This window comes from Mesohalobacter halotolerans, assembly GCF_006120725.1.
GTDB classification, from domain to species: domain Bacteria; phylum Bacteroidota; class Bacteroidia; order Flavobacteriales; family Flavobacteriaceae; genus Psychroflexus; species Psychroflexus halotolerans.
Genome location: NZ_SWMU01000003.1, coordinates 230,686 through 288,356, shown reverse-complemented (window position 1 = coordinate 288,356; position 57,671 = coordinate 230,686). Strand labels below are relative to the sequence as shown.

General features: G+C 34.3%; 50 protein-coding genes and 1 other RNA gene (2 of these 51 only partly in view). 33 read left to right on the top strand and 18 right to left on the bottom strand.

Features of this window, described 5'->3' with window-relative positions; translation table 11 throughout:
* The 6 genes from ruvB to FCN74_RS08440 all read left to right on the top strand — a co-directional run.
* Positions 1–333, top strand: the final stretch of a protein-coding gene (gene ruvB / locus FCN74_RS08465) for a Holliday junction branch migration DNA helicase RuvB (protein WP_138932165.1). It extends 687 nt beyond the left edge of the window; 333 of the gene's 1,020 nt are visible here — the last part of the coding sequence; its start codon lies off the left edge, out of view; the stop codon is at positions 331–333.
* 13 nt (positions 334–346) lie between these two features.
* Entirely contained in the window at positions 347–979 is a 633-nt protein-coding gene (locus FCN74_RS08460; RefSeq protein ID WP_138932164.1) for a Crp/Fnr family transcriptional regulator, read from the top strand.
* Complete coding sequence (locus FCN74_RS08455; protein ID WP_138932163.1) at positions 976–1,431, top strand: methyltransferase family protein; 456 nt, start codon at positions 976–978, stop codon at positions 1,429–1,431. The genes FCN74_RS08460 and FCN74_RS08455 overlap by 4 nt, the downstream gene beginning before the upstream one ends.
* Positions 1,432–1,549: 118 nt before the next feature.
* The gene (gene yidC / locus FCN74_RS08450; protein ID WP_138932162.1) at positions 1,550–3,433 is read left to right on the top strand and encodes a membrane protein insertase YidC; all 1,884 of its coding nucleotides are present in this window, start codon (positions 1,550–1,552) and stop codon (positions 3,431–3,433) included.
* Between the two features lie 9 nt (positions 3,434–3,442).
* Positions 3,443–4,498 (top strand): nucleoid-associated protein, encoded by a 1,056-nt coding sequence (locus FCN74_RS08445; protein ID WP_138932159.1) that lies wholly within the window; start codon positions 3,443–3,445, stop codon positions 4,496–4,498.
* 50 nt (positions 4,499–4,548) lie between these two features.
* Entirely contained in the window at positions 4,549–5,208 is a 660-nt protein-coding gene (locus FCN74_RS08440) for a hypothetical protein (protein WP_138932157.1), read from the top strand.
* On the opposite strand, the gene trhA is transcribed toward FCN74_RS08440, so the two are convergent.
* Together trhA and FCN74_RS08430 are read right to left on the bottom strand one after the other, a co-directional pair.
* Positions 5,201–5,827, bottom strand: a complete 627-nt coding sequence (trhA, locus tag FCN74_RS08435; protein ID WP_138932156.1) for a PAQR family membrane homeostasis protein TrhA — start codon at positions 5,825–5,827, stop codon at positions 5,201–5,203. The genes FCN74_RS08440 and trhA overlap by 8 nt on opposite strands.
* Before the next feature lie 95 nt (positions 5,828–5,922).
* On the bottom strand, positions 5,923–6,414 hold the full coding sequence (locus tag FCN74_RS08430; protein WP_138932155.1) for a hypothetical protein: 492 nt from the start codon (positions 6,412–6,414) through the stop codon (positions 5,923–5,925).
* Positions 6,415–6,493: 79 nt separating this feature from the next.
* On the opposite strand from FCN74_RS08430, the gene FCN74_RS08425 reads away from it, so the two are divergent.
* The 3 genes from FCN74_RS08425 to FCN74_RS08415 all read left to right on the top strand — a co-directional run bounded on the left by FCN74_RS08425 (position 6,494) and on the right by FCN74_RS08415 (position 9,572).
* Entirely contained in the window at positions 6,494–7,426 is a 933-nt protein-coding gene (locus FCN74_RS08425; protein WP_138932154.1) for a LysR family transcriptional regulator, read from the top strand.
* A gap of 91 nt (positions 7,427–7,517) precedes the next feature.
* On the top strand, positions 7,518–8,951 hold the full coding sequence (locus tag FCN74_RS08420; RefSeq protein ID WP_138932153.1) for an NADP-dependent isocitrate dehydrogenase: 1,434 nt from the start codon (positions 7,518–7,520) through the stop codon (positions 8,949–8,951).
* Positions 8,952–9,146: 195 nt separating this feature from the next.
* A complete protein-coding gene (locus tag FCN74_RS08415; RefSeq protein ID WP_138932152.1) occupies positions 9,147–9,572 on the top strand; it encodes a DUF4829 domain-containing protein in 426 nt (141 codons plus the stop codon).
* 14 nt (positions 9,573–9,586) lie between these two features.
* Here FCN74_RS08415 and FCN74_RS08410 read toward each other — a convergent pair whose 3' ends face one another.
* On the bottom strand, positions 9,587–11,026 hold the full coding sequence (locus tag FCN74_RS08410) for an L-serine ammonia-lyase (protein ID WP_138932151.1): 1,440 nt from the start codon (positions 11,024–11,026) through the stop codon (positions 9,587–9,589).
* Between the two features lie 275 nt (positions 11,027–11,301).
* On the opposite strand from FCN74_RS08410, the gene topA reads away from it, so the two are divergent.
* The 7 genes from topA to FCN74_RS08375 all read left to right on the top strand — a co-directional run bounded on the left by topA (position 11,302) and on the right by FCN74_RS08375 (position 20,894).
* Positions 11,302–13,803 (top strand): type I DNA topoisomerase, encoded by a 2,502-nt coding sequence (gene topA / locus FCN74_RS08405; protein ID WP_138932150.1) that lies wholly within the window; start codon positions 11,302–11,304, stop codon positions 13,801–13,803.
* A gap of 5 nt (positions 13,804–13,808) precedes the next feature.
* Positions 13,809–14,957 (top strand): formimidoylglutamase, encoded by a 1,149-nt coding sequence (locus FCN74_RS08400; RefSeq protein ID WP_171047145.1) that lies wholly within the window; start codon positions 13,809–13,811, stop codon positions 14,955–14,957.
* Between the two features lie 83 nt (positions 14,958–15,040).
* Positions 15,041–16,471, top strand: a complete 1,431-nt coding sequence (gene porK / locus FCN74_RS08395) for a T9SS ring complex lipoprotein PorK/GldK (RefSeq protein WP_138932148.1) — start codon at positions 15,041–15,043, stop codon at positions 16,469–16,471.
* Positions 16,472–16,523: 52 nt separating this feature from the next.
* Positions 16,524–17,153, top strand: coding sequence for a type IX secretion system motor protein PorL/GldL (gene porL / locus FCN74_RS08390; RefSeq protein ID WP_138932147.1), 630 nt, complete (start codon positions 16,524–16,526; stop codon positions 17,151–17,153).
* Positions 17,154–17,187: 34 nt separating this feature from the next.
* Positions 17,188–18,762, top strand: coding sequence for a type IX secretion system motor protein PorM/GldM (gene porM, locus FCN74_RS08385; protein ID WP_138932146.1), 1,575 nt, complete (start codon positions 17,188–17,190; stop codon positions 18,760–18,762).
* A gap of 18 nt (positions 18,763–18,780) precedes the next feature.
* A complete protein-coding gene (gene porN / locus FCN74_RS08380; RefSeq protein WP_138932145.1) occupies positions 18,781–19,794 on the top strand; it encodes a type IX secretion system ring subunit PorN/GldN in 1,014 nt (337 codons plus the stop codon).
* Positions 19,795–19,859: 65 nt separating this feature from the next.
* The gene (locus FCN74_RS08375; protein ID WP_138932144.1) at positions 19,860–20,894 is read left to right on the top strand and encodes an NAD(P)/FAD-dependent oxidoreductase; all 1,035 of its coding nucleotides are present in this window, start codon (positions 19,860–19,862) and stop codon (positions 20,892–20,894) included.
* Here FCN74_RS08375 and FCN74_RS08370 read toward each other — a convergent pair.
* Positions 20,866–21,255, bottom strand: a complete 390-nt coding sequence (locus FCN74_RS08370) for a DUF983 domain-containing protein (protein WP_138932143.1) — start codon at positions 21,253–21,255, stop codon at positions 20,866–20,868. The two genes, FCN74_RS08375 and FCN74_RS08370, sit on opposite strands and share 29 nt — an antisense overlap.
* A 62-nt stretch (positions 21,256–21,317) precedes the next feature.
* On the opposite strand from FCN74_RS08370, the gene FCN74_RS08365 reads away from it, so the two are divergent.
* The 9 genes from FCN74_RS08365 (at position 21,318) to rny (ending at position 31,645) form a co-directional block, all read left to right on the top strand.
* Positions 21,318–23,225 carry an ABC-F family ATP-binding cassette domain-containing protein gene (locus FCN74_RS08365; protein WP_138932142.1) on the top strand — a complete coding sequence of 636 codons (1,908 nt, stop codon included), beginning with the start codon at positions 21,318–21,320 and terminating at the stop codon, positions 23,223–23,225.
* A gap of 57 nt (positions 23,226–23,282) precedes the next feature.
* Positions 23,283–24,386: an efflux RND transporter periplasmic adaptor subunit gene (locus FCN74_RS08360; RefSeq protein WP_171047144.1), complete on the top strand. Its 1,104-nt coding sequence runs from the start codon at positions 23,283–23,285 to the stop codon at positions 24,384–24,386.
* A gap of 11 nt (positions 24,387–24,397) precedes the next feature.
* Complete coding sequence (locus FCN74_RS08355; RefSeq protein ID WP_138932140.1) at positions 24,398–27,601, top strand: efflux RND transporter permease subunit; 3,204 nt, start codon at positions 24,398–24,400, stop codon at positions 27,599–27,601.
* Entirely contained in the window at positions 27,588–28,913 is a 1,326-nt protein-coding gene (locus FCN74_RS08350) for a TolC family protein (RefSeq protein ID WP_317128785.1), read from the top strand. The genes FCN74_RS08355 and FCN74_RS08350 overlap by 14 nt, the downstream gene beginning before the upstream one ends.
* A 4-nt stretch (positions 28,914–28,917) precedes the next feature.
* Positions 28,918–29,097, top strand: a complete 180-nt coding sequence (locus FCN74_RS08345) for a CPXCG motif-containing cysteine-rich protein (protein WP_138932139.1) — start codon at positions 28,918–28,920, stop codon at positions 29,095–29,097.
* 168 nt (positions 29,098–29,265) lie between these two features.
* Positions 29,266–29,556, top strand: a complete 291-nt coding sequence (locus FCN74_RS08340) for a hypothetical protein (protein ID WP_138932138.1) — start codon at positions 29,266–29,268, stop codon at positions 29,554–29,556.
* 4 nt (positions 29,557–29,560) lie between these two features.
* Complete coding sequence (locus FCN74_RS08335) at positions 29,561–29,851, top strand: cell division protein ZapA (protein WP_138932137.1); 291 nt, start codon at positions 29,561–29,563, stop codon at positions 29,849–29,851.
* Between the two features lie 59 nt (positions 29,852–29,910).
* Positions 29,911–30,030: non-coding RNA, 6S RNA (ssrS, locus tag FCN74_RS08330), on the top strand.
* A 52-nt stretch (positions 30,031–30,082) separates the two neighbouring features.
* The gene (gene rny / locus FCN74_RS08325; protein WP_138932136.1) at positions 30,083–31,645 is read left to right on the top strand and encodes a ribonuclease Y; all 1,563 of its coding nucleotides are present in this window, start codon (positions 30,083–30,085) and stop codon (positions 31,643–31,645) included.
* Between the two features lie 76 nt (positions 31,646–31,721).
* Here rny and FCN74_RS08320 read toward each other — a convergent pair whose 3' ends face one another.
* Positions 31,722–34,541: a M16 family metallopeptidase gene (locus tag FCN74_RS08320; RefSeq protein ID WP_138932135.1), complete on the bottom strand. Its 2,820-nt coding sequence runs from the start codon at positions 34,539–34,541 to the stop codon at positions 31,722–31,724.
* A 225-nt stretch (positions 34,542–34,766) separates the two neighbouring features.
* Between FCN74_RS08320 and FCN74_RS08315 the strand changes: the two genes are divergently transcribed.
* From FCN74_RS08315 to FCN74_RS08295, 5 genes are all read left to right on the top strand, one after another.
* Entirely contained in the window at positions 34,767–36,167 is a 1,401-nt protein-coding gene (locus FCN74_RS08315) for a S41 family peptidase (RefSeq protein ID WP_138932134.1), read from the top strand.
* A gap of 23 nt (positions 36,168–36,190) precedes the next feature.
* Complete coding sequence (locus FCN74_RS08310; RefSeq protein WP_138932133.1) at positions 36,191–37,501, top strand: O-antigen translocase; 1,311 nt, start codon at positions 36,191–36,193, stop codon at positions 37,499–37,501.
* Positions 37,502–37,512: 11 nt separating this feature from the next.
* Complete coding sequence (locus tag FCN74_RS08305; protein WP_138932132.1) at positions 37,513–37,965, top strand: DUF1569 domain-containing protein; 453 nt, start codon at positions 37,513–37,515, stop codon at positions 37,963–37,965.
* A gap of 66 nt (positions 37,966–38,031) precedes the next feature.
* A complete protein-coding gene (locus FCN74_RS08300; protein WP_138932131.1) occupies positions 38,032–38,814 on the top strand; it encodes a glycosyltransferase family A protein in 783 nt (260 codons plus the stop codon).
* The gene (locus tag FCN74_RS08295; RefSeq protein WP_138932130.1) at positions 38,765–40,378 is read left to right on the top strand and encodes a sulfatase-like hydrolase/transferase; all 1,614 of its coding nucleotides are present in this window, start codon (positions 38,765–38,767) and stop codon (positions 40,376–40,378) included. Before FCN74_RS08300 ends, FCN74_RS08295 begins: the two co-directional genes overlap by 50 nt.
* A 23-nt stretch (positions 40,379–40,401) precedes the next feature.
* On the opposite strand, the gene FCN74_RS08290 is transcribed toward FCN74_RS08295, so the two are convergent.
* The 11 genes from FCN74_RS08290 to FCN74_RS08240 all read right to left on the bottom strand — a co-directional run bounded on the left by FCN74_RS08290 (position 40,402) and on the right by FCN74_RS08240 (position 50,430).
* Positions 40,402–41,340 (bottom strand): glycosyltransferase family 2 protein, encoded by a 939-nt coding sequence (locus FCN74_RS08290; RefSeq protein ID WP_138932129.1) that lies wholly within the window; start codon positions 41,338–41,340, stop codon positions 40,402–40,404.
* Positions 41,341–42,210, bottom strand: coding sequence for a glycosyltransferase (locus FCN74_RS08285; RefSeq protein ID WP_138932128.1), 870 nt, complete (start codon positions 42,208–42,210; stop codon positions 41,341–41,343).
* A gap of 47 nt (positions 42,211–42,257) precedes the next feature.
* A complete protein-coding gene (locus FCN74_RS08280) occupies positions 42,258–42,953 on the bottom strand; it encodes a cell division ATP-binding protein FtsE (RefSeq protein WP_138932127.1) in 696 nt (231 codons plus the stop codon).
* A 127-nt stretch (positions 42,954–43,080) separates the two neighbouring features.
* Positions 43,081–43,956 carry a succinate--CoA ligase subunit alpha gene (gene sucD / locus FCN74_RS08275; RefSeq protein WP_138932126.1) on the bottom strand — a complete coding sequence of 292 codons (876 nt, stop codon included), beginning with the start codon at positions 43,954–43,956 and terminating at the stop codon, positions 43,081–43,083.
* Positions 43,957–44,035: 79 nt separating this feature from the next.
* Positions 44,036–44,434, bottom strand: a complete 399-nt coding sequence (locus FCN74_RS08270) for a nuclear transport factor 2 family protein (RefSeq protein ID WP_138932125.1) — start codon at positions 44,432–44,434, stop codon at positions 44,036–44,038.
* 2 nt (positions 44,435–44,436) lie between these two features.
* Positions 44,437–45,375 carry a UDP-3-O-(3-hydroxymyristoyl)glucosamine N-acyltransferase gene (locus FCN74_RS08265; protein ID WP_138932124.1) on the bottom strand — a complete coding sequence of 313 codons (939 nt, stop codon included), beginning with the start codon at positions 45,373–45,375 and terminating at the stop codon, positions 44,437–44,439.
* 3 nt (positions 45,376–45,378) lie between these two features.
* Positions 45,379–45,945: an elongation factor P gene (gene efp, locus FCN74_RS08260; protein ID WP_138932123.1), complete on the bottom strand. Its 567-nt coding sequence runs from the start codon at positions 45,943–45,945 to the stop codon at positions 45,379–45,381.
* A gap of 24 nt (positions 45,946–45,969) precedes the next feature.
* Positions 45,970–46,752, bottom strand: a complete 783-nt coding sequence (gene lpxA / locus FCN74_RS08255; RefSeq protein ID WP_138932122.1) for an acyl-ACP--UDP-N-acetylglucosamine O-acyltransferase — start codon at positions 46,750–46,752, stop codon at positions 45,970–45,972.
* Between the two features lie 3 nt (positions 46,753–46,755).
* The gene (locus tag FCN74_RS08250; RefSeq protein WP_138932121.1) at positions 46,756–48,156 is read right to left on the bottom strand and encodes a bifunctional UDP-3-O-[3-hydroxymyristoyl] N-acetylglucosamine deacetylase/3-hydroxyacyl-ACP dehydratase; all 1,401 of its coding nucleotides are present in this window, start codon (positions 48,154–48,156) and stop codon (positions 46,756–46,758) included.
* Entirely contained in the window at positions 48,137–49,177 is a 1,041-nt protein-coding gene (gene lpxD / locus FCN74_RS08245) for a UDP-3-O-(3-hydroxymyristoyl)glucosamine N-acyltransferase (RefSeq protein ID WP_138932120.1), read from the bottom strand. The genes FCN74_RS08250 and lpxD overlap by 20 nt, the downstream gene beginning before the upstream one ends.
* Before the next feature lie 23 nt (positions 49,178–49,200).
* Positions 49,201–50,430, bottom strand: a complete 1,230-nt coding sequence (locus tag FCN74_RS08240) for an HD domain-containing protein (protein WP_138932119.1) — start codon at positions 50,428–50,430, stop codon at positions 49,201–49,203.
* Between the two features lie 34 nt (positions 50,431–50,464).
* Between FCN74_RS08240 and porX the strand changes: the two genes are divergently transcribed.
* Both porX and tsaE read left to right on the top strand, forming a co-directional pair.
* Complete coding sequence (porX, locus tag FCN74_RS08235; protein ID WP_138932118.1) at positions 50,465–52,021, top strand: T9SS response regulator signal transducer PorX; 1,557 nt, start codon at positions 50,465–50,467, stop codon at positions 52,019–52,021.
* A gap of 3 nt (positions 52,022–52,024) precedes the next feature.
* A complete protein-coding gene (gene tsaE / locus FCN74_RS08230) occupies positions 52,025–52,438 on the top strand; it encodes a tRNA (adenosine(37)-N6)-threonylcarbamoyltransferase complex ATPase subunit type 1 TsaE (protein ID WP_138932117.1) in 414 nt (137 codons plus the stop codon).
* A gap of 91 nt (positions 52,439–52,529) precedes the next feature.
* On the opposite strand, the gene rmuC is transcribed toward tsaE, so the two are convergent.
* Both rmuC and purL read right to left on the bottom strand, forming a co-directional pair.
* A complete protein-coding gene (gene rmuC, locus FCN74_RS08225) occupies positions 52,530–53,897 on the bottom strand; it encodes a DNA recombination protein RmuC (RefSeq protein WP_138932116.1) in 1,368 nt (455 codons plus the stop codon).
* A gap of 6 nt (positions 53,898–53,903) precedes the next feature.
* A complete protein-coding gene (gene purL / locus FCN74_RS08220) occupies positions 53,904–57,587 on the bottom strand; it encodes a phosphoribosylformylglycinamidine synthase (protein WP_138932115.1) in 3,684 nt (1,227 codons plus the stop codon).
* 69 nt (positions 57,588–57,656) lie between these two features.
* Between purL and FCN74_RS08215 the strand changes: the two genes are divergently transcribed.
* Positions 57,657–57,671 carry the start of a DUF3810 domain-containing protein gene (locus FCN74_RS08215; RefSeq protein ID WP_138932114.1) on the top strand. Its footprint extends 1,104 nt past the window's final position, so the window shows 15 of its 1,119 coding nt (coding positions 1–15); the start codon lies at positions 57,657–57,659; the stop codon falls past the right edge of the window.

Here is a 57,671-nt window from a genome sequence, read left to right as displayed (position 1 = left end):
ATTAGAGACTTTGCACAAATTAAAGGCTCCGGTAAAATTGATATTGAGATTGTCAAATACGGTTTAAAAGCTCTAAATGTCGATGCTTACGGTTTAGATGACATGGACAATAAAATTTTAACGACCATTATTGATAAATTTAAAGGTGGTCCAGTTGGTCTGTCTACACTCGCAACAGCAGTTTCAGAAAATGCTGAAACTATAGAAGAAGTTTACGAACCATTTTTGATTCAAAAAGGATTTATTCATCGTACACCTCGCGGAAGACAGGTGACAGAATTAGCATTTTCACATTTGGGAAAAATGCCTTCTAAGGGCAATTCCTTATTTTAATTATTGATTTATAATGAAAGCACTTTTACAAGACGCTTATGGATTTATTTTTGAAGACGAATTGATAGATGAAATCCATAAGGTTGGTATTTACAAACAATTTAAACAAAACGATACTATTATAGAAATTGGCGATTACCTCAAATCTATGCCTTTGCTCATTTCTGGAGCTATAAAAGTATTGCGAGAAGATCAAGATGGTGACGAACTTTTACTCTATTTTTTGGAACGTGGCGATACCTGTGCCATGACTTTAACTTGTTGTATCGGCAATGCGCAAAGTGAAATTCGTGCCATAGCTGAAAGCGATACCGAATTATTGATGATTCCAGTCCAAAAAATGGAAGAATGGACCGCAAAATATACCTCTTGGCGACAGTTTGTATTTGAAAGCTATCAAAATCGATTGAGCGAAATGTTAGATACACTGGATACGATTGCCTTTTTAAAAATGGATGAACGGTTGATGAAATATTTAAGAGACAAGGCAAAAATAAACCAAAATGAAACCCTAAAAATTACCCATCAACAAATTGCTTATGAATTGCACACGTCTCGTGTTGTCATATCCAGGTTATTAAAAAAACTTGAAATAGACAATAAGATTAAGTTACATCGTAATTCTATAGAAGTCATTGACTTATGAGGCCTAAAACCAAAAAAGACCTCCTTTTTGTTGGACTGCAGTTTCTTTTGTTTTTTGCTTTTATAATTGATCTTAAATTTTATACGCTTCCGCCAGTATTACCAGATTTTGTTTTAGGTATTTGTTTAGCACTTGCAATTGTGATATTTGTCTTGAGTATTTTAGTACTAAACACAAATTTGTCTCCATTTCCCACTCCAAAAACCGATTCTAAATTGATAACCCATGGCATTTTTAAATACATTAGACATCCCATTTATACTTCTATAATGTTGGGATTATTATCCTGGAGCCTTTACAAAAACTCTATTTTTCAATTGTGTATTGCTTTGATTTTAGTTGTTTTATTTTATTTCAAATCAAAATATGAAGAAGCGCAGCTTCAACATAAATTTCCTAACTACAAACGCTATAAACAAAACACCGGGCGGTTTTTACCTAAACTATTTTGATACTATATCATGATTTTAAAATTTATCTCAACATTCTTTATCTGAAGATTTAAACCTTAAATCCTGCTTATTTCAAACAAATTGTTGATTTTTGCAGGTTGTTAATTAATTATTGAAAATGAAAAATAAAAAAGTAGATATAAATACTATTATAGGGTATGTATTGATAGTTGGCTTGCTCTTTTGGATGATTTATACGCAACAAGATAATCTCACTGAAGATACGCCTAAAGCAGAACCTAAGCAAACCGAAGAAGTTCAACCGCAGTCTCAAGACAAATCCAGTATAGCACAACCTTCTGAAAGTCAGGAGCAAAAAATACCTCAGATCGATTCAATAAAAAATAATCAACTTCAAAATTTAAAAGGCAGTTTTGATTATGCCAATATCAATGCCAATGATGAGATAACAACTATTGAAAATGAAGTTTTACAACTTAAAATTGCCAACAAAGGCGGTCAAGTTGTGGAGGCTAAAATGAAACAATTTGATACCTACAAAGGAGATCCCGTCTTTTTAGTCAAAGACAACAATACAAAATTCAATATCCAATTTCAAGACAAGTCTGGTCGTATTATAAATACAACAGATTACTATTTTACACCAGAATTGACCCAAACCGATAACGGTCAACGCTTATCAATGAAACTTAAAGTTTCAGAAGATCAATATCTTGAATATGTTTATCAGATGAATTCTAACGATTATATGTTGGATTTTGATATTTACTCACAGGGCTTAAAGGAAGTGGTTAACTCCCCTCAAGAACCTCAACTGAATTGGTTTTTAAAAGGATTTCGTCATGCTAAAAGTATTTCCTATGAAAATCGTTATACAGAGATTGTTTATCAATACGAAGGTGATAAAGACGACTATACTGGTCAGGGCGATGTGGCTGAAGAAGAAGATTCGGATGTAGATTGGATTGCTTATAAACAACACTTTTTCACCAGTATCTTGCTCAATGACCAGCCTTTTGAAAAAGCTAAAATGATATCAAAAAATTTAGTTCAAGACGAACAAGTAGATACGCTTTATACCAAATCTTTTGAATCTCAAATGCCTATCAAATTCAAAAATGGTGAAATTGCTGAGTCTATGAACTTTTACTACGGACCGGCAGATTATAAAGTTCTTAAACAATACGATAGAAATTTAAACGAAATTGTGCCTACAGGCTGGGGAATTTTTGGTTGGATAAACGAAAATATTTTTATTCCATTTTTTGGGATCCTAAGTGGATTTTTAGGGAATTATGGTTTAGCCATTATTTTGATGACCATCGTGGTGAGAATAGTGCTTTCGCCGATATTGTACAAGTCCTATCTCTCTCAGGCTAAAATGAAAGTCTTGCGACCTGAAATCAATGAGATTAATGAAAAGCATAAGGACAATGCCATGAAACGTCAACAAGAAACGATGGCACTTTACAGTAAAACCGGCGTGAGTCCGATGAGTGGGTGTTTGCCGGCTTTATTACAAATCCCAGTGTTTTATGCTTTGTTTCAATTTTTCCCAAGTGCTTTTGAATTAAGGCAAAAAAGTTTTCTTTGGGCAAAAGATTTATCTAGTTATGATACCATTTATGAATGGGATACATACATACCATTGATATCTTGGGTATATGGAAATCATATAAGTTTATTTCCAATTTTAGCCTCGATTGCGATTTTCTTTTATATGACGATGACTACAGGTCAAAACATGCAAACTTCTCAGCCCGGTATGCCCAACATGAAAGTGATCATGTACATTTCTCCGGTAGTTATGCTGGTTTTCTTTAATAATTATGCCAGTGGTCTTTCTTTATATTACTTCATCTCAAATCTAATTACCATCGGCATTATGCTGGTCATAAAAAATTACATTATTGACGATAAGAAAATTTTGGCCAAGATTGAAGCCAATAAAAAGAAGCCTAAGAAAAAAGGAAAATTTGCGAAGAAGATGCAGGAAATGATGAAGCAAGCTGAAGAACGCAAAAAGTTGAACAACAAATAAAATGCTTTCATGTTAAATCTGTATTCTGCTCAAATCGAGCACTTATCAATTCATCGCGTTGGCAACAAAAGCCGTAATGAAAACTATTTTTTGTCTAAAGATCCTTTTACAGTCGATGATGAATTAATGCCTCTATTAAAAGAATATTTTTTTAAACCTTTTAGAGATAAAGAAGAAAATTACTATCAATTTAAGCACGAAGCCGATTTAGAATTTCACGATTTATACCAAATGATTCGTAAGGGATTTAATAATCCTTTAGAACTTCACGACATTTCAAAACAGATCACCAAATATTTATTTGAACAATCTAAACATCAGCACATCAAGAGCGGAGAAGTTTACGTAACTTATCTTGAAAATGTGTTGGTTGATAACCAAAAAGTTGAAGCTATTGGGATTTTTAAAAGCGAATTAAAACACGATTTTTTGCAGTTTGATAAAAATCAAGACAACTTAAAACCTCGACTTGAGCAAGGCGTTCACCTTAATAAATTAGACAAAGGCGCATTGATTTTAAACGTAGAAAAAGAAACAGGCTATAAAGTATTATCGATAGATTCTAATAAATACGACACCAAATATTGGTTAGAAGAATTTCTTGGGATTGACTTTTTCGCTGACGAAAATTTCTATACCAAAAAGTATCTTAAGTTCTGTGAGAATTTTGCCAAAGATGTCGTAAGACCTGCAGAAGATAAGCAACAAGAAATGATGTTTATGAATAAAGCCGTCAACCATTTTGCGAGCAATGAAGATTTTGAAGAGTCTAAATTTCTCAACGAAGTTTTAGACAATCCACAATTACATCCGGAATTTAAAAACTACAAAACCGATAAAGCCCCAAAATATAATATTGAAGATTTATCTAATTTTCCTATTTCAAATACCGCGGTGACTTCAGCCCGTAAAAAGATGAAAAACGTTATCAATCTCGATACCAATGTGCAAATCAAAATGGATTTTGTCAATTCAGAAACGGCAGAAAAATACATTGAAAAAGGCTGGGATGAAGACCGTCAGATGTATTACTATTTAGTCTATTTTAACAAAGAAGAGCAATAATAAGACTTTTACTGTTTCTTTTTATTACATTTGAAATAAACCAACCTAAGATGAAAAGAATTTTCTTCATATGTATTCTTGTATGGAGTTTTTGTCAAAGCTATTCTCAAAATCAATTTTCATCTAAAGTTTACTTTTCAGAACAGATAGCTACAAACATTAACCATTATAAGTACAAGATCAAGAAAGCTAAAGCTGCAAATGATTATCCTGAAGTTGCAAGACTGTATAAAGATTTTATAAATCAAAAACTGATTGGCTCGTATCTCGATGACTTTAATGTTGATTGCTTTAATCGCAAAAAAAACAACTTAGGAGATTTTGAGAAACCCTTAGTTCTTTTGACTTATGCGGATTGGTCAGGCCCAATTCAAGAAGAAATTGAGCTTTACAATAGTTATGTTGAGGTACTTCACGACAAAATTGACTTTTTGTGTCTCATTTGGGGCAGTAGAAAAAAAGCGCGTCGCATGAGAAAGTTGTTTCATAAAAAAACTGAAATACTCTATGTCAATGAATTGCGAAATCGGGATGAACATACGGTCAGAATGCTTAAGCATGCACTTGGTCTGCCAACTATAATTTTGACCAATGCAGAAAAAAAGATCATAGATATTATAAAACCTACTCCAACTTTCCCAAATTTGTTTCAATACAAGTTTGAAGAAAATTTTACGCAAGCTATAAATATGATTAAAGATTCTAAGTAATGACTTGCAGCACCATTAAGTAATGAAAGAAACTGCCCAATAAAACAAACACATGCCAAATGACGTGATGATATTTTAGATTATGCATCACATAAAATAAAATTCCAGAGGTATAAAAAAATCCTCCTAAGCCCAAAAACCATAAAGTTATGCCCTCTACATTTTGATAAAACACATCAATATCTATAATTATGAGCCAACCCATAATTAGATAGAGTAGAAGCGATATTTTTTCAAATCTTCCGGTAAAAAATAGTTTTAATATGAGCCCAAGTAATGTTAAAGACCAGACTATGCTTAATATTAATAATCCATAGCTATCTTTTAAAACTGAAGTACAAATGGGTGTATAAGTTCCTGATATTAGAATATAAATGCTGATATGGTCAAGTTTTCTCAATAATGCTTTATAGGCTTTATGATTTACGCTATGGTATATTGTTGAAGCACTGTAGAGCAATATCAAACTTAATCCATAAATTAATACATATAAAAAATCTATTTTTTCCTCATCATAATTTGAGACTAAAACGAGGAGACCCAAAAAAGATAATACAATGCCTAAACCATGCGTAAATGTGTTTAGAAACTCTTCGTGTTTAGACTGAATTGCGCTCAAAAATTTTTTCAGCGAAAATACTTTAAATTATAGTCATACCAAACCTTCTATAAAAAGCGGTTGATTTTAAATGAATGATAAAGTCCTCAAAAAAATTATCCTTTGGTTCGAGTAACTTCAGGTGTATGGTTGATGACGATTGATATCTCCAAATTGTAATCTTCAAATAAAGATGAAATGTCGGGCTTACTCCTCAAAACAGCTATTTGGAATTCAGCATGTAAAATAGACAACCTTAGACACTTATCCTTAAAAGATTTTTCATTTTGAATATCGTCATATTTTTTATGGTATATTTTAGCCAATAGTTCTTCTGTTGTTGTACTATACAATGACTCTGGTTTTATGATATTTTGTATAAACTTGCATTGAGGATTGGCGACAATACAAATTTTTCGGACTCCTTTGTCACATACCAGAGATTTAATTTGTTGAATTTGTATTCTATCGAAAGAGAATGAACCACCAAGAGAGGTGAGAAAAAAGGGATTATCTTTATATTCCTTTCTTAACTTAGGCTCTAAGAACCATGTTGGACATAACAGAAAAAGTCGTTTTGTAGATCTAAATTTGAATAACCAAGCCATAAATTTTTAATCACAAATTTGTAACATTTAAAGCATTTAATTATATTTATACTTTTAATTTAGAGCATAAATAAACACAATGAATTATACTTTACATCAATTACAAGTATTTGTAAAAGTCGCCGAACTCAAAAGTGTTACAAAAGCCTCCGAAGCTTTGCATTTGTCTCAACCTGCGGTCTCTATTCAGCTTAAAAATCTCCAAGATCAATTTGAAATACCTCTAATAGAAGTCATTGGTCGCCAAATACATATTACTGAGTTTGGTCATGAAATTGTAGAATCTTCAAAAAAAATTCTCAAGGAAGTCAATGATATTAATTACAAAACTCTTGCCTTTAAAGGACAGTTGGTAGGTCAGTTAAAAATATCTGTAGTGTCCACCGGAAAATACGTCATGCCTTATTTCTTAAATGAATTTGTAAATGAGCACCCTGGCATAGAATTGAATATGGACGTGACCAATAAACTTAAAGTTGTCAAATCTTTAGAGGATAATGCTGTAGATTTTGCTTTGGTTTCTACACTGCCATCTCACATAGACGTAAAAAGTGAACCTCTAATGCCAAATACACTTTTATGGGTAGCAAATCAAGACTATGATTTCCAATACAAAAACAACCTCAACGCCTTAAAGAAGGTACCACTTATCTTTAGAGAATATGGCTCTGCCACACGACATGCCATGGAGACTTATATGAAATCTTATGATTTTCCAGTCGGTAAAAGGCTTGAATTAACCTCTAATGAAGCTGTAAAACAAGCCGTTATCGCAGGACTTGGAGTGTCATTGATGCCAATAATTGGCTTGAAGAATGCACTGCTAAACAACATTGTTAAAGTTGTGCCCTCAAAAAAATGTCCCATTACAACAGAGTGGAATTTAATTTGGTTAAAAAGTAAAAAGCTTTCACCTGTGGCTCAGGCTTACCTTGATTTTATCAAAAAAGAAAAACATGATATCATCGACAATAAATTCAATTGGTATGAAGATTATATAAGCTCACTTTAAGCAATTATATAAAATATATTAATATATATGTTTGTATATATAAATAAAAACTTATTGTTATTTATTTTTAGTTTTGCTGAAAAACTAAACCATGACACCAATTACAATTGCAAAGGGCGATGGCATTGGCCCAGAAATAATGGATGCCACATTAAAAATTTTAAATTATGTCAAAGCACCCCTTAAGTACGAGGAAATCAGTATTGGAAAACAACAATACTTAGCGGGCAATACTTCAGGCATAGCACCAGAGAGTTGGCAAACCATTTTAAACAATAAAATATTACTTAAAGCACCAATAACTACACCTCAAGGGAGTGGTTATAAAAGTCTGAATGTAACTTTAAGAAAAACACTTAATTTGTTTGCCAACGTTAGACCTTGTAAGAGTTTTCATCCTTATGTTAGAACCAAGCATCCAGAAATGGATGTTGTCATCATAAGAGAAAACGAGGAGGATCTCTATGCGGGTATCGAGCATCGGCAAACTGATGAAGTCGAGCAATGCCTGAAATTAATCACTAGACCGGGATGTGAAAAAATAAGTCGTTATGCTTTTGAATATGCTAAGTCTAATAACAGAAAACGCGTAACCTGTTTTACAAAAGATAATATCATGAAACAAACCGATGGATTGTTTCACAAGGTTTTTAACGAAGTAGCAGAAGACTATCCAGAAATTGAAAGTGACAACATGATTGTCGATATTGGAACAGCCAAACTTGCTGAACGACCAGAGGATTTTGATGTTATAGTTGCACCAAATCTATATGGCGATATCATATCAGACGTCACAGCTCAAATTTCAGGCTCTGTCGGCTTATGTGGGACTAGTAATATTAGTGAAAAATGCGCAATGTTTGAAGCCATTCACGGATCGGCTCCTGATATCGCTGGACAAGGTATTGCCAATCCTTCAGGTTTAATCATGGCTTCTGTTCATATGCTTAACCATATCGGTTATGGAGATATCGCTCAAAAAATAGAAAATACCTTATTGAAAACATTGGAAGACGGCTACCATACCAAAGATATTTATCAAGATAAGCTCAGCAAAAAACTTGTGAATACTGGTGAATTTGCAGAAGAAATTTGTAAAAATCTAGGTAAAACGCCAAAACAATTAAAGAAAGCAGATTACAGCCAAAATTCAGAAATTAAATTCCATCCTTACAAACGAAAAACCTATGATAAGAAAAGTGTAGGTGTTGATATTTTCATACATTGGAAAGACACAGATGCTGAACAGTTTGGTAATGCGCTCGCTAAAGCAGAAACCGATGTTTTAAAATTAATTATGATCACCAATAGAGGTGTAAAAGTTTGGCCAAAAGGTTTCAAACAAACATTTTGCACAGACCATTGGCGTTGTCGATTTGTATGTGATGAAGGAGATGACATAAACCCTCACGACTTGGTTGCGCTGTATTCATCATGCATCTCAAAAGGCTTTGATGTGATTAAAACAGAAAACCTGTATTATTTTGATGACAAACCCGGTTTTTCTTTAGGCCAAGGCCAATAATTAAGTTACATATAAAATGAATGCTATCCGAATATTGTATATTTGGATAGCATTTTTAATGATTTAAACTTTTAAATAATTCTCTTTAATCCAAAATCTATTGTTTTGAATTACACCTTGATTAAGGTTAGTCATCGACCTACTCAAGATTAGATTGTATTAATAATAATCGATTATTCCTTTAATACATGTTATATGAAATTTCTTATCCTTTTAGCTTTATTAAGCATACCCGCAACATTTTATGAACAATCCTCTGAAGAAGTAGTCCATGATTTTTTTAAAGCCCTCAATCAAAAAGACATACAAGCTATTGATAGTGTTACAATAGATGATTTAAAATTGCATAGTTTTCAACCAGAGACAGTGCCTTCATTTAATACTTCTACAAAAAAAGATTTCATTGATGGGCTAAAAGCTATACCGGCAAATATGAGTTTTGAAGAAAAAATATTTGATATAAAATCTATAGAAACGGAGTATCTTGCTCAATATACTGTTCCATACAAATTTTTCATTAATGGTGAATTGTCTCATTTTGGCACTAATGTTTTGACTTTAATAAAGAAAGACAATCAATGGATGATAAGTTATATTGCAGATACAAGGATTAAACCTTAGTCAAAACAGCTATCTTAACAATCGCTCATATTAACTTGAACTGCAAGACCGCCTTCAGAAGTTTCTTTGTATTTATGATTCATGTCTTGAGCTGTTTCCCACAAAGTTTTAATGACTTTGTCTAGTGGGACTTTTGCTTTAGTAGCATCAGATTCAATTGCAATTTCAGCAGCATTTATGGCTTTAATAGCACCCATGGCATTGCGTTCTATACAGGGGATTTGAACCAAACCTGCAATAGGGTCACAGGTTAAACCCAAGTGATGTTCCATGGCTATTTCACTAGCCATCAAAACTTGCTCTGGAGAACCACCCATAACGTGTGTTAAACCAGCAGCAGCTATAGCAGAAGATACACCTATCTCTGCTTGGCATCCACCCATAGCTGCAGATATTGTTGCTCCTTTTTTAAACAAACTGCCTACCTCACCGGCAACAAGCATAAATTCTTTAAGATCCTCAAAAGAGGCTTGATGGTTTTCTATAGTCATATAGTACATCATCACTGCAGGAACTGTACCGGCACTTCCATTTGTTGGAGCCGTGACCACTCGGCCTAACGAAGCATTTACCTCATTGACAGCAATCGCAAAACAGCTGACCCATTTTAAAATTTGTCTAAACTTGACCTCAGTTTGTCTTATGGTTTGTAACCATTCTTGGGCGTCATTGTAAGTGTCAAAATGCTCACCCAATAGATTTTGGTTCATTTTTAAAGCTCTTCGCGAAACATTTAAACCACCTGGCAGCTCACCACCTGTGTGGCATCCGACGTACATAGAACCTAACATTACATCCCAAATATCCTTCAGGCCTTGATTAATTTCATCTGGAGATCTGAGCGACTTTTCATTTTCAAGCACTATTTCAGCAATGTTCTTCTTTTCTTTTGAACAAAAAGCCAGTAATTCTTCACCAGATTGAATAGAAAATGGAAAATGTTTAAAATTTTCTATTTTTTGTTTGGCTTTTTTTCTTTCCTCTTTGACAACAAAACCACCACCAATTGAATAAAATGCGTCTTGATGTATAGGTCTTTGGTTTTTAAATGCCCTAAAAATTATCCCATTAGGGTGAAAATCTAAAAATTCACTTTTGAACTCTATATCTTTTTGAAAAACAAAATCTATAGACTGTTGTTGACCCAAAATTAGTTTAGATTGGGATTTTAAGGTATTAATTTCAGAATCGATGGTTTTTATAGGCATTTTTACGGGATCAAAGCCCATTAAACCTAACGCAATTGCCACATCTGTAGCATGACCTTTGCCTGTAAGAGAAAGAGATCCGTAAAGTTCTACTTTGACTGCGTCAATATTTTGTAGAGCCTTCAATGCTTTTAATTCTTCAACAAAAAATTGTGCTGCTCTCCATGGTCCAAGCGTGTGTGAGCTTGATGGCCCAACACCAATTTTTAGCATATCAAAGACACTGATACATTCAATTTTTTTCACCCGTATTTAGTTTTTACAAAGATGAGTATTTTTAAGTATAGATGTTTAAATTTAAGTTTAAATTCAAAGATTATTTAAACAGGTGTTAAATTCAATTTTTTATCATTTAACAAATAAAAAAATTTCTTATTTGAGAATCAGTGTAAAATACTAAAATACAAATATTTATATATCTTTTGATTTATTTTAGTAGCATGTTTTATTGAGATAAAAACGCTGTTCAATTTTTTTGTTCAAAATTTCGCCTACTTTTGCAAAGACAAAATAACACCAGTATGCCCAAAAATTTAGTTATTGTAGAGTCACCGGCAAAAGCTAAAACCATAGAAAAATTTCTTGGTAAAGATTATAAAGTAGAATCGAGCTATGGTCATATAGCAGATTTACCGCAAAAAGAACTTGGGGTAGACGTAGAAAATGATTTTCAACCTAAATACGTTGTCAATTCTGATAAAAAATCTGTTGTATCAAAGCTCAACAAAGCCGCAAAATCATCAGATACTGTATGGCTAGCCAGTGATGAAGATAGAGAAGGTGAAGCTATTGCATGGCATTTGTACGACGAACTCAAACTTGATGATACAAAAACCAAGCGCATTGTATTCTCAGAAATTACAAAACCTGCGATTCAAAAAGCTATAGAAAACCCAAGAGGTATTAATTATAATTTAGTCAATGCCCAAAAAGCCAGGCGAGTTCTAGACCGCCTTGTGGGTTACGAATTATCACCGGTTTTATGGCGAAAGGTTAAGGGAGGTCTGTCTGCTGGGCGTGTCCAATCTGTCTCTGTTAGACTTATCGTTGAACGTGAGCGAGAAATTAGAGATTTTAAAACCAAAACATTTTATAAAGTAGAGGCTCAATTTAAGACACAAGCAGGGTCATCTTTTAAAGCAAGACTGCCAAAGCGATTTGATGCCTTTGAAAAAGCTAAAGCATTTTTAGAGCAATGTGTAGATGCTCATTTTAAAGTTGCTGACCTTGATAAAAAACCTGCTCAAAAGAAACCTGCGCCACCTTTTACGACCTCTACACTTCAGCAAGAAGCTGCTAGAAAATTGTACTTTCCTGTAGGCAAAACCATGTCAATGGCACAAAGGCTCTATGAAGCTGGTCACATTACTTACATGAGGACAGACAGTGTTAACCTGTCAAATCAGGCTAGAGCTGGTGCAGAAGCAGAGATTACATCTGCATATGGCAAAAAATATCACCAAAGTCGAAACTACAAAGGAAAGTCTAAAGGTGCACAAGAAGCTCATGAGGCAATAAGACCAACAGATTTTTCAAAACATGAGGTTCCAGCCGAGCGCGACCAACAACGGTTGTACGAATTAATATGGAAAAGAGCTATTGCTTCTCAAATGAGTAATGCGCAACTGGAAAGAACCAACGTAAAAATTAAAGCCGATAAACATCAAGAAACATTTGTAGCTAAAGGTGAGATGATTAAGTTTGATGGTTTTTTAAAAGTATACCTGGAAAGCAAAGATGAAGAAGACGAAGAGCAAGCTGGTATGCTGCCAAAAATTATGACAGGCGATCAACTTGACCCAATTGCTATAGAGTCGACTCAAGGCTTTACACGTCCGCCTTCCCGCTACACAGAAGCATCGCTAGTCAAAAAACTTGAAGAACTAGGTATTGGTCGACCTTCAACATATGCTCCAACTATTTCTACTATTCAAAATAGAAAATACATTGAAAAATCAAATATTGAAGGTCAAAAGCGACCTTATAAAAAATTGATTCTCAAAAACAATCAGATCAAAGAAAAGACCCTACCTGAAACCACAGGTGCAGACAAGGGTAAATTAATCCCCACTGATGTAGGGATGGTTGTCAATGACTTTTTGGTCAATCATTTTGAGGGGATTTTAGATTATAATTTTACAGCTAAATTAGAACAGAACTTTGACGAAATTGCACAAGGTGAGGAAAAATGGACTGAAGTTATTCAAGATTTTTACAACAAATTTCACCCTAACGTTGAAGACGTCGCTAAAAATGCTGAAAGAGAAGTCGGAGAACGCATATTAGGAGAAGATCCTAAAACTGGGAAACCTGTAAGTGCAAGGTTAGGAAAATATGGTCCTATGGTTCAGATTGGGTCTGTAGAGGATGACGAAAAACCTAAATTTGCGGGTCTCAGACCTAACCAGACATTAAACTCGATCACCTTCGAAGAAGCTATGGATCTCTTTAAGCTTCCTAAACATTTAGGAGAATATAAGGGAGAAAAAGTAGAAGCCAATGTTGGTCGCTATGGACCGTATATAAGATTTGGTAAAAAATTTGCTTCTATACCCAAAGGTGAAGATCCTTTAGAAATCAATTATGACAGAGCGGTTGAAATTATAAAAGCCAAAGAAAAAGCCGATGAACCAATATATTTTTATAAAGGTGAAGGCGTCCAAAAAGGAAAAGGTCGTTTTGGACCGTTCCTAAAATGGGATGGGATGTTCATCAATGTCAATAAAAAATATGATTTTGAAAATCTATCTGAAGCTGATATTATAGAACTTATCGATGATAAAATTCAAAAAGAAAAAGATAAACTTATCCACCATTGGGAAGATGAAGGCATTAAAGTCGAAAAAGCCCGTTGGGGAAGATTTAAAGTCAGTCAAGGTAAAACTAAAATAGAATTACCTAAATCTACAGATGCAAAGGCTTTGACCCTTGAAGAAGTCAAAGCTATGTTGGAGAAAAAGAAACCCAAAAAAACCAAAAGAAAGACAAAATCTAAATCTAGATCAAAGTCTGCTAAAAAATAATAAAGGTGTTTGACTTTTTAATTGATAACCCAACTGATTTTTCCGAAGCTGTCCAACAATTAGAAACAACTCAAGTTGGATCTAAAGTGACGTTTTATAATCAAGTTGACGATATTAAAGATTTTGATTTTGTCGTGATTTGTGTCGATGAAAGCCGAGGAAACCCTGACAATAATACAAGCATAGATTTTGAACATATTAAATATGCGTTTTATGAGCTTCAATTGGGTAATTGGGAGATATCTATTTTAGACCTAGGTGTCATCAAACCTGGAAATGAGATATCTGATACTTTTTATGCGCTTAGACAAGTGGTTAATTTTGCTTTAGAGCATCACACCTTACCAATAATACTTGGTGGCTCACAAGACATACTTTACTCGCAATATCGCGCTTATGACGGTGTTAAGTATATGATTAACATTGCAAATATTGACTTTAAATTTGATTTAGGGGATTCTAACGCCACTTTAAATCACGAATCTTACCTCAGTCATATGGTCGTTAATAAGCCTTACAATTTATTTAATTATGCCAATATTGGATATCAAACCTTTTACAACACACAGGAAGAAATTCATCTTTTAGATAAAATGTTTTTTGAAGCTTATCGTCTAGGAGATATAGTCAACGACATTAAAATCGTAGAACCTGTTTTAAGAGATGCAGATATTGCAGCTCTAGATGTAAGATGCATAGAAAGCCAATCGGTTTTACAAGATGAAATGCAGCCTAACGGTTTTAACAATAGAGAAATATGTGGTTTGTCAAGATATGCCGGTCTTAGTGATAAAGTGAGTTCTTTTGGAATCTATGAATTGCAGTATTTACATTCTCAAACCTCAAAAAAACTTCTTGGTCAAATTTTATGGTATTTTGTAGAAGGGACGCAATACAGACTAAAGGAAATTGCAGATGTCAATAACCCTAACTTTATAAAATATCAAGTTCCTGTAGATAATGAAACCTTAATCTTTTACGAGAGTCAAGTTTCAAGACGGTGGTGGATAGAAATTCCTTCAAATTTGAATAACGTTAATAATAAACTAAAACAACATACGTTATTACCATGTGATAAAGAAAACTACCTTTCTGCATGTAATCAAGAGTTACCTGAAAGGTGGCTCAAAGCCAAGCAAAAGAACGAATTTTGATTTTTTTTCAAATTTTAAGGCTTTATTAATAAAAATATTGTTTTTTTGTGAAACTGAAATAAACGTGAACTAAACAATTTTATATGAAATTTAGGATTTTAGTAAATTTATTTTTTGTTGTTGCTGTTCTGGCAAGTTGCGGAAACAACAACAAGGGACAACTTGTAGGAGTTGAAGGGAAACAGTGGTTTTCTGAAAGACCCTACGGAATGGTTAAAGTTGAAGGAGGTTCCTTCACGATGGGTAAATCTGATTATGATATTGCTGGTTTAAAAAATGCACCCATCAAAACAGTTACAGTCACATCTTTTTATATGGATGAAACTGAAATCACAAATGCTGAATACAGAGAGTTTGTTTACAATGTCAGAGATTCAGTGGTAAGACAAAAATTAGCCGAAGAAGCAGATCTAGCCGGAGGTGGCAATAACGCAAATACCAACCAAGGTGGTGGAAACAATGGTAGAAGCATACAAGATTTCGCGTTTAAACCTGAGGCTGGAGCCCAAAAGGGCGGTTTGTTTGGTGGTGGAAATAATAATAACCAAAACCAGAATCAACAAACACCTTTTCAGGAATTTTCAAGACATTACGATCCTATGGATAGAACCTTAAATTGGGATGTAGATATTATATGGAAACCTTCGCAGTATCCTGACGAGAACTACGTATATGTGATGGATGAATTTTACCTAGACAACGAAGATTCTTATAACGGAGAGAGAATGCTAGATGTCAAAAAGTTTGTTTACAGTTACAAAACTGTAGATTTAGAAAAAGCTGCGCGTTCCAACAAAAAATTATCTACTCAAATCGTAGAGAAAAATGTACCTGTGTACCCAGATACTACGGTATGGATTAAAGATTTCAACTATTCATACAATGAACCGATGCATAATAATTATTTTTATCATACAGCTTTTGATAATTATCCTGTAGTTGGAGTGTCGTGGGTTCAGTCCAAAGCTTTTGCAAACTGGAGAACTCAGCATCTAAACAAATACAACAAAGAAGCAGATAAAAGTAGATCTCCGGCGTTCAGATTACCATCTGAAGCAGAATGGGAATATGCCGCTAGAGGTGGTTTAGAATCAGCTACTTTTCCATGGGGTGGACCTTACACAAAAGATGATAGAGCTTGTTATCTTGCAAACTTTAAACCATTAAGAGGAGATTATGCAGCAGATGAAGCGCTTTATACTGTAGAAGCTGATGCATATAGACCTAATGGTTACGGTCTCTACAACATGTCTGGTAACGTTGCTGAATGGGTCAACACGTCTTATGATCCTGCAGCTTACGAATATATGTCTTCAATGAATCCTAATGTAAATAACAAGGAGAATAACAGAAAAGTTATACGTGGTGGGTCTTGGAAAGACGTGAGTTATTATATGAGAGTCAGCACTAGAGATTACGAATATGCAGATTCTGCAAGAAGTTACATAGGCCTGAGAATGGTACAAGATTACTTAGGGAATGGAATTACTAGAAATCAAAACACAAGAAATTAAACAATCAACAATAAAATCAATCAAAACAACAAAAATTTTTAAACTTTAAATTATGGCAAAGTCAAATACTTTTAAGAAAGGAATGAACATGGTATATGGTCTCGGAGCTGCAGTAGTTATTGTAGGAGCATTATTTAAAATCATGCACTGGCCCTATGGAGATTTAATGCTTATCGTTGGTCTTGTAACCGAAGCAGGTGTTTTTGTAGTATCTGCATTTGAACCTGTAGATACAGAGCTGGATTGGTCAAAAGTTTATCCAGAATTAGCCGGAGAAGATAGCTACGGTTCTGATGGAACATCTGAAGAAAAAGGTATGCTTTCTGAAAAATTAGATGAAATGCTAAAAGAAGCAAGAATTGATTCAAGTCTTATGGAAAGTTTAGGTGAAAGCATAAGAAGCTTTGAAGGAGCTGCCAAAAACTTATCTCCTACTACAGACGGTTTGAATTCTCAAAAAAAGTACAGCGAAGAGTTAACTTTAGCTGCTGCGCAAATGGAATCTTTAAACAACTTATATAAAGCACAGGTTGAATCTGCATCTAAACAAGCAGAAATCAATGAAGCAGTTGCTGATAATGCCGGTAAGTTAAGAGAACAAATGGAATCGTTAACGCAAAATTTAAATTCCCTAAATGGAGTTTACGGCGGTATGTTAAGTGCTATGCAACCTAAAGCCTAATTCGTTTTAACTATAAAAAACTAAAAAATAAATTATGGCAGGAGGAAAATTATCACCAAGGCAGAAAATGATAAACCTGATGTATTTGGTTTTCATTGCTATGTTAGCCTTAAATATGTCTAAGGAGGTTTTAACGGGTTTCGGTATTGTTAATGAAACAGTTACAGCAACCAATGAAACTTTTGAAGAGAAAAATAAAATTGCTCTAGAAGGCTTAAAAAAGAAAGCTATCGAATCCCCTGAACAATTTGATAGTATTGCCAAAGTAGCTGCGCAAGTATCTAGTATTTCAAACGATTATTACGCATACTTAGATGGCTTAAATGGCGAGTTTAAAGGTTCTGTAGAGGACCCTAAAGATTACGAATCAATGGATAAAGATTCTTACGTCAATGAGAAATTTATGATCAGTGGTAAATTGACAAAAGCAGGACAAAAATTTATGCAAAAAATGGAAGATTATCGCAATCAAATGAATCAACTCATAGGCAGTTCTTACCCCAAAGTTATCAGTAATGTTAAAGAAACTTTCAAGGAAAGTGATGTCGTTATAACTGATAATGACGGGAAGAAAATGGATTATATAAGCTATCACTACATAGGATATCCACTTATATCTACTATTACCAAATTGTCTACACTTCAAAATAACATTAAAATCAATGAAAATGAGGTGCTTTCTCAAATGTTTTCTGGACAGCTAGTTGAGATTGCTTCAATGGACAATTACTCTACACTTTTAGAAACGGAAAGAAGCGCCGTTTATCCAGGGAATAAATTTGACGGTAAGATTGTACTTGGACGTACTGACTCTACAACAGTACCATCTGAGGTTGACTTAAAAATTGATGGACGTCAACTGGAAAAAGGCAAAGATTTTGATATCGTTGGTGGAAAGGTAAAATTAAATATTACCGCCGGAAATCCAGGGGAGCACACAGTAGAAGGTAAACTTGTTTTTGCACAAGAAGATGCCGAAGATATTGAAGTTCCAGTGGAACAGACATTTCAAGTGATACCAAAACCAAACCAAGCTATAGTCTCTGCTGATAAAATGAATGTTGTATATCGTGGTATTGATAATCCAATTACCGTTTCTATGCCAGGTGTGCCAGAAAATAATATTTCTGCATCAGCACCAGGACACACATTCAGAAAAAAATCTGGGACTACTTATATATTAAAGCCTGGAGCTGGTAAAGAATTAGGAGTAAAAGTTAATGGTACTATCGAAGGTGAAACCTTTAGCAATACAACCAAATTTAGAATTAAATCTCTTCCGAGACCTACGCCCACTATTCGCGGTCAGGTGGCTCAAGGTGGTGCAATTAAATTGCCTCGTAAAGCTGTAGAAATCTCTCCAGTTGGAGCCATATTTGAAGATTTTGATTTTGATATTTCACCAGTGGTCAAGAGATTTACAATGAGTGTACCAGGCCAAGCCTCTGTTGTGGTAAATGGAGACAGATTGAATGCTCAAGCTAAAAAGACATTGGCTTTAGCTAAAACTGGCGATATCATTCAATTTTTTGATATTCGTGCAGATGTTCCAGGTGCCCAGGTTAACGTCAAAAGTATGCCTGCTTTACTTGTACAAATTACAAACTAAAATTTAAATACTTTATATATGCCAAGTCGTTTTATTTATTGTTTTGTTCTTTTATTCAGTATGAGTTTGAGTTTTGCTCAATCTAATATATTAAACGCAAGTTCTCCAGATGATATTGATAGAATAAATAAAGAACAAGAAGAACTTGATGACAGTAAGCCCTTGCCTTATGGTTATGTGGATAAACGTGACATCATGTGGTCTAAAATTGTTTGGGAAAAAATAGATCTCAACCAGAAACTCAATTACCCATTACTCTATCCTTTAGATTCAAACAGACTTGGAGAAGATAGACAATCTTTATTTCAGGTTTTGATAAACTGTATCAAAAAAGGTGCTACAGAACCAGATGCAGAAGATGCTATCACTGAAGTTTATTCAACAAGTTATTTTCAGCAGAAAAAGGATTATGATGAGATACAAAACTCTTTGAAAGCTATATTTTTACCAGACGTTGCATTAGATCTTCTTGGTCAATACGGCATAACAGGAACAGAAAACGTTCAACTGTTTTTAAATCGTGCATTAGCTGATGAATTAGGCAATTATCCGGATTTATATTCAGAGGATTTGATTAATCAAATGAAACCTTATGTTATACCAACTGAAATCACTGGAGCTGATATTACAGCTTATTTAATAAAAGGTATTTGGTATTTTGACAAACGTCAAGGTGCTTTAAAATACCGCCTGATTGGTATTGCACCTGCAGGATATGACATACAAACTCAAAATCCAACTTATTCAGGTGATCCTAAAGTTATCCCTTATTTCTGGGTATGGTATAAAGATGCCAGAAATGCTTTACATCAAGCAAAGGTCTTGAATTCTGAAAATGGCGCAAAACCTCTTACTTTTGACCATTTATTAAATTCTAGAAGATTTGATGCTGTAATATACAAGACACAAAATATCTATGAAGACAGAGAAATTGAAAATTATATTCAGGACAATGCATTAATGCAACTCTTAGAGGCAAGACGAATCAAGGACGAAATCAGAAATTTTGAACTTGATTTATGGGCCTATTAAACATGTATAAATACTAATTTTAACAACGCCTCTTTTTGTAAGAGGCGTTTTTTATTTTTAAACTTATGAAAGACTTTCTAATAGTAGGTTCTGGTTTGGCAGGATTGTCTGTTGCAAGACATTTAGAGTTTAAAAATGCTAGCTTTGATATTATTTCTGACACCACCCAACAATCATCTAGAATCGCAGGAGGAATTATAAATCCCGTTGCTGTAAAGCGGATGAAGCCAGCATGGCAAGTCGAAGAGTATTTACCTTATGCAAAGACATTTTATCAGTCAATAAATAATGCCTTTCAAGAGGAAATATATAGCCGCAAAATCCTCAACGTTTTCGTGCACGATATCGAACAAGAAAACAACTGGTATCAAGCTTATGATAAAGCACGATTAAAATCCTTCATATCTTCACAAGTTTTTAAGAATAAAAATCAAAATTTAAATATTGGTAAAATTGGCAAAATTAAAGCTGGAATCATCCATTTAACTACTCTATATCAATGTTTAAAGCACCATTATCAAAAACAATGGGTAAGCGAAACATTTAAACATGATAAATTAGAAATAAATGAAAGTTATTTAACTTATCAAAATGTGTCTTATAAGCATATAGTTTTTTGTGAAGGATTTGGCGTGACTCAAAATCCCTTTTTTAATCATTTAGGGATATATGGCAACAAGGGCGATTACCTTATTTTTAAATCTAAGGCACTTCAAATTAAAGAACTTTATAAGGCTAAATATTTTTTAATTCCTCTCAGTAAGGACCTTTATAAATTTGGGGCAACTTATCAGCGTAAACCCTTAAATCATGAGCCTTCCAATGAGGCTAGGTCACAAATGATGGAAGCTCTAGATAACATGATTAGTGTACCCTATAAAATTGTAAGACAAGTTTGCGGTATTAGACCAACTACAAAAGATCGACGACCTGTTGTAGGCACACATAAAAAACACAAAAATATTCACATCCTCAATGGTTTTGGAAGTCGTGGTGTGATGACAAGTCCTAAACTTGGTCAAAAGCTTGTTAAACATATTCTCACAGACGAAAAACTTGACCCCGAAATATCTATACGTCGTTTTGACGCTCAGATTTAGGTTTGTAACTGAAGAAGAGATTTATCCAAATATTTCGCGATAAACGCATCATGACGGGCATCAGCAAAATTAAAACTCCAATTATACTCATAAATGAAGCAAAAACCTCTAAGCCCATGAAAAAATAAGTGATAATAAAAGTAGCCACTGCTACTGCTACACCTAAAGCATAACTCACATACATGGCGCCGTAAAAAAACGAAGGTTCAATTTGATATTTTGTTCCACAATTTGAGCAATGCTCATGCATATCATGAATGTGATTTAACTTGTATGGATTACTTTCTTTATACATACTTTCTTCGTGACAAACAGGGCAACTCCCTGTAATGATACTATATATTTTAATTCCTTTCAGCATTTGTATGTTTTGTTAGATTATAAATACAAAATTACCAATCTTTGCACAAATTAATGTAATTTATGTTACACACTTCAGAACTTTCTTTGTCTTTCGGTGGCGAATATGTGTTTAAAAATATCAGCTTTAGACTTGGCGCCAATGAACGCATCGGTCTAATCGGTAAAAATGGTGCCGGTAAGTCGACTTTACTTAAAGTCATTGCGGGTGAGCAAGAGTATGATGACGGTCAAATCTCTAAAGATAAAGAAGTCTCTATAGGATTTCTTAAACAAGATATTGATTTTGAAGAAGGACGTACAGTTTTAGAAGAGGCATATCAGGCTTTTGAAGACATCAAAACGATAGAGCAAAAACTCGAGCATATCAATACGCAACTTGCAGAACGTGAAGATTACGAGTCTGAAGCTTACAATCAACTGATGATTGACTTAAACACCTATCAACAGCAGTATGAAATTCAAGGTGGTTATAATTATCAAGGAGAAACTGAACGCATTTTAAAAGGATTAGGCTTCAAAGAAGAAGAATTAAACAATTTGACCAATACGTTTTCTGGTGGGTGGCGAATGCGCATCGAATTAGCTAAACTTTTACTGCAACAGAATGATATTTTGTTGCTCGACGAGCCTACCAATCACTTGGATATTGAAAGCATCATTTGGTTAGAAAAATTCCTCAATCAATCTTCGGCTTGTGTCGTTATTGTGTCACATGATAAAATGTTTTTAGATCATGTCACAAATCGCACGATTGAAATTTCACTTGGAAAAATTTACGACTTCAATAAGCCTTTTTCAAAATTTAAAATTCACCGCGAAGAACTACGCGAACAACAATTAGCGGCTCAAAAAAATCAACAAAATGAAGTTGAACATACCGAAAAGCTGATTGATAAATTCCGTGCCAAAGCCAACAAAGCGTCTATGGCGCAATCCCTCATCAAAAAACTAGACAAAATTGATAGAATTGAAGTAGAACATCAAGATACGGCGACAATGAACATTAGATTTCCAGTTTCAAAAAGAGCCGGAAAAGTGATTATCAAAGCCGAACATATTTCTAAATCTTATAAAGATAACCAAGTGATCAAAGATATCAGTTTCACCGTTGACCGCGGTGATAAACTTGCTTTTGTAGGTCAAAATGGTCAAGGAAAATCGACTTTAGCTAAAATTATCATGAATGAAATTTCATACCAAGGCCATCTAGAAATAGGTCATAACGTCGAGATTGGATATTTTGCTCAAAACCAAGCCGAATACCTCGATGAAAATAAAACCGTTTTAGACACTATGATTGATGCCGCTAATGCTCTGACTCGACCCAAAGTCAGAGACATTCTCGGGTCATTTTTGTTTAGTGGCGATGATGTGCACAAATATGTCAAAGTTTTATCTGGTGGTGAGCGAAATAGACTGGCACTGGCAAAAATGTTGCTTAATCCGTTTAATGTTTTAATTATGGATGAGCCCACCAATCATTTGGATATGCAATCTAAACTGGTGCTCAAACAAGCCCTACAAGCTTTTGATGGCACTTTGATTTTGATTTCTCATGACCGAGATTTTCTTCAAGGTTTATCTGAAACTATTTTAGAATTTAAAGATTCAAAAGTCAACACCTTCTTAGGCAGCATTGAAGACTATTTAAAATCGAGAGAAGCTGAAGACTTTAGGAGTATTGAAAAACGTTCTGAAAGTAAAACTAAAAAAAGCAGCAAACCCAATGACTACCAGTGCCAAAAGAAATACAAATCATTGTGCAACAAATTGAGCAAAGTCGAGTCTAAAATTACACAACATGAAAAGGAAATTAAAAGCATAGATGAAAAATTGGCTTATGATTATGACAAAACTATTGCCGAAGATAATTTTTTTGATAAATATAACACTAAGAAAAATAATTTAGACAAACTGATGAAAGAGTGGGAACAGATTCAATCTCAAATTGATGAATTGGATTTGTGAAAAGCTTAACCTACTTGTATTTCAATTGTTTTTAGTTTTACAACTTTTATGATTACAATGAGAAAAGTATTACTGGTTATTTTAGGGATTATTATTTTAGGAGGCGCCTCATATATCGCTTTTTTGTTAATAAATGCTCCAAAAGAGGCTAACAAAGCCAATAAAAATATCTATAAGCCTATTGCGATAGACACAATAACTAATAGCGATATTCCTATTGTTGTCAAGACCAACGGTGTAGCAGAAGCCCTCAAAAAGTTTGAATTGTTTAGTGAAGTTCAAGGGGTTTTTCAATATTCTTCTAAAGACTTTAGAGCAGGACAGACTTATGATAAAGGTCAAATACTTCTCAAGATAAACAATGAAGAATTTATGGCCAATGTTATTTCTGCTAAAAGTGATTTTTTTAATCTTTTAGTAGCCCTAATGCCGGACATTAAGATAGATTACCCACAAGAATTTGAGCAGTGGCAAACTTATATAAATGAGTTTGACGTTCAAGAACCCTTGCAAGAACTTCCAGAGCCATCCAAACAACTTAAATACTTTATCACAGGTCGTGGGATATTGAGTTCGTACTATAACATTAAAAATTTAGAAACCCGACTCAACAAGTTTACCATTCGGGCTCCCTTTGACGGTGTATTGACTGAAGCTACGATTAATTTGGGCACATTGGTTAGGCCAGGTCAACGTTTAGGTGAGTTTATAAGCCCGTCAGTTTATGAAATTCAAATAGCCTTACAAAAATCAATGATCCCATATCTGTCTGTTGGCGATTCAGTTCAACTTAAAAGTTTAGATGCAAATTTTTTGGCTTTAGGGAAAATAAGTCGTATTAACAAACAGATAGATGCGCAAACACAAACTATACAAGTATTTGTACAGACAAAAGATCAAAATGTAAAAGAAGGATTGTACCTTCAAGCTGAAATAGAAGGTCAAACCATACAAAATGCTTATTCTATCAACCGCTCTTTGCTGAATAACGCCAATCAGGTTTTTGTCGTTAAAGATTCCATACTTGACTATAGGACCGTAACCCCGATTTATTTTACAGAAGATAAAGCCCTAGTAAAAGGATTGAATGATGGTGAAACGATTATGACCTCAAATTTATCAAGCGCTTATCCAGGAATGCTTGTCAGGCCAAAAAATTAAATACATTTAGATTGAAAAAAATCATTACATATTTCATCAAGTACGATGTTGCAGTCAATGTCGTGATTTTAGCGTTTTTTATCTTTGGTATTGTTGGATATTTTAGCTTAAAATCATCTTTCTTTCCGCTTCAAGATTCTAAAATAATCAATATCAACATCACCTATCCGGGTTCTTCACCGGAAGAGATAGAAGAAGGTGTTATAATTAAAATAGAAGAAAACTTAAAAGGTCTAGAAGGTGTTGACAGAACAACTGCTGTAGCTCGAGAAAATGGAGGTTCAATCACTGTTGAGATTGAAGACGACCGCAATGTAGATGTGATGTTGACCGAAGTTAAAAACGCGGTAGATCGTGTGCCAAATTTTCCACTTGGTATGGAACCGCTCGTGGTGTCAAAACAAGAAACCTCAAGGCAAACCATAGATTTTGCGATTTCCGGAAAAGATATCAATTTAGAAACCTTAAAAGATATAGCCTATCAAATTGAAACAGATTTGAGGCAAATTGATGGAATATCACAAATAGAGCTTCGAGGTTTCCCCAACGAAGAAATTGAAATTGCCCTAAGTCAAGACCAACTTTTAGCCTACAATATTTCATTTGAAGAGGTTGCTCAAAAAGTAAGAGGATCAAATATTTTGGCCACTGGAGGAACTATAAAAACACAATCTGAAGATTATCTCATTAGAGCTGATAAACGAAGCTATTATGCTGACAATCTTAATGATATTGTCATTAAAACTTTAGCTGATGGCACTCAAGTGCGGCTTAGCGATTTAGCCAAGGTCAAAGATCAATTTGAAGAAACACCCAATGCTTTATTTTACAATAGTGATAAAGCTGTGAGTGTCATCGTGACGAATACTAATGATGAAGACCTGATTCCCACTGCAGAAAAGGTAAAAGACTATATTAAAGAATTTAACGCCAAAAATAATAATATTGAACTCAACGTGATTAGTGATTCCTCTATCACATTAAATCAAAGAACTAAATTACTTTTTGAAAACGGATTGATTGGGATAACTTTAGTATTAACCTTCTTATCTATTTTTTTAAATACGAGATTGGCATTTTGGGTTTCTTTTGGATTACCTATTGCATTTCTTGGCATGTTTGTGTTTGCCAACTCTTTTGGGGTAACCATCAATGTGCTATCGCTATTTGGCATGATAATCGTGATTGGTATTTTGGTAGATGATGGTATTGTAGTTTCAGAAAATATATATCAACATTACGAGCGTGGTAAAAAACCTATTCGTGCAGCAATTGATGGTGTTTTAGAAGTTTTTCCACCTATCATTTCAGCGATATTGACAACGATTTTAGCTTTTTCAACTTTTTTCTTTATCGATGGTAGAATAGGGACTTTCTTTAGCGAAGTTTCTGTTGTAGTTCTCTTAACGCTATCTATTTCTTTGGTTGAGGCTTTTATTATTTTACCCGCTCATATCGCACATTCAAAAGCTTTAAGACAAAGTGCCAAAAAGAAGAAACCACCTAAAACCATCTTAGGAAAGTTTTTTGCCAAAATGCGAAATGTCAATGCTTTTGGAGATAAAGTTATGCGCTTTTTAAGGGACAAATCTTATGCACCTTTTTTAAAGTTTGCTTTAAAGAATCGCTTTTTTGTTGTCATGATTTTTATATCTCTATTAATTTTAACCATTGGATCCATTGGTGGAAAAATTATTCGTGTTACGCTTTTTCCAAGCATCGCTAGTGATAGAGCTAGCATAGACCTATTGATGACAGAAGGGGTTAACCCTGAAAAAACAGATTCTATTATTTCTATTGTCGAAGATGCCGCTTGGCGAGTCAATGATAAGTTTACAAAACAACAGACTGACAATCTTCAAGTGGTTGAAAATACCATAAAACGTGTTGGCCCAGGCAATAACAAGGCTTCTTTACAAGTGAATTTGCTTCCCGGTGAATTGCGAGATTTTAGCGCAGCCGAAATCACCAATGCCATTCGAGAAGAATCTGGACCGATTTATGGTGTTGAAAGTATCACCTTTGGTTCGGGAAGTAATTTTGGAGGTTCACCTGTTTCAGTTTCGCTTCTTGGGAATAATCTGAATGAACTGCAACAAGCTAAAGTCGAACTCAAAACTTGGATGGAAAACAACGATTTACTTAAAGATGTTGTGGACAATGACCCCAAAGGCATCAAAGAAATTGAAATTGACCTTAAAGCCAACGCTTTTGCTTTGGGCTTAGATGTTGGTGAGGTGATGCGGCAAGTCCGTAATGGATTTTTTGGCGCTGAAGCTCAACGATTTCAACGCGGAAAAGATGAAATTAGAGTTTGGGTAAGATACAACCTTAATAATCGATCTTCTATTAAAGACTTGGATGATATGCGAATTATCACCCCAAACGGTATGCGTGTGCCTTTTAACGAAATAGCCAATTATCAAATTGTGAGAGGAACAGAATCCATCAGTTTTCTCAATGGTATGCGAGAAATCAACGTTGCAGCAGATCTGTCAGATCCTAATGAAAGTGCTACCGATATTTTGACTGATATTCAAAACAACGTAATGCCTGAAATCTTAAATAAATACACAAGCTTATCGGTTTCATATGAAGGTCAAAACCGAGAAGCTTCTAAGATTTCGTCTTCAGCCCAAAAGGTGTTGCCTGTTATTTTATTTTTAATTTTTGTAGTTATTGCGTTTACTTTTAGGGGGTATTCACAACCCTTATTACTACTATTGTTGATTCCCTTTAGTGCCATTGGTGTGGCTTGGGGCCATTTTATTCACGGATTTGCCATTAATGTTTTATCGGCTCTTGGTATTATTGCACTTATAGGAATTATGGTCAATGATGGACTTGTGTTAATTACAAAACTCAATGCAAACCTCAAGTCGGGTCTAAAATTTGATGATGCTCTCTATCAAGCTGGTAAATCGAGGTTTAGAGCTATATTTTTAACATCACTAACCACAATAGCCGGCTTAGCACCACTTATTTTTGAACAGAGTCGTCAAGCTCAGTTTTTAATTCCTATGGCCATTTCGATTGCTTATGGAATAGGTATTGCAACAGTTTTAACTTTAGTACTATTACCGGTAAGTCTATCAATATTCAATACCCTAAAGACGACAACAGCTTGGCTAGTTTCAGGAAAGCGTATCTCAAAAGAGGAAGTAGAGCGCGCCATTAAAGAACAAAAAGAATTAGAGAATTATGATGCAGAATAAGTTGTTCATTTTATGGATTGGGTTTTTGAGCTTTACATTTTGTAACGCTCAAGACCTATTGACAAAGACAGAAGCTGTAGCGCTTACCTTAGAGCAAAATTTCGGAATTCAAATTGCCAATAATAACTTAGAAATTGCTGAAAACAATGCTGGTATTCTCAACTCCGGATATTTACCAAGCCTTAATGCTCAAGCTGGTAGTAATTTTAGTACTCAAGATCGACTAGCTGAAGTTGCCGGTCAAGACCCCTTGGACCAAAATAATTTGGATAGCGAAAATTACAATGCAAGTTTAAACCTCAATTACACCTTGTTTGATGGTCTTGGTCGACTCTACAATTACAAGCGTTTAAAAGAAGAATACAACCTCTCAGAGCTACAAGCCCGAGAAACTATAGAAAACACATTAGTTCAGTTGTTTAGTGTTTACTATGAGGTGGCCAGACGTGTTGAAAACGTTGAAGTTTTAAAACAGACGCTTTCCTTATCTAAAGATCGATTAAAGCGGGTTGAGTATCTTTTTGATTATGGCCAAGTTAATAAACTACAGGTACTTAATGCTAAAGTTGATGTTTCTAACGATAGTATAAATTTGGTGAATGAAAATCAAAGTTTAGACAATGCAAAACGAGATTTGAAAGTAATCATTAATTCAGAATATTCAAATAACTTTAGCGTAGATACTACAGTTAACTTTACACCAATGTTAAAAATACAACAATTTGTTGAGGAGCACGAACTTAACAATGCATCGTTATTACAAATTGAAAAAAGTTTAGAAATCAGTGCATACGACCAAAAAATAAGTAAAACGGGCTATTTGCCAACTTTAGATTTAATAGGCTCCTACGGATGGAATCGAAATATAAGTCCAGAAACACCATTTTTTCCGGGTTCTACCCAAACCTCTACTACAATCTCTGCTGGTTTAAGCTTAAACTGGAACCTTTTTGATGCTGGACAAACAGCAGTAAGGATTCAAAATGCTAAAATTAATTACGAAAACCAAAACCTTCAAAAACAGCAAATTCAAGTTCAAGTTGATAGAGATATTCAAAATGCACTAAATAATTATAAAACGCGTTTGTATATCTATGAGTTGCAAGAGCAAAACGTAAAAACAAACCAAGATAACTTCAAGCGAACCGAAAACCAGTTTGAATTAGGTCAAATTACTTCTGTTGAGTTTAGACAAGCGCAAATTAATTTGCAAAATGCCCAAACCAGTTATAGTTTAGCCAAATATGATGCTAAACTTGCTGAAATTCAACTCTTGCAACTTACAGGTCAACTTCTCAATGTAAAATTTTAAGGCTATGAATGAACATTTCTTTCAATGCCCCTATTGCTGGGAAACTATTAGCATGTTGATAGATACTTCTATAAGACAGCAAAGCTATATTGAAGATTGTGAAGTATGTTGTAGACCCATACAAATCAGCGTTCATTGTGTAGAGAATACTATCAACGATTTTGTAGCAGAGCCAATTCAGTAGAGTTTTTAACAGATGATGTAGAGGTAATTTATCGAAAATGATTAAGACCTTGTAAGAAGATGGGCTTAACTTAATTGAAGATTATACCCAGTAATAAAAGTAGATTTAATTTTCAATAGATTGTTTTTTTAAAATTAAAAACCTAAATTTGCTTTTAATAGTAGGTTTATGAGTCAAACATTGGAAGTTGTTAAACAATTGGAGAGTCATGTATTTAAACTTGTTAATAAATTTGATACCTTAAAAGAAGATTTAAACACTTCAGAATCGGAAAACCAAAAATTAAAAGACAAAATCAAGACGCTCAAGCATCAAATTTCAATTTTAACGACCGAAAATGAACAACTCAAAACAGCCAATGCTATTTTAGGCAGTAAAAATTATAAAAAGGAAACTAAACTTAAAATAAATCGATTAATAAGAGAAGTTGATAGTTGTATTGTTCAATTATCTAAATAAAACGATGAAGAAACAGCTAAAAATAAAGATTTCAATTGCGGATAGAGTCTATCCGATGAATGTTTTTCCTGAACAAGAGGAAAGTTTAAGATTAGCTGCTCAAAAAATTAATAATGTCATAAAACATTTTGAAGAAAATTACGCTGTTAGAGATAAACAAGATGTATTGGCCATGAGTGCATTACAATTTGCATCAAAAGTTGAACAAATGCAACTGAATGACGATAAGACCGATGAAGAAATAGAACAGCGTTTAATCGATTTAAACGAAAAGTTAGTTGACCAGATAAATTAAAACGTTCTTTAAATAAAAATATTAATACTGCCTGTATTAGTTGTTTTTCTTTTTGATAAACTCAACACTTTACAATTAGAAAGGGTGAGTTTTGGTTGCTAAAACATGCCGTTATGTTTCAAAACATTAGACGGAAGTTTGATCAGTCATGTAGCCCTAATCCTGTTTTATAGGAGTTTAATTCAAAACAAAAACTAATACAGGCTTTTTTTATAAATTAAAATCAATCTTATGGAAATATTACCAATAATTATAACAGCCGTAGTCGCATTAGTCATCGGATTTTTTATTTCAAAAGCAATTGAAAGCAAAAGTTCTAAAAGTGCAGTTCAGCAAGCTAAAAATGAAAGTAAACGCATCATCGCTGAAGCAGAAAAGGAAGCAGAAAGCATAAAAAAAGACAAAATATTACAGGCAAAAGAAAAATTTATAGAGCTTAAAGCAGAGCACGAGAAAGTGATTTTATCGAGAGATAACAAAATATCTGAAGCAGAAAAGCGAATTAAAGACAAAGAGTCAAAGGTCTCAAGTGAGTTGGGTCAAAACAAAAAAAGAGGCCAAGAACTAGAAGAGAAGCTTGAAGAAGTCAAACAGCGGAAAGAGCGTATACTTAAAAAACAAGAAGAAATTGATCAAATCCTGCAAAGGAAAATACAACAACTTGAGGTCATAAGTGGTCTTAGTGCTGAAGATGCTAAAGCGCAACTCATGGAATCCCTCAAGGAAAAGGCGAAGTCTGAAGCTATGGCTATTGTTAGGGATACAGTAGAAGAGGCCAAAATGACAGCACAGCAAGAAGCCAAGAAGATTGTAATTAATACCATACAACGTGTAGGTACAGAAGAAGCTGTAGACAATTGTGTTTCTGTTTTTAATCTCGAAAACGACGACGTAAAGGGTCGAATTATTGGGAGAGAAGGAAGAAATATTAGAGCCTTAGAATCGGCAACTGGTGTCGAAATAATTGTCGACGATACCCCGGAAGCCATCATATTGTCTTGTTTTGATTCGGTTAGAAGAGAAATAGCCAGGCTATCTTTACACAAACTTGTAACTGACGGCCGAATTCATCCAGCACGTATAGAAGATGTTGTGAGAAAAACCAAAAATCAAATAGAGGATGAAATTGTAGAAATTGGTAAGCGAACTGTTGTTGATTTGGGAATTCACGGATTGCAACCAGAACTCGTTAAAACTGTAGGCCGAATGAAGTACCGTTCATCTTACGGGCAAAACCTTTTACAACACTCAAGAGAGGTCAGTAATTTATGCGGCATTATGGCTTCAGAACTAGGTTTAAACCCAAAATTAGCCAAAAGAGCTGGTTTATTGCACGATATTGGTAAAGTACCTGAAGAAGAAACAGAAACACCACATGCCATTTTGGGTATGCAGTGGGCTGAAAAATATGGCGAAAAAGATGAGGTGTGTAATGCCATTGGAGCACATCATGATGAGATAGAAATGACATCCTTACTTTCTCCTATCGTCCAAGTCTGTGATGCGATAAGTGGAGCAAGACCAGGCGCCAGACGACAAGTTTTAGATTCTTATGTCAAACGCCTTAAAGATCTTGAAGATATAGCTTTTGGCTTCAATGGTGTACAAAAGGCTTATGCGATTCAGGCTGGCAGAGAATTGCGTGTTATAGTAGAAAGTGAAAAAGTACCAGATGAAAAGGCTTCAGAATTGTCTTTTGAGATATCTCAAAAAATTCAAACTGATATGACTTATCCAGGTCAAGTTAAAGTAACAGTCATAAGAGAAACTCGAGCTGTCAACATAGCAAAGTGATTGACATCTCAAGCATATGCATTAAAAAAGCCTCGATATTTCGAGGCTTTTTATATTAAGTATACAAAAGCATAATTTACTGTTGAGACTCGGGCATTAAAATCGCAATATACTTATCACCGGAAAGATATTTTTTAGCGACAGCTTGAACATCTTCAGCCGTCACCGCATTCACTCTATCCATATAAGTTAACGCCCGTTCTGGATTCATTTGGTTATAATAAGCTGAGGTCATTTGATCAATCCACCAATCATTTTTTTCTAAATTTTCATCATAATCTACTTTTTGGGCTTTTTTGTATTTATTTAGATCTTCTTGAGTTGGACCATTATCTATAATTTTTTGAAGTTCAGCTAGAGCAGCATCTGCTAAATTTTCTGCATTTTCAGGCCCACACGGGAACTGTATTGAAAATCTGTAGCTGCCGTAAGGACGTTTATTCATCCCACCGTTGGCACTAACACCGTAAACTCCGCTTTCATCTTCTCTTAAAGTTTCAATCAATTTAATGCTTAAAACTTCACCTAAAGCATCCATTGCCATGGCTTCTTTTTTGTCGTATTCGGTTTCTCCATAAAAAGAAATTCTGACTTGACTTTTAGGATCATTGCCTTTGTAAAATATCTTTTTGAAGTCTCCCTTCTTTTGTCTAAACCCAAGATCTTTTACTTTTTCTTTTTGGCTAGGGTCAGATGGTAAAGCGGCAATATATTTTTCACTCAAATCGCGAAGGACTTTTTCGTCGATATTACCCACAAAGAAAAAGTGAAAATCTGCAGCATTGCTAAAGCGTTCCTTATATTTTTCATAAGCCAATTTATAATCAGTTTTAGCCCAATCTTCGTCATCAGGCAAAATACCACCCCATCTTGGATTGTTTTCGTTTATAAACCCAAATGTTTTATCTAAAAAGTAAAACCTAGGTGAGGCCAACATATTACCCATAAAGGCTTGTTGTTTGGCTTTGTAGCCATTAAAAGCCTCTTCGTTATAATTCAAATCTGTAAAATGGGCCTGTAACATTTGCATCATATATTCTAAATCTTTTGGTGCTGCCTGGCCTCTAAAGCGTTCTGATGTACTTGATAAAGAAAAATTAAGATTGGCAATTTTATCGCTCATAAACTTGGAGATTTCATTTTTATCCAATCCTGAGTATCCTGCTTCAGACAATCCTCTCATGGCCCATCTTACTTTTTGATAAGTTTCATTGTCTAGCATATTTGAACCTCCGTAACTGACGGCTCTGAACAAAATTTGATCTTCTTTAAAATCAGTTGTTTTGTATGTGACTTTAGCACCATTGGATAGGCTTAGGGTGTTTGTGCCCAGCTCTTCATTGCGTTTCTCAGAAACAATTTTGCCTTGAGGCAAATTTTCTCGGACTAAGCTTTCACTCATTTTAGTTTCTTGGTAAGCTTCAACGTCATCAAAACTATTGTCGACTATTGCTAAAACGTCTTCTTCACTAGGTTTTTGACTTTCATCTTCATATTCTGGTCCTGTAAAAATAACGACACGACTTTCATCTCTTATATATTTATCTATCATGGCATTGATATCTGAAAGCTGTATTTTTGGTAAAGTTTCTTTAGTAAAATTGTAACGCCATTCTACACCTGTATAGATATCACCACTAGTAAATTGATTTTGCAATTGGCTAACGTATCTTCTAGATTCAGTTTTGTCTTTCTCTTTAAATTGACTTTCTAGTCGTGTTAATATCTCTTTTTTAGCCCTGTCAAATTCAGATTTTGTAAAACCATATTTCTTAACTCGGGCATTTTCTCTTAATAGCACTTCAAGGGCTTTTAGTTGGTTATCATTGGTGGGTACAGCAAATGAAGTGAATGCCATTTTTTTGTTATTGACCAAACTACCATAATAGGTATAACCGTATGTAAAAGGTGGATTAGGAGAGTTTGACAACTCTCGTAACCTATTGTTTAACATGCTCGAAAACAATTGGCTTTCAAGATTGGCCTCAGCAGTTTGGTAAGTTGTATTGGGTTGTCGCTCTTCAGGATTTTTATAATAAATAGACACTTGTGGTGAAGTGGCTTCTTTGTCTGTGGCAATTGCTACAAATGTCTCTTCATGATCCGGAACATCATATTCTTTGCGTTCTTGAGCTTTTTTTGGATTTTTATATTTTGAAAAACGCTTTTTAATATCTTTCTCCATTTTGTCGACATCGATGTCACCAACGGCAATAAAAGCCATTAAATCAGGTCTATACCAGGTTTCATAATAATCTATAAGATCTTGATAATCAAAATTTTCTAAAATTTCTTTTTTGCCTATAGGCAAGCGTTTTGCATATCTGGATTTGTAGAGGAGTTTGTCAAAATATTCTTTACGCATTCGTTCTGAAGCGCCTAGACCTAAACGTAGTTCTTCTAAGACAACACCGCGTTCTTTGTCTATTTCTTCTGGTTCTAGCGTGGCGTTAAAGGCCCAGTCTTCCATGATGTCCATAGCTTTGGGTAAATTCTCGGGATCATCCAATGGAATCGGAAGAAAGTAGACTGTTTCATCAAAACTGGTGTAAGCATTCAGGTCATTTCCAAATTTTACGCCAATGCCTTGAAGGTAATCTACTAATTCGTTTTTAGGAAAGTTTTTGGTGCCATTAAAATTCATGTGCTCCATAAAATGCGCCAGACCGAGTTGTTTTTCGGTTTCTAAAATTGAACCTGCTTTCACAACAAGGCGAAGAATTACCTCATTTTCAGGTTTTTTGTTGTTTTTAATGTAATAGGTCATCCCATTTTTGAGTACGCCTGTCCTCACACTTTCGTCAAGTGAGAGCTGTTGAGTCTTCTCAGTTGTTTGTGCTAGGCCAATAAAGCTAACCCACATAAACAACATAATTGTTTTGAATGCAGTTTTCATAGATAAAAATTTTGTGATTGTATCAAATATATAACAAACTAAATATTTAGTTTTTATTTTGTTAATATTTAACGTTTTAGTGATGAACCGATTTGTAAAGTACAAATTGTATTTTTATCAAGTGATAACACAACCCTCAATGCTTATTGATTTTTATAATTTAACTTTAAAGGTTCGTACAATTTGTTTACTTTGTGTACCGTTTAAAAATAAAATTAAACCACTATGTTAAATAGAAAGTCCTTTTATGCCTTATTACTAATAGTATTTATTGGAGTGTCATGTCAAGATGATCTCGATGATGTTATCTCACCATCTAGTAATATTGAGATACAAAACTTTGTTTGGGAGGCGATGAATGTTTTCTATCTCTATCGCAGTGACGTCCCAGACCTCAGTCAACGGAGTTCAACTGATAGCGATTTTGATGATTTTATTAGTAGTTTTGATACACCCGAGAGTTTGTTTGACAATTTAATACGCGAAGATGATAGGTTTAGCGTCATCGTAAGTGACTTTAGAGAACTAGAAGCGGCAATACAAGGACAAACTTTAAGTAACGGTATGCGGTTTGGACTCGTCTTAATTGAAAATACTACACAAGTTTTTGGGTATGTAAGATATGTGGTACCAGATTCTTCAGCTGACCTTCAAGGGGTTGAACGTGGAATGATTTTTACTGAAATAGACGGCACACCATTGAGCGATACCAATTTTAATGAGTTGCTTTCTCCGGAACAATACAGTATAGGACTAGCAGAATTACAAGATGGACAATTGATAACAACAGGACAAACCATCTTACTCAACAAAGCTGTTTTAACAGAAAACCCTATTCACATTGCAAACACACTTGATATAAATGGGCAGAGTATAGGCTATTTAATGTATAATGGTTTTCGTTCTAATTTTGAATCGGAGCTTAACCAGGTCTTTGCTCAATTTGTGTCTGATGGGGTTACAGATTTAGTTTTGGACTTAAGGTACAATGGAGGTGGTAGTATTGAAACAGCAAAAGACTTAGCTTCTATGATAACCGGTCAATTTGAGGGTGAAATTTTTGCTCGAGAAAAGTTTAATGACAATTTTGAAGAAGAAGTTTTATTATTTGATGACCAAACAGCCGAAGGGGAAAACATCAACAACCTTAATTTGAATAGAGTTTTTGTGTTAACAACAGGATCGACTGCGTCGGCTAGTGAATTGGTTATAAATGCTTTGGATCCCTACATTACTGTAACACAAATTGGCACTACAACAACGGGAAAATTTCAAGGATCTACGACTTTATACGATTCGCCTGACTTTAGACGTCAAAATGCCAATCCGAATCATTTTTATGCCTTACAGCCACTTATACTTGAAATAGAAAATGTTGAAGGCTTTACAGGTTTTACAGACGGTTTTGATCCTGAAATAGAACTTGCCGAAGATTTTTTTAATTTAGGTGTACTTGGAAATCCATCAGAACCACTTTTATCTCTGGCTTTACAACAAATTGGAGCTGGTGTACAAGGCAAACCCCTACAAAAACAGACTAGCTTTCAAACTTTAAAAATTGGAGAAGATGGTATGTACTTACCAAATTATCAAAGGATGTATTTTAAAACAGACACAAAATTTTAGTTTTTGAAGCTTAATTCTTTTTAATGCTAAAACATATCAAAAAAATTGTTGCTCAGTCACCTTTACTTCAGGTTACTAGCTTTAATAGTTTTAGTATTGTTGTAAAGCTTATCACAAGCTTTGCAGTATCCAAACTTATAGCACTGTTTTTAGGACCTTCAGGGTTGACTTATATTGGTAATTTAAGAAATGCATTATCAGTATTACAAAACTTTATTACGGGCGGTTTAGTCAAAGCTGCTGTGCGGTATAGTGGTGAGAATAAACATGACGAGTTTGGGTTTAAAACATTTATTTCAACTTTGCTTTGGGTTCTTATTTTTCTCAGCCTTGTAGTCTTTATTTTAGTATACGGATTTTCAGAATCTCTTTCTAATCTTGTTTTTGATCAACCCTCTTATAGTTTTGTCTTTAAGTGGTTATCAGTTTTGCTACCAATTTATGGAATGAATGCCTTTATGCTTTCTGTATTAAATGGACTCAACCATTTTAAAAAAGTGATCAAAATCAATTTATTTACTCATATTTTAAACCTTTTACTCTTTGGGTATTGTTTGTATTTTTATGGTCTTAACGGTGCATTGATGGCTATAATTATATTACCATCAGCAAGTTTGGTCTTAACATGTATCATTGCAAGAAAGCATCTCAAAGTTTTTAAGATAGATTTGAAATTGTGGACAACCCTTCAAGTCAAAAACTTTGGTCAATACGCATTTATGACTATGATATCAGCTATAAGTTTTCCTTTAGTTTATCTCGGTATCCGACAGTATTTAACCGCACAAATCAACATTGACGCTGCCGGTTACTGGGAAGCCAACTTTAGGCTTTCTACATTTTATTTGATATTTATGCAATCGCTTTTAAATCTTTATATTCTTCCAAAATACGTTCAAGCTAAATCCTTAAAAGAATTTAGAGGTATTGCTATGGGTTTTTACAAACAAATTTTACCACTATTTGCATTTGGTTTAATAATTTTATTTCTATTGAGAAAATACCTTGTCTTAATTGTATTTTCTGAAGAATTTATGCCGGTAACTTCTATTTTAGGATGGCAGATGATTGGAGATTTTTTTAGAATTTCAGCTTTAGTGCTGGTTTATCAATTTCACGCCAAAAAAATGGTTTGGCACTACGTTCTAACGGATTTGTTTTTAGCTATTGGGCTTTATTTCAGCGCCATACTAGGCGTACAATATTTTGATATAACGGGAGTTGTCATAGGTCATGCTTTCACTTATGTCGTTTACTTTCTGATAATTTTATTTATTTTTAGGAAGTCAATTCTTAACATTAAAGTGAATTTTCAATCAACTAATGATAATTAAAAAATAAACTGGTGAAATCTATTTTTGAAAATAATGCTTATCATGAAGTTTTAAACAGGCTTGATAAATTATCTCCGGATAGTCAGGCAAGATGGGGTAAAATGAATATTAACCAGATGCTTAAGCATTGTCAAAAACCCATCAAGCTGGCATTTGGCGAAGAAAAAGTAAAGCTGCCAAATATTTTGATGCGACTCATGATAAAGTTGATGAAACCTACTTTATATAACGATAAATTATGGAAGCAAGGCCTGCCTACTGCAAAGTCATTTGTCATAAAAAATGAACAAGGTTTTGACAATGAAAAATCAAAATTATACCTTCTTATTGAACGAATGCACAACTCAAAATCTTATTTTGAACCTTCGAGGACGCATCCTATTTTTGGGGAAATGAAATATTGGATGTGGGGTCAGTCGGCTTATAAACATCTCGATCATCACTTTAGACAGTTTGGGGTATGAACATTAAAATCATAATCTATCGAATCGACACAACATCAGCCTAAGGTAGAATTTTTAATTGCTACCATGAATCGCACAGATTTAGACTTTCTGAGCCCTATGTTTAAGCATTATAACTTAAACGATGTTCATGTTTTGATAATTAACCAAACCTCAAGAGATAAATTATTAGAATCCGATCAAAACAATATTAGAGTTATCAATGCCTTTGAGAGAGGTTTAAGTAAAAGTCGTAATCTAGCTATAACTAACGCTATTGGCGATATATGTTTTATTGCAGATGACGATATCGAGTACTTACCAAATGCTATTGATATCGTCATAAAAGCTTATAGAGATTTTCCTGAAGCGGCATTGATCTCTTTTCAATATTTGAGAGAAAACGATAAGATTTATAAGACTTATCAAGAAAAAGCTGCTTATCAAAATAAATTACTTCATAAACAATCTTTAACATCGATGGAAATCACATTTAACTCTCAAAAAATTAATAAAGCTGAAATAAGATTTAATACGATTTTTAGTTTTGGTGAACGATTTCATTGGTTCGAAGAAGCTGTGTTTAGAGATGATGTTATCCGTGCGGGTTTAAAAGTAGCATTTGTCCCAAAACCTATTGTAAAGCATTATGGCAAAACATCTGTTCCCAATGAAGATTCAAAAGCATATACACAAGCTCTAACTGCGCAGAAATATTTACAATACAAAAATCTAATTTATCTTTGGTTGATACGTTATATTTGGATATTGATAAAGCGTAGAGTTATCAGTTGTTCTCAAATATTACAATTTTGGAAATATGGCGTCAACGCTATTCAAGACTATAAAAGGCTTAGTAAGGCAAAATAAGGAAGCTATCACATTTTGGCTTTTACCTTTATTTTTGGCTTTTGTTTTTCAGGCGTATGGTTTTGGTTTAAATCGCATTTTACCTAGAAATTTTGTAGAAAACTCAGCTATTCTAGTTATCATCATCTCTTTTAGTTTAATATTTAAAGGTAAATGGCAGTACTTATTTCAGTTTTTTGGCTATTTCATATTTGTGATTAATAATCTGTTTGAAAGTATTTATTACTATTTATTTAAAGCAAATATTAGTGCGTCTTCAATCTTTATTTTATTAGAAACCAATCTTGCCGAGGCCCGTGAATTCGTTGAATTCTACTTAAACCCCTTTATTGTCTTAATGATTATTTCATATCTAATTTTGTTTGTGTACTACTTTTTAAAACGACCTGTTTTTAGCCTACCGAAGTTCCATAAATATCAGACTTTATTGTACTTTCTAGGTATATTGATTCCGCTCAGTCTAATGATTTACAGAGGTTTTCAGCAATACAATTTTCTATACCTTAGTGTGTCGTCTGTTTTTGAATACGTTGAAGAGCAAAAAAAAATGCAACAATACAATATCGATAAACCAATCTCTGATATTGATGGTTTTAAGCTCAAACAATCTGTTGATACCGCGACTTATGTTTTAATTATAGGTGAATCTACCACAAGACGGCGAATGAGTGTTTATGGTTATAAACGTAAAACCACACCTTTTTTAGATAGTCTAAAATCAGACTTATGGCTTTATGAAGATGTTATTAGTTCACATGCCCATACAATTGGCGCTTTAAAGGATGCTCTAACCCTAAACAGTTTGTCGGGTGACAAAGATTTTTCAATTATTCAAATGATGAATCAAGCTGGTTTCAAAACCTTTTGGTTATCAAACCAAAGACCAATAGGACAATACGAAAGTCTAGTTACACTCATTGCTAGAAGTAGCGATAAATACATTACAAAAAATACAGCTTCAGATGGAACGATTACTCCTTATGATGAGGTTTTGTTACCAGCATTTAAAAAGGCGTTAAATCATAACGCAGCTAAAAAGTTTATCGTTTTGCATCCACTTGGAACCCATTTGCTTTACAGTGACCGTTACCCTGAAAAGTTTAATACATTTGATGGGAAAAGTCCATCAAATTTTGACCATCCACAAGCTCACCAACGTTCAAATGCCTATGATAACGCGGTATTATATCACGATTTCTTTCTTAAACAAGTATTTAAAGAAATAGCAAAAATTGACCACTCTAGTTATATCCTGTATTTTTCTGATCATGGAGACGAAGTTTATGAAAGTATTGATTTTTCTGGTCATGCTGAAGAAAACCCTACAAAGGCAATGCTTGAAATTCCCTTTTTTATCTGGATGAATGACAGGTTTAAAAGAGATTTTTCTACTCAATATTTACCTAAAAATCCTTATAATCTAAAAAACTTTATACACACATTTTCTGAGCTTAATGCCATACAATTTGACAGCTTAGATTTGACAAAAAGTATTTTTACAAAACAATCTAGCACATTAAAACGGCGAGCTTTTAAAAATAAATTTTATGAAGACTTGCCCTAAGTTTTCAAAGTCATTCTCACAAACTAGTTGAAAGCCGACTTGTATATATTAATGGCAATAAGTTTGGCTTGTATTAACTTTAAAAAGCCCAAAATATAAGAGGGTAATTTTAAAATGAGTTGCTGTTTGAAACTTAAATTACTAATATCAATTTGGGTTTTCATTGCTTTATAAAGTTTCATTTGCCCATTCATTTTGGCTTGTAAACAGAGAGAATATCTATTAATGTCAAGATATTTTTTTAAGCTTGTACTTTTGATTTCATTATAAATATGTTTGTTGATGTACTTTTGTTTTTCTGTCAAATCGATTGTCGAAGATAAATTTTCTTGTGTAAATCTTTGATAAAGTAAAGTTACCTTGGGATTATAACCCAATACATAATTTTCTAGGGTAAATCGAATCATCAAATCTAAATCTTGCCCTGTTTTTAAATTTTCATCAAAGCCATTTATGTTATCAAAACATGTTTTTTTGAAGGCAATAGAAGAAGTCCAAAACAATGGGTCTATATAGCTATATTCAAAGTAGTTTTTAATTAATGAAATCTCCTCTGATGGTGTTTTGCTATATTTTGGAGTCTTTATATAATTTGGACTTAGTTTTACATGATAAGCATTAGAAACAAGATCAACATTTTTTAATTTTTGAATTGTTTCGTAAAGCTGTTCAAGATGATTTTCATACCAGATATCATCAGCATCAAGTAAAGCAATCCAATTTGCGCTGGCAAGATTTACTCCTCTGTTTCTAGCGCTTGAAGCGCCTTGATTTTCTTGGCTTACTACTCGAAATCTCTCATCGTTTAAGTTTTTGGCTACCTCAAAACTATTGTCAGTTGAGCCGTCGTTTACAATAATGACTTCAAAATCTTTAAATGTTTGTTTTTGAACACTGTTTAAGGTATTTAAAATAAAGTCAGCTTTATTATAAAGAGGTATGATGACTGAAAAAAAAGGCATTTAATAGTGTTTAGAGAAAAATAATAATTTATAGATATCAAACAGCCATAAAGGTCTGCCATAGACTAATAGATGTTTATATAAGACTCTAGACATAATGTTATAGGACAAATTCAAAATGCCGTTAAGATAAAGTCTTGAAAAGGCATGATATATTCTAGAGATATTTGTCAAATTGGGTTTAATGATTTTGTTTTTTTCAAGAGAGATTAAATTCTTAAGGGCATTTTGAGTTTTTGATAAATACACTTCATTTGTTTCTAAATTGTTGTGATATACTGGGTTGTCAGTGTGAATAATATCAATATTCTTCTCATAAATATTTTGAGCAAAGACCAAATCTTCGTATCCATAGGTGTTAATACGCTCATCAAATTGTTCAGAACAATTTTTGAGAAGTAAATTAGAGGTCAATAATGATTTTATTGGATTTTTTTGGCGGTAATTTGCAGGCCTTGACTCCCTTTTGATCCCGTAATTGTAGCGGAGGTTTTTAGTTTTATTTAATTTATTATATGCAATACCACCAAAGCATATAGCTGTTTCCAATTTTGAAGATAGGTTTAGATAATAACTAATAAACTGGGTAGTTTTGGGCCAAACATCACAATCGACTATCAATTTTAAATGATATTTAGAAACTTTTAATAAGCGATTTATATTTCCAGCTCTACCTAAGTTGGTTTGATTGATTAAATATTGGCAATTGTCAAGTTTATTTATCTTTTTATTGTCCTCAAGGTGAGTTTTGCCTCCATCTTCGCTGACTAAAATTTCAAAAACAATGTTTAAATCTTTGCATTGATTGAATAAGACATTGACTAAATCATAAGTTGGATAATCATAACAAGGAATAAGTATGCTAAACACATTAGTTCAATTTACAGTAAGATTTAAAAACCACATCCAATAGAAATTTAAATTTCTGTCTTTGCATTTTTCTGTACTACCTCAAATACTTTTTGACCATCACATTTTAATGTCTTTGATGGAAATTTGAGTAAAAGCGCATAATCGTGAGTAGCCATTAATATTGTATTCCCATTTTTGTTGATGTCTTGCAAAACTTCCATAACTTCAACAGATGTTTGGGGGTCAAGGTTTCCTGTTGGTTCATCGGCTAGAATAAGTTCAGGGTCATTGAGTAATGCTCGGGCGATGGCTACGCGTTGTTGTTCACCACCTGAAAGTTGATATGGAAATTTAAAATGTTTTGTTTGCATTCCAACTTTACGTAAAACCTCGTCTATTTTCTTTTCTATCTTACTTTTATCTTTCCAACCTGTAGCCTTTAAGACGAACAATAAATTTTCTTTGACATTTCTGTCGTTAAGCAACTTGAAATCTTGAAAAACTACACCGAGTTTGCGTCTTAATTCCGGGATTTGCTTGTCTTTTAAAGTCTTGAGATTAACACCAACAATCTCACCTTGTCCATCTTTTAGTGGAATATCACCATAAAGAGTTTTCATAAAACTACTCTTCCCTGTGCCTGTTTTTCCAATAAGATATACAAATTCACCTTTTTCAATAGAAACATTTACTTGCGAAAGGATAAGTGATTCTCTCTGGTAAATGGCTACATTTTTTAAACTCAATATAGTTTCGGACATAAGTATATTTCAAATATTAACGAAATGTAAATATAAATATTTTAATATTGGAATTGAGTTCCATACTATTCAAAAAAAAATCGCTCTTAAATATAAAAAGCGATTTTTTCTTAAAATGGAATAGAATTTATGCTGACATAACTTGTTTTACTTTTTTTCCGATTTCAGCTGGGGAATCTACAACATGAATGCCGCTTTCTTTTAAAATTTTCTTTTTAGCTTGTGCAGTATCTTCACTACCTCCAACGATAGCGCCAGCGTGACCCATCGTTCTTCCCGCAGGAGCTGTTTCTCCGGCTATAAATCCAACAACTGGTTTTTTGCTACCACTGTCTTTATACCATTGCGCGGCTTCAGTTTCTAATTGTCCACCAATTTCACCTATCATGACTACACATTCGGTTTCTGGATCGTTAACGAGAAGTTCTACAGCTTCTTTGGTTGTAGTCCCAATGATAGGGTCACCACCAATACCGATGGCTGTGGTAATACCTAAACCTTCTTTGACAACTTGATCGGCTGCTTCGTATGTTAACGTACCAGATTTTGAAACGATACCAACTTTTCCTTTTTTAAATACAAATCCAGGCATAATACCAACTTTGGCTTCACCTGGCGTAATGACACCCGGGCAATTAGGACCAATCAATCTACAATCTTTATTTTTGATGTAGTTTGAAGCTTTAATCATATCTGCAACAGGAATACCTTCTGTAATGGTTATAATCACTTTTATACCTGCATCGGCAGCTTCCATAATAGCATCAGCTGCAAAAGCAGGTGGAACAAAGATAATAGTTGTATCAGCCGAAACTTCTTTTACTGCTTCTTTTACAGTGTTGAATACGGGTTTACCGAGATGTGTTGAACCACCTTTTCCCGGTGTGACACCACCAACAACATTGCTGCCGTATTCAATCATTTGTTCGGCGTGGAATGTCCCTTCACTTCCTGTAAATCCTTGTACTATAATATTTGAATTCTTGTTAACTAAAACGCTCATAATCTCATTTTGAATTTAGGCAAAAGTAATTTTTTTTGACGATATCTTAAAGTTATTAAGTGTCTTTTAGGAATCAAATTTAATTTTCGATATATGAAAAAATATTATCAACACTGTCGTCTGCGGCGTGGCTCATTAAAAAGCCTTTTCTGATTTTTTCATCTTCAACTTCCCATATGCTCATAAAGTGAGCAAGCGGTAAACTTTCTTCGTGTTCTAAAGTTTCTACATGGTAAGTGAAGCGCACACAAACTTTATTGTTTTCTGCAAAAATGTGACTAAATTCAGGAGTTAGCGCAACAAATGTTTTCCCCATATTTTGAACCATTTCGAAAAAACCATCAAAATCGAGTTTTAAAAATCCATCGCTACTATTCCAATTCAATTCTAATTTTGGATGAACAAAATCCTTAAAAACAGATTTGTCTTTGTAATATTCTGAATATAAAAAATCAGTCACTAAGTCTTTGTAAGACATATTTAAATTAATTTTTTGAGTTTAGATAACACTTCGGGTAAACGGCTTACAGAAGCCAATTCTCTGTATTTTTTTCTGACATCGGCGGCAGGCGAACCAAAATAGGTTTTACCTGGCTCACAATCTTTGCTTATCCCAGAGGTTGCAAGAATAGTAGATTTTTTACCAATAGTTAAACCACTGGCAATACCTACCTGTCCCCAAATGGTAGCCTCATCCTCAACAACCACGCAACCGGCAATACCGACTTGGGCAGCAATAATACATCGCTCTCCTACAATAGTGTCATGGCCAATTTGGACTTGGTTGTCAATCTTTGTGCCTTTCTTGATGATAGTATTTGCTGAAACACCTTTGTCAATTGTTGTATTTGCACCAAGCTCAACGCCATCTTCTATAACAACACTACCTCCAGATTTGAGTTTGTCATGGTAGGTTTGACGATTTTTGTAATAAAAGGCATCAGCTCCTATAACAACGCCAGCATGAATAATTACGTTATCTCCAATTTCAACACCATCATAAATACATACATTAGGGTGAATTAAACAGTTTTTACCAATCTTGACATGATGACCAATAAATACTTGAGGTTGGATGACAGTATCATCACCAATTTGAGCAGAATCACTAATGTTGTGATCTGCTTTTTGAAAACGCTTAAAATAATCTGTGAGTTTATTAAAATCTCTAAATGGATCTTCAGATATTAATAATGCTTTGCCTTCAGGGCAATCCACTTCTTTGTTTATTAAAATGACACTAGCTTTTGAGTTAAGAGCCTTGTCGTAGTATTTTGGATGGTCAACAAAAACAATTTCCCCTGGATTAATGACGTGAATTTCATTCATGCCAGTGATTTTAAAATCGCTCTTGCCAACGAATTTTGTATCTAAGATTTGCGCAATCTGTTGAAGTGTGTAAGGTTGTGGAAATTGCAAAATTTAGTCTTTAATACGTTCTTTATAAGTCCCTTTTTCGGTTTCAATTTTTATCTTATCGCCTTCATTGATAAACAAAGGAACGTTCACCTCATGTCCGGTTTCAACGGTTGCTGGTTTGGTCGCGTTTGTCGCTGTATTGCCTTTTACACCAGGCTCGGTTTGGGTAACTTCCATAACGACGTGTGGTGGCATCTCTACAGAAAGCGGTTCATTATCTTCGGTGTTTATAAGAACTGTTACCACATCACCTTCTTTAAGTAAGCCTGGCATATCGAGTGCCGCTTCTGTTAATCGGATTTGAGTGTAATCTTCTTGATTCATGAAGTGGTAAAACTCACCATCATTGTATAAATATTGAAATTTATGTGTTTCCACTCTCACATCATCAATTTTGTGACCTGCAGAAAACGTGTTTTCGATGACTTTACCAGTAGTAACACTTTTGAGTTTTGTTCTTACAAACGCTGGACCTTTTCCAGGTTTGACATGTAAAAACTCTACAATTTTAAAGATATCGTGATTATATCTGATGCATAATCCGTTTCTTATATCACTTGTTGTTGCCATTTTATAGTTAAAAGTTTAATTAAATTAATTTGAAAAATACCCTTTCATAATTCCACGTTGCGAATCCTTAATAAATTGAAGAATCTCATCACGTTCTGGAGTAGCTTCCATTTCAGCTTCGATGATTGAAAAGGCTTGGGTATTATTATAGTTTCGTTGATATAGTATTCTATAAATATTTTGTATTTCTCGTATTTTCTCAGTGTCAAAACCCCGTCGTCTTAAACCAACAGAATTAATACCAACATAAGATAAAGGCTCTCTAGCAGCCTTAACATAAGGCGGAACATCTTTTCTTACCAAGGATCCACCTGTGATAAAAGCGTGTTTACCAATACTACAAAATTGCTGAACGGCAGCCATTCCTGCTAAAACGACGTGGTCACCAACGGTGATATGACCAGCCAATGTACTGTTATTAGAAAATACACAATTATCACCAACGATACAATCATGAGCGACATGGCAATAAGCCATAATCCAACAATCTTTACCGATTTTGGTTTTATTTCGATCAGAAGTTCCACGGTTTATGGTTACGCATTCTCTAATCGTTGTGCCATCACCAATCTCCGTTATCGTTTCTTCTTCGTTGAATTTTTTATCTTGAGGAATAGCTGAAATTACAGCACCTGGAAATATGCTTACATTCTTTCCAATCCGTGCGCCTTCCATAATAGTCACGTTTGATCCAATCCAAGATCCTTCACCAATTACGACGTTGTTGTGAATAGTCGTAAAAGGCTCAATAACTACATTTTTAGCTATTTTTGCACCAGGATGAACGTATGCTAAAGGTTGATTCATAAATTATTTATTTTGTTTGACGATTTGGGCCATAAGCTCAGCTTCTGAGGCTAACTTTCCATTGACATAAGCATAACCTTGCATATGGCAAATACCACGTCTAATGGGCGATATAAGTTCTAACTTAAATATTAATGTATCACCCGGTTCTACTTTTTGTTTAAATTTGACATTGTCCATTTTCATGAAAAACGTCAAATAATTTTCCGGGTCATCTACAGTGCTTAAAGCCAGGATGCCACCTGTTTGTGCCATGGCTTCAACTTGCAGCACGCCAGGCATAACTGGCTTTCCAGGGAAATGACCGATAAAGAATGGTTCATTCATCGTAACATTTTTGACACCTATAACATGTTTATCAGACAATTCATAAATTTTATCGACCAACAGAAACGGAGGGCGATGAGGTAACCGATTCATAATTTCTGAGACATCAAAAAGCGGTTCTGTATTGAGGTCTATTTTTGGAACTTTATTGCGCTTCTCAGTTTTGATGATTTTTGCTAATTTCTTAGCAAATTGAGTATTAACCGTATGTCCAGGCTTATTGGCAATTACTTTACCCCGAATACGAGTGCCTGTCAAGGCCAAATCTCCAAGCACATCAAGAAGTTTATGTCTTGCAGCTTCATTAGGATAATGTAAAGTTAAATTATCTAAAATACCATTAGATTTGATATGAATTTCATCTTTGCCAAATGCTTCTTTGAGTTTTTCTGTAGTCTCAGGATTTAATTCTTTATCGACATAAACAATAGCGTTATTTAAATCACCACCTTTTATAAGACCATTATCGAGTAGCATTTCAATTTCATGAAGAAAACTAAAGGTTCTGGCATCGGCAATTTCACTTTTAAACTCTTTAACAGATTTTATCGATGCATTTTGAGTGCCCAGGACTTTTGTACCAAAATCTACCATTGTAGTCACTTGATAATGATCTGCAGGCATTAAGATTAACTCTGACCCATCTTCATCAGCAAAAGAAATGACATCTTTAACTACAAATTCTTCTCGTTCAGCATCAAGCTCAACCTTACTTGCTTTTTCAAGTGCTTCAACAAAAAATTTTGATGAGCCGTCCATAATTGGAGGTTCAGAGGCATTGAGTTCTATGAGAACATTATCTATATCTAAACCCACACAGGCGGCTAAAACGTGCTCTGTGGTTTGAATACTCACACCGTTTTTTTCAAGGGTTGTTCCTCGTTCTGTATCTGTTACAAGGTTGGCATCTGCGGGAATAATTGGGTGACCTTCCAAATCTATGCGCTGAAAAGCATAGCCATGATTTGCTTTTGCAGGCTTAAATGTAAGTTTCACATTTTTTCCAGTGTGTAAACCTACACCTTCAAGACTCACTTCTTCTTGAATAGTAGTTTGTTTAGTTGGATTGTTTTTCATGGGCTTGAAGTTTTTTTTCAAGGATTTCTATTTTTTTAACAAGCTTTGGTAAGTTTTTGAAATGTACGTAAGATTTATTGAAGTCGCCGTAACCCAGAGCTGGAGATCCTTGAATAACTTCTTCGTCTTTCACATTTCTGCCAATTCCAGTTTGGGCTTGAACTTTTACACGATCACCAATGGTGATATGACCTGCAATCCCGACTTGGCCTCCTATAAGGCAGTTTTCTCCAATTTTTGTTGAGCCAGCTACACCAGTTTGAGCAGCAATAGCTGTATGTTTACCTATTTCTACGTTGTGAGCAATTTGTATTTGATTGTCTAATTTTACACCTTCTCTTATAATTGTGGAACCTAGTGTTGCCCGATCTATAGTTGTACTCGCACCGATATCAACATGATCTTCAATAATGACATTACCAATTTGAGGTACTTTTTTGTAAACACCGATTTGATCTGGTGAAAACCCAAACCCATCTGCACCCAATACAACATTACTGTGCAAGACACAATTTTTACCAATAACAGTTTCTGAGTAAATCTTGCACCCGGCAAAAATGGTTACGTCGTTTCCGATGACAACATTATCACCTATGTAAACATCAGGGTAAATTTTGACATTATCACCAATCTTTACATTTTTACCAATATAAGTAAACGCACCGATATAAGGTTTATCTCCAATACTTGCAGATTTTGATATATGATTGGGTTCTTCTACACCAGATTTATCCAGCTTAACCTGATTGTAATATTCTAAAAGTTTAGAAAATGAATCGTAAGGATTTTCTACTTTAATTAATGTGGTACTGATATCTTGCGTTTGTTCAAAATCTTTAGCTACAATACAAATACTGGCTTGAGTAGTATAAATGTATGATGTGTATTTCGGATTGGCCAAAAAGGTCAATGACCCTTCTTCGCCTTCTTCAATTTTAGACAATTTATCGACCTCGGCGTCTTGATTTCCCACAATACTACCGTCGAGCAATTCTGCGATTTGACTTGCTTTGAATTTCATTTTGACAAAAATAGAAAAAAAAGTTAAACTAAATCTTTAGGATAGCAGATATAAAACTTGACCACTGGTTGGGCTAAAGTTTTTAAATTCAATTGGTCAGAAACCTGAGATACCTCTTTTGTTTTGTTATTTTTAAAAAGGATCATAATTTTCTGATAATCATAGTTATATGCCTGATTTGAAGTCGTACCCTCAAAGAAAAAATAATCGGTTTCTGCGGAAGTGATGTTAAATTGCTTTTTAATGCTGTGTTTTATGACTTCTGTTTTTTTTGTCTTAAAAGCTTTATTTTTTAATTTGACCTTAAACAATTTTCTATTGATAAGCATTTTACAAAGTGAACTCAAAATATAGTCGGGATGGCTTTGCCATTGTTTAATAGCCGTAATAATATCATAATCATCGAGTTGAGAATAGAATTCTAAAATTTGGACATTAAAATTATCATACGAAATATTGTGGTTCAGAAAAAAAGATAAGGCTGAATTAGATTCAAATTTTTGGCCTTGTTGGATGAGTTCTTTAGCTCTTTTAAGAATTTTAATTAAAATTAATTCCGCACCAAGACTGGTCTTGTGTAAATACACTTGCCAATACATTAAACGTCTGGCGAGTAAAAATTTTTCGACCGAATAAATCCCTTTTTCTTCAATGACCAATTGATTGTCTCTTACATTAATCATCGTGATTAACCGATCAGAATTGATATTGCCTTCAGCAACTCCCGTATAAAAACTATCGCGTTTTAAGTAATCTAATCGATCTATATCTAGCTGCCCAGCAATGAGTTGTGTTAAAAACATTTTGCTATAGTCACCTTTAAAAATTTTTATAGCCAAAGTAAGTTTTCCCTCAAATGTTTTATTGAGATTTTCCATAAACTCTAACGACAAATTTTCATGGTTTAAACCTTCAATTAAACTGTTTTCTAGGGCATGAGAAAATGGACCGTGTCCTATATCGTGAAGCAAAATAGCAATAAGGGTGGCTTCTTCTTCATCTTTGGTGATTTCAATCCCTTTAAATTTCAATGTTTGAAGTGCCTTTTGCATTAAATATAAACAACCCAAAGCATGTTGGAAACGCGTGTGCTGTGCACCGGGATAAACCAAATGCGATAAGCCCATTTGAGTAATTCGCCTAAGCCTTTGAAAATAAGGGTGTTCAATTAAATCAAAAATGAGTTCGCTTGGAATGGTAATAAAACCATATATTGGGTCGTTTATAATCTTGAGCTTGTTTTGTTTTTTCAAAATAAATTCGCTTAATTTCAGCAAATATAAAGATATGACTAAGATAAAAATACTTTGGGTAGATGATGAAATTGATTTGTTAAAACCACACATCATGTTTTTATCAAAAAAAGATTATGACGTCACGACTTGCCAAAGTGGTATGGAAGCTATTGAGACTATTGAAAATGAACGTTTTGACATCGTATTTTTAGATGAAAATATGCCCGGACTTTCTGGGATTGACACTCTAGCTGAAATCAAAACCAAGCAAAACAATTTACCCGTGGTAATGATTACCAAAAGCGAAGAAGAATATATCATGGAAGAAGCCATTGGTTCAAAAATTGCGGATTATTTGATCAAGCCTGTTAATCCCAACCAAATTTTATTGAGTTTAAAGAAAAATTTAGACCACAGTCGTTTGGTGTCTGAACGAACAACTTCGCATTATCAACAAGCGTTTAGAAAGTTATCGATGGACTTATCTCAAGTCAATTCTCACCAAGAATGGGTTGATCTTTATAAACAATTACTCTATTGGGAAATGGAGCTCGACCAGCTTGACGATAGCTCAATGACCGAAATCTTAGAGTCTCAAAAACAAGAGGCCAATTCGGCATTTTTTAAGTTTATAACTAAAAATTACCACTCTTGGTTTGACCACAAAGCTGATGACGCACCAACGCTGTCTCATCAATTATTTAAAACTAAAGTCGTTCCTGAGTTAAAAGATGAACAACCTACATTGCTGGTCGTGGTAGACAACCTTAGATACGACCAACTTCGAGCTATAGAGCCTATTATTAATAACCATTTTAAAAAAGAACAGGAAGACGCTTTTTATAGTATTTTACCTTCGGCTACACAATACGCCAGAAACGCCATATTTTCAGGGTTGATGCCCTTAGATATGCAGAAACTCTACCCAAAGTTGTGGCTTAATGACACTGATGAAGGCGGTAAAAACATGCATGAAGCCGAATTTCTTGACAATCAATTGAAGCGACTGGGCATGCATATTAGCCATTCTTATCACAAAATCACATCTTTAGATCAAGGTCGAACGCTCGCAGATAATTTTGCACAATATAAAAGCCAAGATTTAACCGTCATTGTATATAATTTTGTGGATATGCTGTCTCACGCCAAGACAGAAATGCAAGTGATTAAAGAACTTGCCTCAAACGATAAATCTTATCGCTCCTTGACCACAAGTTGGTTTAAAAATTCACCGTTATTAGACATTATTATTAAAGCCCAACGTTTAGGCTTTAAACTTATTTTAACCACCGATCACGGCACCATTAATGTAAAAAACCCAACCAAAGTGATTGGTGATAAAAATACCAGCACCAATTTGCGTTATAAAACAGGTAAGAGCTTGACATATAATGAAAAAGATGTTTATGCTGTTAAAAACCCTTCAGATATTCGCCTACCAAGTATTAATATGAGTAGTTCTTTTGTGTTTGCCAAAGGCGATTATTTTTTAGCTTATCCTAACAATTATAACTATTACGTGAAATACTACAAAAATACTTTTCAGCACGGTGGAATATCTTTGGAAGAAATGATTATTCCTTTTGCTGTATTTTTGCCAAAAAATTAAAATATGACACTTGAATATGGTCTTAATAAGTTAGATGAAATAGCTCAAAATATCATTAAGCATTCATCGCTTAAAACCTATTTATTCTTTGGTGAAATGGGTGTTGGTAAAACCACATTAATCAAAGCCTTAGTTAAACAATTAGGCAGTGAAGACAATGTATCTAGTCCAACCTATTCATTGGTCAATGAATATATGTCTAAAGGCAAACCCATTTACCATTTTGACTTCTATCGTATCAATTCTATTGAAGAAGTTTATGACATAGGTTTTGAAGAGTACCTGTCTCAAGAAGCTCACATTATTATAGAATGGCCAGAATTGATAAAACCTCTTTGGCCGGAGAAATTTGTAAAAATTGAATTAAATCTGGTAGATGATGAAAAGCGTAAGATTGAAATTTGTGAAGTTTTTTGAAAGCTTCTAAATTGTCAAGACCTCACAGGTTTCTAAGACTTGTAAGGTTTAGAAAAATATTTTTTTATCCTAAATACAAAACGATAACACATCAACTTTCTCCTTCTTCCAATTGATCGGCTTCCGCTTTTTTAATCCATTTTGGGCTGATTTCTTTAGTCGTTTTAATGCCTAGTTTTTGAAGTTTAACGACATCTTTGACTAAATTTTGATTACCTGTCAGTTTTTTCATTGCTGAGGTATATGCCTTATCAGTAGATTTAATGCGGTTGCCTAGTGTTTCTAACTCATCAAGAAGGTTGCTAAATTTATCGTATAAATTACTAGCGTGATTGGCAATTTCGTTGGCGTTTTGTTGTTGTTTTTCGTTGCTCCAAATCATATCAACAGTGCGTAAAGTAGACAGAAGAGTAGTTGGGCTAACCAGTAAAATATTATCTTTAAAGGCCGAATAATAAAAATTTTGGTCTTCATTTTGTGCCAAATACAATGCTGGTTCAACAGGAATAAACATCAATACAAAATCGGGTGTTTGTTTATAACCTAAATCCTGATAATTTTTTGCACTAAGTTGTTTAATGTGATTCTTTAAGGAGTTGAGGTGAGCTTTGAGATGAAGTGTTTGTTCTTTTTCATCTTCTGCGTTAACGTAACGTTCGTAGGCAGTTAAGCTCACTTTTGAGTCGATGACCATCTGCTTATCATTGGGTAAATTAATCACAACATCTGGCATATAACGTTGACCGCTTTCATCTTGATAAGATTGCTGAACTTCATATTCTCGGCCTTTGGTTAAGCCAGATTTTTCTAAAACCCGTTCTAAAATCAATTCACCCCAATTGCCTTGTGTTTTACTTTCGCCTTTTAATGCCCTGGTGAGTTTTTCAGCTTCTTCACTCATCTTGCGATTTTCATGATTTAATTGTTTGATGACTTCATCTAGGCGGGTGTTTTTTTCATTAAAATTATCTTGATTTTTTTGGACTTTTTCTTCAAAAGTTTTGATTTTCTCTTTTAATGGATTGAGAATTTGCTCTATATTTTCTTTGTTTGATGTGGTGAATTTTTGAGATTTTTGGTCCAAAATTTTATTGGCTAGATTTTCAAATTCTTTGGTAAATTTTTCTTGTAAGTTTTCAACTTCTTGCTTTTGAGTGTCTAGTTTTTCTTGGAGGTTTTTGTATTCTGTTTCGGTTTTTGTGAGTTGGTTTTGAGCTTCATCTTTAGCTTGGCGAATGCGCTCGCGTTCGGTTTTTAACTCATCAATCTCCTGTTGATGTTCAGTTTTTAAATGTTCAGTTTGTTTGTCAACATAAGCCAGTTGATTGTTCAACTGATTATTTTGTTCTTCAAGCTGGTTAAGTTCAGCTTTTTTTGTGGCTTTTGATATAGTTTTACCAATAAAAAAGCCAACAACTAGACCTATTAAAATTGTTATAATCGGAATCCAAACCTCCATAAAAATTTATTTTTCGTATTTAGAAATATTACCATCTTTCAACCATAGCGCGGCATTTTCAAAAGCTAAAAGCCAAGGTGTAATTTTATCTTCAGTTCTGTCTTTGGGATAGTAAGCCCAATTCCATGGAAAAATAGACCGTTCTATATGTGGCATCATCACCAAATGTCTGCCAGTTTTATCTGTGAGCATTGCCGTGTTGTATTGCGAACCATTGGGATTAGCTGGATAGGCATCGTAGGCGTATTTGCCAACAATGTTGTAGTTTTCTTTGTCATAGGGAAAACTAAATTTGCCTTCACCATGGGCTGCCCAAATCCCTAATTTCATCCCAGCGAGATTAGACAACATTACAGAATTGTTATTTTGTATTTCAACCGAAGTAAACTGACATTCAAATTTATGTGAATCGTTATGCAGCATTTTTGGCTTTTCGTCATCATCAGGATGTAATAATCCAAGCTCAATAAAGAGTTGACAGCCATTACAAACGCCAATTGACAAAGTGTCTTCACGCTCGAAAAAATTGTATAAGGCTGTTTTAGCCTTGTTATTATACAAAAAGCTGCCTGCCCAACCTTTAGCACTACCGAGAACATCTGAATTTGAAAATCCGCCAACTGCCGCTAAAAATTGAATGTCTTGTAAATTTTCGGCACCGCTTATCAAATCGGTCATATGGATATCTTTCACTTCAAAGCCAGCCAAATCTAAAGCTTTAGCCATTTCGCGTTCAGAGTTTGAGCCTTTTTCTCTTAAAATCGCCGCCTTCGGCTTGGTTTTAGTTGATTTTTTTATTTTACCTACAAAGTTTTGTGGGAAAACATATTGCAAACTTTGAGTTTTGTAATTCTTAAAACGTTCTTTTGCTAGAACTTTAGGGGTTTGGTTTTTATCAAACTCGTAAGAAGTTTTAAACCAAACATCTCTCATTTTAGCAACATCAAATTGATAATCTATTTGGTGATGTTTAATATTTAAAAAGCGCTGTCTTTGACAATGTCCAATTTTATAAGCATTAATGTTTTGCTTCTTTAAATATTTTTCAACTAATTTGTCATCAAAAGCTTGGAAAATAACTCCAGAATTTTCTGCAAATAAAACTTTTATAATATCTGAAGAACTAAAGTGTGATAAGTCAATTTCTGCTCCAATATTTTTATCGGCAAAGCACATTTCTAAAAGACAAGTAATTAGACCACCTGAAGAAATATCATGTCCTGCTAAAATCAAGTCTTTTTTGATAAGGTGCTGAATTGCGTTGAAGCTTTTTTTGAAAAATTCCGCATCTTTAATTTCAGGAGTTTCTTGTCCTACTTTATTAAGAACTTGTCCTAATGAAGAACCGCCAAGTTTAAGATTATCTTGACTTAAATTGATATAATACAAACTGCCACCATTGACTTGCATAACAGGTTCGACGACTTGCGCAATATTGTTACAATGCCCAGCTGCAGAAATAATTACAGTTCCGGGAGACAAGACATTTTTGTTGTTATACTGTTGCTTCATAGATAGTGAATCTTTACCGGTTGGGATATTGATGCCCAAGTCTATAGCAAAGTTTGAAGCGGCTTTTACAGCTTCATATAATCTGGCATCTTCACCAGGGTTTTTGCATGGCCACATCCAATTGGCAGATAAACTCACAGATTTTAAACCTTTGTCGAGTGGCGCCCAAATCAAATTGGTTAAAGCTTCAGCAAAAGAGTTTTGCGAACCCGCTTTAGGATTGATTAATCCAGAAATAGGCGAGTGGCCAATTGACGTTGCAATACCATTTTGGCCTTCATAATCTAAAGCGACCACGCCACAGTTATTAAGTGGGAGTTGAAGTTTGCCAACGGTTTGTTGTTTAGCCACACGACCAGTCACACATCGATCTACTTTATTAGTTAGCCAATCTTTACAAGCCACGGCTTCGAGTTGTAAAACTTGTTTGAGGTAGGTGTTTAATTGATCAATTTGATATTCAATTTTTTCATAAGCCTGTTTGACAGTCTCATCCTTCATAATGGTTTTAGGGGAGTTGCCAAACAAATCTTCTAAACCAAGATTCATTGGAGTTTCGCCACTTGTTTCACTTTTAAATATAAATTGATGATCTTCTGTGATTTTACCTACGATGTAAAACGGAGCGCGTTCTCTTTTTGCGATGGTTTCAAGGGTTTTAGTATCATTTTCTGATAGAATTAACCCCATGCGTTCTTGAGATTCATTACCAATAAGTTCTTTTGCGGAAAGCGTTTTGTCTCCAATAGGCAATTTGTCCAAATCAATATGTCCACCGGTTTCTTCAACGAGTTCGCTTAAGCAATTTAAATGTCCGCCAGCACCATGGTCGTGAATAGAAATTATAGGGTTTTTAGCACTTTCAACTAGAGCTCTAATGGCATTCGAGACGCGCTTTTGCATTTCTGGATTGGCCCGTTGCACCGCGTTGAGTTCGATACTGCTGTCTTGTTGGCCAGTATCGGCAGAAGATACGGCGGCACCACCCATGCCAATTCTGTAATTATCACCGCCAAGTATAATGATATTATCGCCTTTTTGAGGCATATCTTTTTGGGCTTGCTTTTGCAGTCCGTAACCTACGCCACCAGCTAACATAATGACTTTATCATAGCCGAGAAGTCTGTCGTTTTCAGCGTGCTCAAAAGTTAATAAAGACCCGCAAATCAAAGGTTGCCCAAATTTGTTACCAAAATCTGAAGCTCCATTTGAGGCTTTAATCAAAATATCAAGTGGGGTTTGATAAAGCCATTTTCTGGCTTTAAAGGCCTTTTCCCAAGGTCGGTTTTTGCTAACACGCGAATATGAGGTCATGTAAACTGCCGTGCCAGCCAACGGAATAGAACCCCGACCACCTGCCATACGGTCTCTAATTTCGCCACCACTTCCTGTTGCAGCGCCATTAAAAGGCTCTACAGTCGTAGGGAAATTATGGGTTTCGGCTTTGAGTGAAATCACAGATTGCACACTTCTGTTTTGATAAATTGAAGCTCTATCAGCTTGCTTTGGGGCAAATTGCTTAATCTTAGGTCCTTTGATAAATGCAACATTGTCTTTGTAAGCAGAAACAATTTCGTTAGGAAATTCTTTTGAGGTTTTTTTTATTAAACCAAATAGCGAATCTCTCTTATTTTTATTGTCAATAATAAATTGTCCATTAAAAATTTTATGACGGCAATGTTCAGAGTTGACTTGTGAAAACCCAAATACCTCAGCATCTGTAAGTGGTCTGTTGAGTTTTTTGCTGAGGTTTTCTAAATAGCTAACCTCTTCTTTACTTAGCGCCAAGCCTTCAGATTTGTTGTAAGCTGCAATATCTTTGATGTCTTTTATGGGTTCCGGTTCGATGTTTACGTCAAACATATCTTGACTTAACTGATCATAGCTTTGAAATAGCATCGGGTCAAACTCATTATAATCAGGATCTACCGCGGTGAGTTCTTCGATACGTTCAATGCCATTTAACCCCATATTTTTAGTGATTTCTACAGCATTGGTTGACCATGGCGAAATCATATTAGCTCTTGGACCAATAAATTTTTTGGACTTATTTATTTTTTCGATTTGCTGAGCATCGTTTAATAACCAATATAATTTTTTTAAATCTGGCGTTGAAAAAGCTTTATGGTGAACGACTGCAAAAAATAGTTTTGAATCATTTGAAAAAAAAGAAATCATAAAAAAATCAGCTTAGGGCTTTAAGCCACAAAAATACAATAAATTTGTTTGCAAATTATTTAATAATTCATGGGTTTTAGACTT

Excerpts from the sequence above, each read along its gene's own strand:
- FCN74_RS08460 (WP_138932164.1), top strand. The coding sequence starts at position 347 with ATGAAAGCACTTTTACAAGACGCTTATGGATTTATTTTTGAAGACGAA.
- FCN74_RS08455 (WP_138932163.1), top strand. The coding sequence starts at position 976 with ATGAGGCCTAAAACCAAAAAAGACCTCCTTTTTGTTGGACTGCAGTTT.
- yidC (WP_138932162.1), top strand. The coding sequence starts at position 1,550 with ATGAAAAATAAAAAAGTAGATATAAATACTATTATAGGGTATGTATTG.
- FCN74_RS08445 (WP_138932159.1), top strand. The coding sequence starts at position 3,443 with ATGTTAAATCTGTATTCTGCTCAAATCGAGCACTTATCAATTCATCGC.
- FCN74_RS08440 (WP_138932157.1), top strand. The coding sequence starts at position 4,549 with ATGAAAAGAATTTTCTTCATATGTATTCTTGTATGGAGTTTTTGTCAA.
- FCN74_RS08430 (WP_138932155.1), bottom strand. The coding sequence starts at position 6,414 with ATGGCTTGGTTATTCAAATTTAGATCTACAAAACGACTTTTTCTGTTA.
- FCN74_RS08425 (WP_138932154.1), top strand. The coding sequence starts at position 6,494 with ATGAATTATACTTTACATCAATTACAAGTATTTGTAAAAGTCGCCGAA.
- FCN74_RS08420 (WP_138932153.1), top strand. The coding sequence starts at position 7,518 with ATGACACCAATTACAATTGCAAAGGGCGATGGCATTGGCCCAGAAATA.
- FCN74_RS08415 (WP_138932152.1), top strand. The coding sequence starts at position 9,147 with ATGAAATTTCTTATCCTTTTAGCTTTATTAAGCATACCCGCAACATTT.
- topA (WP_138932150.1), top strand. The coding sequence starts at position 11,302 with ATGCCCAAAAATTTAGTTATTGTAGAGTCACCGGCAAAAGCTAAAACC.
- porK (WP_138932148.1), top strand. The coding sequence starts at position 15,041 with ATGAAATTTAGGATTTTAGTAAATTTATTTTTTGTTGTTGCTGTTCTG.
- porL (WP_138932147.1), top strand. The coding sequence starts at position 16,524 with ATGGCAAAGTCAAATACTTTTAAGAAAGGAATGAACATGGTATATGGT.
- porM (WP_138932146.1), top strand. The coding sequence starts at position 17,188 with ATGGCAGGAGGAAAATTATCACCAAGGCAGAAAATGATAAACCTGATG.
- porN (WP_138932145.1), top strand. The coding sequence starts at position 18,781 with ATGCCAAGTCGTTTTATTTATTGTTTTGTTCTTTTATTCAGTATGAGT.
- FCN74_RS08375 (WP_138932144.1), top strand. The coding sequence starts at position 19,860 with ATGAAAGACTTTCTAATAGTAGGTTCTGGTTTGGCAGGATTGTCTGTT.
- FCN74_RS08370 (WP_138932143.1), bottom strand. The coding sequence starts at position 21,255 with ATGCTGAAAGGAATTAAAATATATAGTATCATTACAGGGAGTTGCCCT.
- FCN74_RS08365 (WP_138932142.1), top strand. The coding sequence starts at position 21,318 with ATGTTACACACTTCAGAACTTTCTTTGTCTTTCGGTGGCGAATATGTG.
- FCN74_RS08360 (WP_171047144.1), top strand. The coding sequence starts at position 23,283 with ATGAGAAAAGTATTACTGGTTATTTTAGGGATTATTATTTTAGGAGGC.
- FCN74_RS08350 (WP_317128785.1), top strand. The coding sequence starts at position 27,588 with ATGATGCAGAATAAGTTGTTCATTTTATGGATTGGGTTTTTGAGCTTT.
- FCN74_RS08345 (WP_138932139.1), top strand. The coding sequence starts at position 28,918 with ATGAATGAACATTTCTTTCAATGCCCCTATTGCTGGGAAACTATTAGC.
- FCN74_RS08340 (WP_138932138.1), top strand. The coding sequence starts at position 29,266 with ATGAGTCAAACATTGGAAGTTGTTAAACAATTGGAGAGTCATGTATTT.
- FCN74_RS08335 (WP_138932137.1), top strand. The coding sequence starts at position 29,561 with ATGAAGAAACAGCTAAAAATAAAGATTTCAATTGCGGATAGAGTCTAT.
- rny (WP_138932136.1), top strand. The coding sequence starts at position 30,083 with ATGGAAATATTACCAATAATTATAACAGCCGTAGTCGCATTAGTCATC.
- FCN74_RS08320 (WP_138932135.1), bottom strand. The coding sequence starts at position 34,541 with ATGAAAACTGCATTCAAAACAATTATGTTGTTTATGTGGGTTAGCTTT.
- FCN74_RS08315 (WP_138932134.1), top strand. The coding sequence starts at position 34,767 with ATGTTAAATAGAAAGTCCTTTTATGCCTTATTACTAATAGTATTTATT.
- FCN74_RS08310 (WP_138932133.1), top strand. The coding sequence starts at position 36,191 with ATGCTAAAACATATCAAAAAAATTGTTGCTCAGTCACCTTTACTTCAG.
- FCN74_RS08300 (WP_138932131.1), top strand. The coding sequence starts at position 38,032 with ATGAATCGCACAGATTTAGACTTTCTGAGCCCTATGTTTAAGCATTAT.
- FCN74_RS08295 (WP_138932130.1), top strand. The coding sequence starts at position 38,765 with ATGGCGTCAACGCTATTCAAGACTATAAAAGGCTTAGTAAGGCAAAAT.
- FCN74_RS08290 (WP_138932129.1), bottom strand. The coding sequence starts at position 41,340 with ATGCCTTTTTTTTCAGTCATCATACCTCTTTATAATAAAGCTGACTTT.
- FCN74_RS08280 (WP_138932127.1), bottom strand. The coding sequence starts at position 42,953 with ATGTCCGAAACTATATTGAGTTTAAAAAATGTAGCCATTTACCAGAGA.
- sucD (WP_138932126.1), bottom strand. The coding sequence starts at position 43,956 with ATGAGCGTTTTAGTTAACAAGAATTCAAATATTATAGTACAAGGATTT.
- FCN74_RS08270 (WP_138932125.1), bottom strand. The coding sequence starts at position 44,434 with ATGTCTTACAAAGACTTAGTGACTGATTTTTTATATTCAGAATATTAC.
- efp (WP_138932123.1), bottom strand. The coding sequence starts at position 45,945 with ATGGCAACAACAAGTGATATAAGAAACGGATTATGCATCAGATATAAT.
- lpxA (WP_138932122.1), bottom strand. The coding sequence starts at position 46,752 with ATGAATCAACCTTTAGCATACGTTCATCCTGGTGCAAAAATAGCTAAA.
- FCN74_RS08250 (WP_138932121.1), bottom strand. The coding sequence starts at position 48,156 with ATGAAAAACAATCCAACTAAACAAACTACTATTCAAGAAGAAGTGAGT.
- lpxD (WP_138932120.1), bottom strand. The coding sequence starts at position 49,177 with ATGAAATTCAAAGCAAGTCAAATCGCAGAATTGCTCGACGGTAGTATT.
- porX (WP_138932118.1), top strand. The coding sequence starts at position 50,465 with ATGACTAAGATAAAAATACTTTGGGTAGATGATGAAATTGATTTGTTA.
- tsaE (WP_138932117.1), top strand. The coding sequence starts at position 52,025 with ATGACACTTGAATATGGTCTTAATAAGTTAGATGAAATAGCTCAAAAT.
- rmuC (WP_138932116.1), bottom strand. The coding sequence starts at position 53,897 with ATGGAGGTTTGGATTCCGATTATAACAATTTTAATAGGTCTAGTTGTT.
- purL (WP_138932115.1), bottom strand. The coding sequence starts at position 57,587 with ATGATTTCTTTTTTTTCAAATGATTCAAAACTATTTTTTGCAGTCGTT.